General features: G+C 72.4%; 50 protein-coding genes (2 of these 50 only partly in view). 33 read left to right on the forward strand and 17 right to left on the reverse strand.

Going from position 1 to position 57,671, the window contains the following annotated elements; translation table 11 throughout:
- From ACWED2_RS13170 to ACWED2_RS13205, 8 genes are all read left to right on the forward strand, one after another.
- Window positions 1–1,731, forward strand: the 3' portion of a protein-coding gene (locus ACWED2_RS13170; RefSeq protein WP_449690677.1) for a VgrG-related protein. The gene continues 93 nt to the left of window position 1, outside the view; only the last 1,731 of its 1,824 coding nucleotides appear in the window; its start codon lies beyond the left edge, outside the window; it ends in the stop codon at window positions 1,729–1,731.
- A 13-nt stretch (window positions 1,732–1,744) separates the two neighbouring features.
- Complete coding sequence (locus ACWED2_RS13175; RefSeq protein ID WP_003098529.1) at window positions 1,745–2,026, forward strand: PAAR domain-containing protein; 282 nt, start codon at window positions 1,745–1,747, stop codon at window positions 2,024–2,026.
- Window position 2,027: 1 nt separating this feature from the next.
- Window positions 2,028–2,438, forward strand: a complete 411-nt coding sequence (locus tag ACWED2_RS13180; RefSeq protein WP_449690678.1) for a GPW/gp25 family protein — start codon at window positions 2,028–2,030, stop codon at window positions 2,436–2,438.
- Window positions 2,438–4,399, forward strand: coding sequence for a putative baseplate assembly protein (locus ACWED2_RS13185; protein WP_449690679.1), 1,962 nt, complete (start codon window positions 2,438–2,440; stop codon window positions 4,397–4,399). The genes ACWED2_RS13180 and ACWED2_RS13185 overlap by 1 nt, the downstream gene beginning before the upstream one ends.
- Window positions 4,396–4,935 (forward strand): phage tail protein, encoded by a 540-nt coding sequence (locus ACWED2_RS13190; RefSeq protein WP_449690680.1) that lies wholly within the window; start codon window positions 4,396–4,398, stop codon window positions 4,933–4,935. Before ACWED2_RS13185 ends, ACWED2_RS13190 begins: the two co-directional genes overlap by 4 nt.
- Window positions 4,936–4,938: 3 nt before the next feature.
- Window positions 4,939–5,925 (forward strand): zinc ribbon domain-containing protein, encoded by a 987-nt coding sequence (locus tag ACWED2_RS13195; RefSeq protein ID WP_449690681.1) that lies wholly within the window; start codon window positions 4,939–4,941, stop codon window positions 5,923–5,925.
- Window positions 5,926–5,954: 29 nt separating this feature from the next.
- Window positions 5,955–9,977, forward strand: a complete 4,023-nt coding sequence (locus ACWED2_RS13200) for a VWA domain-containing protein (RefSeq protein ID WP_449690682.1) — start codon at window positions 5,955–5,957, stop codon at window positions 9,975–9,977.
- Window positions 9,978–10,078: 101 nt separating this feature from the next.
- Complete coding sequence (locus tag ACWED2_RS13205) at window positions 10,079–11,410, forward strand: COG1470 family protein (protein WP_449690683.1); 1,332 nt, start codon at window positions 10,079–10,081, stop codon at window positions 11,408–11,410.
- Window positions 11,411–11,417: 7 nt separating this feature from the next.
- On the opposite strand, the gene ACWED2_RS13210 is transcribed toward ACWED2_RS13205, so the two are convergent.
- The 5 genes from ACWED2_RS13210 to ACWED2_RS13230 form a co-directional block, all read right to left on the reverse strand.
- Window positions 11,418–12,044 carry a response regulator transcription factor gene (locus tag ACWED2_RS13210; protein ID WP_449690684.1) on the reverse strand — a complete coding sequence of 209 codons (627 nt, stop codon included), beginning with the start codon at window positions 12,042–12,044 and terminating at the stop codon, window positions 11,418–11,420.
- A 124-nt stretch (window positions 12,045–12,168) separates the two neighbouring features.
- Complete coding sequence (locus ACWED2_RS13215) at window positions 12,169–12,819, reverse strand: response regulator (RefSeq protein WP_449690685.1); 651 nt, start codon at window positions 12,817–12,819, stop codon at window positions 12,169–12,171.
- Window positions 12,820–12,823: 4 nt separating this feature from the next.
- The gene (locus ACWED2_RS13220) at window positions 12,824–13,501 is read right to left on the reverse strand and encodes a sensor histidine kinase (protein WP_449690686.1); all 678 of its coding nucleotides are present in this window, start codon (window positions 13,499–13,501) and stop codon (window positions 12,824–12,826) included.
- A 514-nt stretch (window positions 13,502–14,015) separates the two neighbouring features.
- Window positions 14,016–14,771, reverse strand: a complete 756-nt coding sequence (locus ACWED2_RS13225) for an MBL fold metallo-hydrolase (RefSeq protein ID WP_449690687.1) — start codon at window positions 14,769–14,771, stop codon at window positions 14,016–14,018.
- Between the two features lie 17 nt (window positions 14,772–14,788).
- A complete protein-coding gene (locus ACWED2_RS13230) occupies window positions 14,789–15,577 on the reverse strand; it encodes an alpha/beta fold hydrolase (RefSeq protein WP_449690688.1) in 789 nt (262 codons plus the stop codon).
- A gap of 92 nt (window positions 15,578–15,669) precedes the next feature.
- Between ACWED2_RS13230 and ACWED2_RS13235 the strand changes: the two genes are divergently transcribed.
- Window positions 15,670–16,092, forward strand: a complete 423-nt coding sequence (locus ACWED2_RS13235; RefSeq protein ID WP_449690689.1) for a MarR family winged helix-turn-helix transcriptional regulator — start codon at window positions 15,670–15,672, stop codon at window positions 16,090–16,092.
- Window positions 16,093–16,128: 36 nt separating this feature from the next.
- On the opposite strand, the gene ACWED2_RS13240 is transcribed toward ACWED2_RS13235, so the two are convergent.
- Both ACWED2_RS13240 and ACWED2_RS13245 read right to left on the reverse strand, forming a co-directional pair.
- On the reverse strand, window positions 16,129–17,316 hold the full coding sequence (locus ACWED2_RS13240; RefSeq protein WP_449690690.1) for a cytochrome P450: 1,188 nt from the start codon (window positions 17,314–17,316) through the stop codon (window positions 16,129–16,131).
- Window positions 17,317–17,562: 246 nt separating this feature from the next.
- Window positions 17,563–18,390, reverse strand: coding sequence for an SAM-dependent methyltransferase (locus ACWED2_RS13245; protein ID WP_449690691.1), 828 nt, complete (start codon window positions 18,388–18,390; stop codon window positions 17,563–17,565).
- Window positions 18,391–18,549: 159 nt separating this feature from the next.
- Between ACWED2_RS13245 and ACWED2_RS13250 the strand changes: the two genes are divergently transcribed.
- The 3 genes from ACWED2_RS13250 to ACWED2_RS13260 all read left to right on the forward strand — a co-directional run bounded on the left by ACWED2_RS13250 (window position 18,550) and on the right by ACWED2_RS13260 (window position 22,798).
- On the forward strand, window positions 18,550–19,881 hold the full coding sequence (locus ACWED2_RS13250) for a cytochrome P450 (RefSeq protein WP_449690692.1): 1,332 nt from the start codon (window positions 18,550–18,552) through the stop codon (window positions 19,879–19,881).
- 87 nt (window positions 19,882–19,968) lie between these two features.
- Window positions 19,969–21,000, forward strand: a complete 1,032-nt coding sequence (locus tag ACWED2_RS13255; protein ID WP_449690693.1) for an alpha/beta hydrolase — start codon at window positions 19,969–19,971, stop codon at window positions 20,998–21,000.
- A 346-nt stretch (window positions 21,001–21,346) separates the two neighbouring features.
- Window positions 21,347–22,798 (forward strand): non-reducing end alpha-L-arabinofuranosidase family hydrolase, encoded by a 1,452-nt coding sequence (locus ACWED2_RS13260; protein ID WP_449690694.1) that lies wholly within the window; start codon window positions 21,347–21,349, stop codon window positions 22,796–22,798.
- Window positions 22,799–22,893: 95 nt separating this feature from the next.
- Here ACWED2_RS13260 and ACWED2_RS13265 read toward each other — a convergent pair whose 3' ends face one another.
- Both ACWED2_RS13265 and ACWED2_RS13270 read right to left on the reverse strand, forming a co-directional pair.
- A complete protein-coding gene (locus tag ACWED2_RS13265; protein ID WP_449690695.1) occupies window positions 22,894–23,775 on the reverse strand; it encodes a hypothetical protein in 882 nt (293 codons plus the stop codon).
- 4 nt (window positions 23,776–23,779) lie between these two features.
- On the reverse strand, window positions 23,780–24,412 hold the full coding sequence (locus tag ACWED2_RS13270) for a hypothetical protein (RefSeq protein ID WP_449690696.1): 633 nt from the start codon (window positions 24,410–24,412) through the stop codon (window positions 23,780–23,782).
- 102 nt (window positions 24,413–24,514) lie between these two features.
- Here ACWED2_RS13270 and ACWED2_RS13275 point away from each other — a divergent pair, with 102 nt between their 5' ends.
- On the forward strand, window positions 24,515–25,204 hold the full coding sequence (locus tag ACWED2_RS13275; RefSeq protein ID WP_449690814.1) for a HEAT repeat domain-containing protein: 690 nt from the start codon (window positions 24,515–24,517) through the stop codon (window positions 25,202–25,204).
- Complete coding sequence (locus ACWED2_RS13280) at window positions 25,198–26,211, forward strand: HEAT repeat domain-containing protein (protein ID WP_449690697.1); 1,014 nt, start codon at window positions 25,198–25,200, stop codon at window positions 26,209–26,211. Before ACWED2_RS13275 ends, ACWED2_RS13280 begins: the two co-directional genes overlap by 7 nt.
- Before the next feature lie 9 nt (window positions 26,212–26,220).
- Here the strand turns inward: ACWED2_RS13280 and ACWED2_RS13285 are convergent, their stop codons facing one another.
- Together ACWED2_RS13285 and ACWED2_RS13290 are read right to left on the reverse strand one after the other, a co-directional pair.
- Window positions 26,221–26,973, reverse strand: a complete 753-nt coding sequence (locus tag ACWED2_RS13285; RefSeq protein WP_449690698.1) for a hypothetical protein — start codon at window positions 26,971–26,973, stop codon at window positions 26,221–26,223.
- Entirely contained in the window at window positions 26,966–27,490 is a 525-nt protein-coding gene (locus tag ACWED2_RS13290) for an RNA polymerase sigma factor (RefSeq protein ID WP_449690699.1), read from the reverse strand. Before ACWED2_RS13290 ends, ACWED2_RS13285 begins: the two co-directional genes overlap by 8 nt.
- Window positions 27,491–27,607: 117 nt before the next feature.
- Here ACWED2_RS13290 and ACWED2_RS13295 point away from each other — a divergent pair, with 117 nt between their 5' ends.
- The 6 genes from ACWED2_RS13295 (at window position 27,608) to ACWED2_RS13320 (ending at window position 35,108) form a co-directional block, all read left to right on the forward strand.
- Window positions 27,608–28,228 (forward strand): hypothetical protein, encoded by a 621-nt coding sequence (locus ACWED2_RS13295; RefSeq protein ID WP_449690700.1) that lies wholly within the window; start codon window positions 27,608–27,610, stop codon window positions 28,226–28,228.
- 337 nt (window positions 28,229–28,565) lie between these two features.
- Window positions 28,566–29,903, forward strand: coding sequence for an NB-ARC domain-containing protein (locus tag ACWED2_RS13300; RefSeq protein ID WP_449690701.1), 1,338 nt, complete (start codon window positions 28,566–28,568; stop codon window positions 29,901–29,903).
- 115 nt (window positions 29,904–30,018) lie between these two features.
- A complete protein-coding gene (locus ACWED2_RS13305) occupies window positions 30,019–31,278 on the forward strand; it encodes an MFS transporter (RefSeq protein WP_449690702.1) in 1,260 nt (419 codons plus the stop codon).
- On the forward strand, window positions 31,275–32,600 hold the full coding sequence (locus tag ACWED2_RS13310; RefSeq protein ID WP_449690703.1) for an ATP-grasp domain-containing protein: 1,326 nt from the start codon (window positions 31,275–31,277) through the stop codon (window positions 32,598–32,600). Before ACWED2_RS13305 ends, ACWED2_RS13310 begins: the two co-directional genes overlap by 4 nt.
- Window positions 32,597–33,862: an acyl-CoA dehydrogenase family protein gene (locus tag ACWED2_RS13315; RefSeq protein ID WP_449690704.1), complete on the forward strand. Its 1,266-nt coding sequence runs from the start codon at window positions 32,597–32,599 to the stop codon at window positions 33,860–33,862. The genes ACWED2_RS13310 and ACWED2_RS13315 overlap by 4 nt, the downstream gene beginning before the upstream one ends.
- Complete coding sequence (locus tag ACWED2_RS13320) at window positions 33,855–35,108, forward strand: ATP-grasp domain-containing protein (protein WP_449690705.1); 1,254 nt, start codon at window positions 33,855–33,857, stop codon at window positions 35,106–35,108. Before ACWED2_RS13315 ends, ACWED2_RS13320 begins: the two co-directional genes overlap by 8 nt.
- Before the next feature lie 67 nt (window positions 35,109–35,175).
- On the opposite strand, the gene ACWED2_RS13325 is transcribed toward ACWED2_RS13320, so the two are convergent.
- Genes ACWED2_RS13325 through ACWED2_RS13340 form a run of 4 tightly spaced genes read right to left on the reverse strand, consistent with a single transcriptional unit; the run spans window position 35,176 to window position 40,884 of the window.
- Window positions 35,176–36,480: an FAD-dependent oxidoreductase gene (locus ACWED2_RS13325; RefSeq protein WP_449690706.1), complete on the reverse strand. Its 1,305-nt coding sequence runs from the start codon at window positions 36,478–36,480 to the stop codon at window positions 35,176–35,178.
- The gene (locus ACWED2_RS13330) at window positions 36,480–37,517 is read right to left on the reverse strand and encodes an NAD(P)/FAD-dependent oxidoreductase (protein ID WP_449690707.1); all 1,038 of its coding nucleotides are present in this window, start codon (window positions 37,515–37,517) and stop codon (window positions 36,480–36,482) included. The genes ACWED2_RS13325 and ACWED2_RS13330 overlap by 1 nt, the downstream gene beginning before the upstream one ends.
- Window positions 37,517–39,604: a class I tRNA ligase family protein gene (locus ACWED2_RS13335; protein WP_449690708.1), complete on the reverse strand. Its 2,088-nt coding sequence runs from the start codon at window positions 39,602–39,604 to the stop codon at window positions 37,517–37,519. The genes ACWED2_RS13330 and ACWED2_RS13335 overlap by 1 nt, the downstream gene beginning before the upstream one ends.
- Window positions 39,601–40,884, reverse strand: coding sequence for a SidA/IucD/PvdA family monooxygenase (locus tag ACWED2_RS13340; protein WP_449690709.1), 1,284 nt, complete (start codon window positions 40,882–40,884; stop codon window positions 39,601–39,603). Before ACWED2_RS13340 ends, ACWED2_RS13335 begins: the two co-directional genes overlap by 4 nt.
- A 304-nt stretch (window positions 40,885–41,188) precedes the next feature.
- On the opposite strand from ACWED2_RS13340, the gene ACWED2_RS13345 reads away from it, so the two are divergent.
- From ACWED2_RS13345 to ACWED2_RS13375, 7 genes are read left to right on the forward strand one after another with little or no spacing between them, the layout of a single operon-like run.
- Window positions 41,189–41,947: a LuxR C-terminal-related transcriptional regulator gene (locus tag ACWED2_RS13345; protein ID WP_449690710.1), complete on the forward strand. Its 759-nt coding sequence runs from the start codon at window positions 41,189–41,191 to the stop codon at window positions 41,945–41,947.
- A gap of 52 nt (window positions 41,948–41,999) precedes the next feature.
- Window positions 42,000–42,404, forward strand: coding sequence for a cupin domain-containing protein (locus ACWED2_RS13350; protein ID WP_449690711.1), 405 nt, complete (start codon window positions 42,000–42,002; stop codon window positions 42,402–42,404).
- Window positions 42,401–42,718 carry a hypothetical protein gene (locus ACWED2_RS13355; RefSeq protein ID WP_449690712.1) on the forward strand — a complete coding sequence of 106 codons (318 nt, stop codon included), beginning with the start codon at window positions 42,401–42,403 and terminating at the stop codon, window positions 42,716–42,718. The genes ACWED2_RS13350 and ACWED2_RS13355 overlap by 4 nt, the downstream gene beginning before the upstream one ends.
- Entirely contained in the window at window positions 42,718–44,094 is a 1,377-nt protein-coding gene (locus tag ACWED2_RS13360; RefSeq protein ID WP_449690713.1) for an FAD-binding oxidoreductase, read from the forward strand. The genes ACWED2_RS13355 and ACWED2_RS13360 overlap by 1 nt, the downstream gene beginning before the upstream one ends.
- A complete protein-coding gene (locus ACWED2_RS13365; RefSeq protein WP_449690714.1) occupies window positions 44,091–44,753 on the forward strand; it encodes a DUF6875 domain-containing protein in 663 nt (220 codons plus the stop codon). The genes ACWED2_RS13360 and ACWED2_RS13365 overlap by 4 nt, the downstream gene beginning before the upstream one ends.
- 17 nt (window positions 44,754–44,770) lie before the next feature.
- Window positions 44,771–45,562: a dimethylargininase gene (gene ddaH, locus ACWED2_RS13370; RefSeq protein ID WP_449690715.1), complete on the forward strand. Its 792-nt coding sequence runs from the start codon at window positions 44,771–44,773 to the stop codon at window positions 45,560–45,562.
- Window positions 45,563–45,573: 11 nt separating this feature from the next.
- Entirely contained in the window at window positions 45,574–47,280 is a 1,707-nt protein-coding gene (locus tag ACWED2_RS13375) for a S8 family serine peptidase (protein WP_449690716.1), read from the forward strand.
- Between the two features lie 19 nt (window positions 47,281–47,299).
- On the opposite strand, the gene ACWED2_RS13380 is transcribed toward ACWED2_RS13375, so the two are convergent.
- Window positions 47,300–47,824 (reverse strand): hypothetical protein, encoded by a 525-nt coding sequence (locus tag ACWED2_RS13380; protein ID WP_449690717.1) that lies wholly within the window; start codon window positions 47,822–47,824, stop codon window positions 47,300–47,302.
- 108 nt (window positions 47,825–47,932) lie between these two features.
- Here ACWED2_RS13380 and ACWED2_RS13385 point away from each other — a divergent pair, with 108 nt between their 5' ends.
- Window positions 47,933–48,547, forward strand: a complete 615-nt coding sequence (locus ACWED2_RS13385) for a TetR/AcrR family transcriptional regulator (RefSeq protein WP_449690718.1) — start codon at window positions 47,933–47,935, stop codon at window positions 48,545–48,547.
- Between the two features lie 58 nt (window positions 48,548–48,605).
- Here the strand turns inward: ACWED2_RS13385 and ACWED2_RS13390 are convergent, their stop codons facing one another.
- On the reverse strand, window positions 48,606–49,235 hold the full coding sequence (locus tag ACWED2_RS13390; RefSeq protein WP_449690719.1) for a hypothetical protein: 630 nt from the start codon (window positions 49,233–49,235) through the stop codon (window positions 48,606–48,608).
- A 180-nt stretch (window positions 49,236–49,415) separates the two neighbouring features.
- Between ACWED2_RS13390 and ACWED2_RS13395 the strand changes: the two genes are divergently transcribed.
- The 5 genes from ACWED2_RS13395 to ACWED2_RS13415 all read left to right on the forward strand — a co-directional run.
- On the forward strand, window positions 49,416–50,177 hold the full coding sequence (locus ACWED2_RS13395) for an AfsR/SARP family transcriptional regulator (RefSeq protein ID WP_449690720.1): 762 nt from the start codon (window positions 49,416–49,418) through the stop codon (window positions 50,175–50,177).
- Between the two features lie 96 nt (window positions 50,178–50,273).
- Window positions 50,274–51,116 (forward strand): G1 family glutamic endopeptidase, encoded by an 843-nt coding sequence (locus tag ACWED2_RS13400; RefSeq protein ID WP_449690721.1) that lies wholly within the window; start codon window positions 50,274–50,276, stop codon window positions 51,114–51,116.
- On the forward strand, window positions 51,113–51,766 hold the full coding sequence (locus tag ACWED2_RS13405; protein WP_449690722.1) for a hypothetical protein: 654 nt from the start codon (window positions 51,113–51,115) through the stop codon (window positions 51,764–51,766). The genes ACWED2_RS13400 and ACWED2_RS13405 overlap by 4 nt, the downstream gene beginning before the upstream one ends.
- 116 nt (window positions 51,767–51,882) lie before the next feature.
- Window positions 51,883–55,713: an nSTAND1 domain-containing NTPase gene (locus tag ACWED2_RS13410; protein ID WP_449690723.1), complete on the forward strand. Its 3,831-nt coding sequence runs from the start codon at window positions 51,883–51,885 to the stop codon at window positions 55,711–55,713.
- A gap of 159 nt (window positions 55,714–55,872) precedes the next feature.
- On the forward strand, window positions 55,873–57,671 hold the start of the coding sequence (locus ACWED2_RS13415) for a PA14 domain-containing protein (RefSeq protein ID WP_449690724.1). 4,357 nt of this gene lie beyond the right edge of the window; only the first 1,799 of its 6,156 coding nucleotides appear in the window; it begins with the start codon at window positions 55,873–55,875; its stop codon lies beyond the right edge, outside the window.

Consider the following 57,671-nt stretch of genomic DNA (forward strand, 5'->3'; position numbering starts at 1 on the left):
GTGGACGACAGCCGGAACCTGCCGGACACCTTCGTGCTGCGCTTCCGCGACCCCGGGGCCGTCGTGCTGGAGAAGGGCAAGTTCAAGGTCGGGGCGAAGATCAAGCTGAAGGTCCAGACCTCTGACCCCGAGGCCCCGCAGGACCTGCTCTCGGGCGAGGTCACCGCGGTCGCCATCGACCTGGACGCCCACGGCACGTTCACCGAGGTCCGCGGGTACGACCACGCGCACCGGCTGTTCCGCGGCCGCCGGGTCGCGGCGTACCCGAACATGACGATCGCGGACGTCGTGCGCAAGGTCGCCCAGCGCGCGAACATCCAGGTCGGCAAGATCGACAACGTCAAGGGCTTCGGCGGCCGGCCGAACACCCAGCTGAGCCAGGACAACGTCAGCGACTGGGAGTTCCTGTCCCGGCTGGCCGACGTGGCCGGCGCGCAGATCGCCGTCCGGGACGGGAAGCTCAACTTCGAACTCCCGGAGAAGCCGTCCGGCGCGCCCTCGACCAGCACCAAGGCCACCGCCGACCCGCTCGTCCTCGAGGCGCACGGGACGCTGGTCAGCCTGCGCGCCAGCGTCACCGCAGCCGAGCAGGTCCCCGAAGTGCGGGTCAACGGCTGGGACTACGAGAACAAGCAGCCGATCACCGCCACCGCGACCCCGAAGAACGCGGGCACGGAGGTGCCGTCGGTGGACCCGGTGGCGCTGGCCGGCAAATTCGCCAGCCCGCCCTTCCTCGACGCCGCCGCGCCCCGGCGCACCCAGGCCGAGGCGGACGCGACCGCGAAGGCACTGGCCGAGAAGTTCGGCAGCGCCTGCACCGAACTCGACGGCGTCGCCAAGGGCAACCCGAAGCTGCGCGCCGGCACCGCCGTCACGCTCACCGGCGTCGGCCAGCCCTTCTCGGGCAAGTACACGCTGACCAGCACCCGCCACCTGTTCAACGACGAGGTCGGCTACACCACCGAGTTCGCCGTGTCCGGCCGCCAGGAACGCTCGCTCTACGGCCTGGTCGCCGGCGGGGCGAAGAGCTCGACGTGGCCGGGCGTCGTGCCCGCGCAGGTGACCGACCTGAAGGACCCGGCGAAGCTCGGCCGGGTCAAGCTCACGTTCCCGTGGCTGGACAAGGAGTTCACCAGCACCTGGGCGCGCACGGTCCAGCCGGGCGCGGGCAAGGAACGCGGCGCGGTGGTGCTGCCCGAGGTCGGCGACGAGGTCCTGGTGGGCTTCGAACACGGCGACTTCGAAGCGCCCTACGTCCTCGGCGGCCTCTACAACAGCAAGGACACCTCGCCGTCGAAGTTCACCAAACCCGTCGTCGACGGCAACAGCGGCGAGGTCGCGGTGCGCGGGTTCGTCTCGCGCAAGGGCCACAAGCTCGAGTTCGCCGAGGACGACGGGATCATCCTGTCGTCGGGCGACGCGAAGTTCGTGGTCAAGATCGACCAGAAGAACCAGGTCATCGAGGTGACCAGCGGCAAGAGCGTCACGGTCAAGGCGCAGAACGGCGTGAGCATCGACGCCGGCAGCGGGCCGCTGGAGCTCAAGGGCCAGAAGGTGTCCGTGAAGTCCCAGACCGACGCCAGCATCGAGGCGAGCAGCCAGCTGAAGCTGAACGGGACGGCGGGCGTGAAGGTCGAGGGCGCGAGCGTCTCGGTCGCGGGCCAGGGCCAGACGGAGCTGACCGCCAGCGGTGTCGTCACCGTGCGCGGCAGCGTGGTCAAGATCAACTGACGGGGGAGTGCGCATGCCACCAGCCGCGAGGGTCGGCGACCCGACCGGGCACCCGGGCGTCATCGCCGGGCCCGGCGTGCCGACCGTGCTGATCGGCGGGATGCCCGCCGCGAACGTCGGGACGCTGCACACGTGCTCGTTCCCGCCGCCCGCGGTGCACCCGCCGACGCCGATCGCGCCGCCGGGCTGCCCGACGGTGCTCATCGGCGGCATGCCCGCGGCCCGGATGGGCGACATGGCCGCCTGCGGCGCGCCGATCGTCATGGGCTGCCCGACCGTCCTGATCGGAGGCTGACATGGATTTCCTCGGCCGCGGGCTGGCGTTCCCGCTGCACACCGACGCGACCGGCTCGATCGCGCTCGTCGGCGGCGAGCGCGAGGTCGTCGAGAGCATCCGGCTGATCCTGGCGACCTCGCCCGGCGAACGCCCGATGCGCCCCGAGTTCGGCTGCGCGGTGCACGACCTCGTGTTCGCGCCCGCCGACGCGGCGACCGCCGGGCAGATCGCCTACGAGGTCCGGATCTCGCTGGAGCGCTGGGAGCCGCGGATCACCCTCGACGACGTCGTCGTCAGCTTCGACGAGGCCGACCGCGGCACGCTCCTGATCGACATCCGCTACCGCCTGCGCGGCACCAACGACCCGCGCAACCTCGTGTTCCCCTTCTACGTCATCCCGCCGCACGACTCGGGCGAGGACGGTGCGTGATGACCCTGCCGATGCCCAACCTCGACGACCGCCGGTTCCAGGACCTCGTCGACGAAGCCAAGTACCTGGTCCAGCGCAACTGCCCGGAGTGGACCGACCACAACGTCTCCGACCCCGGGGTCACGCTGATCGAGACGTTCGCGCAGATGGTCGACCAGCTGCTCTACCGGCTCAACCGGGTGCCCGACCTGCACTACCTGCGCTTCCTCGACCTGATCGGCGTCCGGCTGTTCCCGCCCGCCGCGGCGCGGACCGACGTGACGTTCTGGCTCTCGGCCGCCCGCGACGTCCCGGTGGTCGTCGCGGCCGGCAAGCAGGTCGCGAGCGTGCGCAACGAGGTCGAGGACCCGGTGGTCTTCACCGTGGAACGCACCCTGAACATCGTGCCGTGCTCGCTCGCGCACCTGGCGACCAGCACGGCCGACACCGGCCTGCCCCCGGTCGACCGCACCGACGAACTGCTCGTCGGCGGCGGCCCGGCGGCCTTCTCCGAAACGCCGGCCCCCGGCGACGCCGTCCTCTTCGGACTGTCGGACGCCGTGCCCGGCTGCGCGGTCCTGCTGCGGATGAACTGCGAGGTCGAAGGCCAGGGCGTGGACCCCCGCGACCCGCCGTGGCTGTGGGAGGCCTGGGACGGCACCGGCTGGGCGGCGTGCGAGGTCGACCGGGACAGCACCGGCGCGTTCAACCGGGCCGGCGACATCGTGGTGCACGTCCCGCACGGGCACACGATGTCGGTGCTCGCGCGGCAGCGGGCCGGCTGGCTGCGCTGCCGCCTGGTCGAGGCCAGGCAGAACCAGCCGTTCTACCAGCGTTCGCCGCGGCTGCACACGGTCGAAGCCTCGACCATCGGCGGCACGGTCGCCGCCGTGCACGCCGAAATCGTCCGCAACGAGATCGTCGGGACCTCCGACGGCACGCCCGGCCAGCGGTTCCCGCTCGGCCGGCCCCCGGTCGTCGTCGGGGAGGGCGAACTGGTCGTCGAGGTCTCGGGCCCGGACGGCTGGCAGCAGTGGACGGAGGTCCGCTCCTTCGCCGACTCCGGCCCGGAAGACCGGCACGTCATGCTCGACCGCGTCGGCGGGCAGGTCGAGTTCGGGCCTGCGGTGCGCCAGCCCGAGGGCGGTCTCCGGTTCTACGGGGCCTTCCCGCCCAAGTCCGCCGCGATCCGGGTGCCCGAGTACCGGTCCGGGGGCGGGCGGCGGGGCAACGTCGCCCGCGAGGTGCTCGAAGTGCAGCGGGACCCGATCCCGTTCGTCAGCAGCGTGGTGAACCGCCGTCCCGCGATCGGCGGGGTGGACGGCGAGTCGGTGCAGGACGCGGCGGTCCGCGGCCCGCTGCTGCTGCGCACCCGCGACCGCGCGGTCACCGCCGAGGACTACGAGCAGCTCGCCCGCGAAGCGGCGCCGGAAGCGGCCCGGGTGCGGTGCATCCCGGCGCACGGCCCGGACGGCCGCGAGACCGGCGCGATCCGCGTCCTCGTCGTGCCGGCGGTGCCCGACACCGGCGAACTCGCCTTCGCGACCCTGATGCTCGAAGCCGGCATGCGCGGCCGGATCGAGCGCTACCTCGGCGAACGACGCTGCGTGGGCGCGCTCGTGTCGGTGGAACCGCCCTTCTACCAAGGGGTCACGGTGGTCGCCCGGCTGCGCGCCCGGCGCCGGACGACGGCGGGCACCCTGGGCGCCCGGGCGAGCCAGGCGCTGTACGACTACTTCAACCCGATCAGCGGCGGCCCGGACGGCGACGGCTGGCCCTTCGGCCGCCCGGTGCAGTCGGGCGAGGTGTTCGCGGTGCTGCAACGGCTTCCCGGCGTCGAGCTGGTGGAGGACGTGCGCCTGTTCGCCGCCAACCCGATCACCCGGGAACGCGGCGAGCAGGTCGACCGGCTCGACCTGCCGCCCAACGCGCTCGCGTTCTCGTTCGGGCACCAGGTCCGGGTCCGGGAGGCGGGCGCATGAGGGCGGGGATCCCGGGGCTGCCGAGCCCGCACCCGATCGGCGAGCAGCTGCCCGCGGTGTACGCGGAGGACCGGTTCGTGCAGGGCTTCACCGGCGCGCTCGACGAGGTCCTCGCCCCGGTGATCTCCACTTTGGACAACCTGCCGGGCTACCTCGACCCGGGTGTGGCGCCCGCCGACTTCCTCGGCTGGCTGGCCCACTGGGTCGCGTTGCGCGTGGACGAGAGCTGGGGCCCGGAGCAGCTGCGGCAGCTGGTGACGCGCTCGGTCGAGCTGCACCGGTGGCGCGGTACGCGGCGCGGCCTCACTGAACACGTGCGGCTGCTGACCGGTGGCGTGGTCGAGGTGACCGACAGCGGCGGGGTCGTGGCCGACCCGCAGCCGGGCGCGCCGCTGCCCGACCCGGGACCGCCGTGGGTGCAGGTGCGCGTGCGGGTGCCGGACCCGGCCCAGGTCGACGTGCGCCGGCTGACGGCGGCGGTCGTGGAAGCGGTGCCCGCCCACGTGCGGGTCGCGGTGGAAGTGGTGGAGGGCTAGCGGATGGTCATCTACGCGGAGTGCGGGCACCAGGGGCCCGCCGACGTGGAGTTCTGCGGCGAATGCGGCCGCTACCTCAAGTGGGACGACGACGGCCCGGTCGCGGTGCGGTCGCAGCCGGTGGTGCAGCAACAGCAGCACCAGGTCGTGCAGCCCGCCGAGCCGATCGCCCCGATCCGGCAGCCGGTGCAGCAGACCGTCGCGGAGGACGTCCTCAACCCCGGCGACCTGATCTGCGGCCGCTGCGGCAAGGGCAACGCGCCGACCCGCAACTTCTGCAGCCGCTGCGGCGCGTCGCTGGCCGAGTCCGAGGTCGTCAAGACGTCGTGGTGGCGGCGGCTGTTCGGCCGCAAGCCGAAGGAGCACAAGGCGGGGGCGCGGCCGGGCAAGGACGGCGTCCGCCGCCGGACCGGCCGGGCCGGGGCCGCGCGCCGGACCGTGGGCAAGGTGATCCGCCGGGCCGTCGCGGTCACGCTGATCTTCTCGGCCCTGATCTACGCGCTCTACCAGCCCTTCCGCAGCGCGATCAACACCGCGGCGGTCGGGCTGTGGAGCCAGGTGACCGGCGTCTTCGAGGCCAAGCTCAACCCGATCCACCCGATCAAGGTGACCGCGACCGCGCAGACCGACGGGCATGCGGCACCGCTGGTCTCCGACAACGCCAAGAACACGTTCTGGGCGGCGCCCGGTGACAAGGAACAGACGCTGGTGTTCACCTTCGACCACCCGGCGGACCTGCGGAAGGCGATCGTGTACTCCGGTGACGCGGCGAACTTCGCGTCCGCGCACCGGCCGCAGAAGCTGCACCTGGTGTTCTCCACCGGCAAGACCTACGACGTGGTGCTGGCGGACACGCCGGACAACCAGGAAGTCACGATCGAGAACAGCGAAGGCGCCACGAGCGTCGAGCTGCACGTGACCGGGCTGTACCGCTCGCTCAAGGGCACGGACGTCGCGATCTCCGAGATCGAACTGTTCGAAGCCGGCTGATCCACAAAGCTTTTGGGGAGGAACCGACCATGCGCGCGAACCGAGCGGTGGCGGGCATCGCGGTCGTCGCGTTGCTCGGCGGCTGGGCGATCACCGGTGCGCTCTCGCCGACCGAGGCGCAGGCGCCGGTACCGGTGGCCTCGCCGTACCGCGTCGGGTACGTCAGCCAGGACACCACCGGCCTGTACCAGGCGAACGCGGAAGGCGTGCGGCCCGCGCTGCCGGCCGCGGTGGGCGGCGTCGACTCCGACGCGTCCGCGGGCACCGGCGGCATCGTGTGGGTGAGCCACCGCGCCGCGGCGGCCGGCGGCGCCGAGCGCGACGGCGAGCTGTTCCACCTCGGCGACGAGGCCAAGGCGCCGGTGCAGCTGACGAACGACGACGCCGTCGACCTCCACCCGGCGTTGTCGCCGGACGGGCAGACGGTCGCGTTCGCCTCCGAACGCACCGGCAGCCGGAAGCTCTTCGTGATCGGCGTGAACGGCCAGGGCCTCCGCCAGGTGACGTCGGGTCCGGCCACCGACGACTCGCCGAGCTGGTCGCCCGACGGCACCCGCCTGGCGTTCAGCAGCACCCGCGACGACCCGGCCGGCGACATCTACACCGTCCCGGTCGCCGGCGGCGCGCCGGCGCGGCTGACCGCCGACCCGGCCGCCGACACGCAGCCCGCGTGGGGCCAGGGGCGGATCGCGTTCACCACGACCCGGTTCCACCCGGCCGGCGACGTGGCGCTGGTCGCCGAAACCGGGGGCGCGGTCACCCGCGCGATCCCCGACCCCGGGGACTCCTCCGAGCCGGCGTGGTCGCGCGACGGCTCCCGGCTGGCCTTCACGACCCGGGCGCAGGACCCGCTCGGTGACGTCAAGCAGATCGAGGGCACCACGGTGTCGGTCATCTCGGCGCGGAGGGACGTCGGCGAGACCGAGCCGACGTTCCGCGCCGACGGCCGTCCGGTGTTCACCGAACTGGACGCCGGCGAGACCACCGACATCTGGAGCTCCGACGCGACCGGCGGCGACCGCCGGGACATCACGAACCGGCCGGGCGCCGACGAGTTCGACCCCGCGTTCTCCGCCGACGGCTCCCAGCTGGCCTACACCCAGGCCGGTCCCCGCGGGTCGTCGTCGGCGACCGAGGTCGTCGTGGCGAACGCCGACGGCAGCGCACCCCGCCCGCTCACCGGCCGGGTGGACCGGACCAAGCACGAGCAGCACCCGGCCTGGTCGCCGGACGCCACGATGATCGCGTTCACGAACACGGTGATCGAGGGCGAGAGCAGCCGGGACTTCGTGCGGATCGCCCGCGTCGCGGACGGCCGGATCCTCGGAGACATCCCCATCCCGCCGAACCTGCGCGGTGACGACTCCCAGCCCGTGTGGTCGGCCGACGGCACGAAGATCACCCTGACCCGGGCGGCCTCACGGGTCGCGCCGCCTCCGCCGGGCCGGGTGCAGCCCACGGTGGTCGACATCCCGGTCGGGCAGGGCTCCTCGGCGGCGATCGACAAGACCGTGCCGACGGACAAGGTGCCGGCCAAGCCGGACATCGTGCTGCTGATGGACCAGACCGGCTCGATGGGCACCGCCCTGAAGAACATGCAGGACAACCTGACCCAGGTCATGACCAACCTCACCACGGCGCAGCCGGAAGCCCAGTACGCCGCCGTGGCGTTCGGCGACCGCGACGACGTCGCCGACGAGCACAACCCGAACGGCCGCCTGTTCCAGGTGCAGCAGGACCTCACGAAAAACCAGACCGATGTCGTCGACGCCTTCGGGAGGATCACCCCCGGCGGCGGGATCGACACGCCGGAGGACTGGATCTACGCCCTCGACCGGGTCGCCATCGGAGCGGTGACCTTCCGGCCGGACAGCAGCCGGATCGTCGTGCTGGTCGGCGACGCCCCGAGTCACGACCCGAGCGGCGTTCCGCAGCACCCCGACCAGGGCGTGACGATCGCCCAGGCGATCGAGCACCTCAAGGCGCAGGGCATCCGGGTGGTCGCGGTGTCGGCCGCGGGCGGCGGTGGTGGCCTCGACTCCACCGGCCAGGCGACCCAGGTGGTGACCGGGACCGACGGCGTCATCGCGAGCACCGATCCGGGCAACATCAGCACGGTGATCACCGAGAAGATCGGTGACCTCAAGGTGAAGGTGCAGCCGGTGCCGTTCTGCGACCCGGGGCTGACGCTGACGTTCACCCCCGCGGGGACGCAGCAGGTGCCGGGCGGCACGAACGCGAACTTCACCGAATTCGCGGCGGTCGCGGCGGACGCGCCCCTCGGGGCGTTCCTCCACTGCCGGGTGGAGTTCCGGATCGACGGGGAGAACTTCGTCCGGGCCGGCTACACCGAGGACGTCACCATCCGGGTCAAGGACCCGCGGCTGCCGCTGATCACCGTGCACGACAAGACGGTCACCGGGACCGCGCCCACGGTCGTCGAATACCCCGCGACCGCGATCGACGCCGACCGCGAAACGCCGCTCACGGTGTTCTGCACGCCGTCGTCCGGCAGCCTCTTCCCGGTCGGGGCCACCACCGTGACCTGCACGGCGACCGGGCGGGGCGGCACGGCCACCGAGACCGCGGTGATCTCCGTCGACCCCGGCGGGGAATTCCGGCAGGAGCTGTGGCAGGTTTCGCTCGCCGTGACGCCGGACCGCGTCACCGCCGGCACGCAGCGGGATCTCTCGCCGTCGTTCGGGGATCCGTGCGGCACCGGGCGGCAGGGCTCGGCGGACGTCTCGCCGGACGGCACGGCGCTGGTGTTCCAGAACGACCACCGTCAGCTCTGCGTGGCGCCATCGGACGGCGGGCGCGCGCGGATCCTGGTGCAGGACACCGGATCCGTGGACGACCCGGCCTGGTCGCCGGACGGCACGCTGGTCGCCTTCGACAGCGCGCCCGTCGAATCCCGGCCGGCCATCCGGACCGTGCCGGCCGCCGGGGGACCCTCGACGCCGCTGATCTCCGGTCCGGGCGGGGCGTCGCAGCCGGCGTTCCAGCGGATCGCCGACGTCGGCGTCACCGCCACGGCCGTCCCGGCCACCATCCCGTTCGGCGGCCTCACGACGTTCGAGTTCGTGGTGACCAACCACGGCGCGACGGCGTCGCCCGGGGCCGGGCTGTTCGTCCGGCTGACCGCCGGCCTGCAACAGCCGCAGGCACCGATCACCAGCGTGGGCACCTGCACGCCCGACCTCGTCTGCACCTTCGGCACGCTCGCGCCGGGTTCGCAGGCACGGGTGCGGTTCAGCGTCACCGGCGCCGAACCCGGGGCACAGGCCGCGACCGGCACGGTCACCACGGCCGGCCTGGACGCCGACGCGCGGGACAACTCCGCCACGGCCGTGGTCACCGTCGGCGAGAAGCCGGTGCCGCCGGTCACCCCGGGGTCGCTGTCGGTGGGGCTGGCGGTGTCGGCGGTCCCGCTGTTCGTCGGCGGCGACGACGTCGTGCTGACCTTCCTGGTGCACAACGGTTCCGGGGCGCCGATGCCGGACGTCCGCCTGGTCACCCAGCTGCCGCCGCAGCTGCCCGCGACCGCCGTGCCGCTCGCGTGCACGCCGGGCGGCGGGAGCTGCGCGCTCGGGACGCTGGCACCCGGCCAGACCGTCGAAGTCCGGATCGCCCTGGCGGCCAAGGCCGCGGCGGACGCACCGGTGGCGGGCACGGTCAGCACGAGCGGGCCCGACAACAACCCGGCCGACAACACCGCCAGTGCCCGGGTGGTGATCCGCCAGCCGGTGGTGACCGTGGACCCGGGCATCGCCCCGCTGGGCTCCGTCGCACGCGTGACGGGCACGGACTTCCCGCCGGGTGCGACCGTCCGGCTGGGCTGGTCGGCCGGGATCTCCGAGACACCGGGCCTGACCACGGTGGGGGTCGACGGGAAGTTCGAGGCGCAGTTCCTGGTCTTCCACCACGACCTGATCGGGCCGCGGACGGTGTCGGTGGCCTCGGCGAGCGGGCCGAAGTTCGGGACCGTGCCGTCGAACCCGATCCTCGTGGTCCTGCGCACGGAGCAACCCCCGTTCATCAGCCGCGGCTGAGCCGCACCCGAACCCGCTGCCCGTAGGGGCAACCACCGGCGCACGGCCGCACACCCGTCCGCTGGTGCCGGACCCGCAACACAAAAGGGAGACTTCCGCGCATGGGAGCAACGGCGACGCTGTCCGAGGCCGGCCTGGTCGCGGAACCCGGCCAGGAGACGAGCTGCACGGTGACCATCCGGAACGCCGGGCAGGTCGTCGACCAGTTCACGGTCGACGTGGTCGGCGACGCGAGTGGCTGGGCCACCGCGGAACCGGCGACGGTCAACCTGATGCCGGGGGAGACCGGGACGGTCACCGTGCGGTTCGCGCCGCCGCGGTCCTCCGACGTGCCGTCGGGGACGATCCCCTTCGGGGTCCGGGTGTTCTCGAGCGAGGACCCGGCCGGCTCGGTCGTCGAGGAGGGCACTGTCGAGCTCGGCGCCTTCACCGAGGTGACCGCCGAAATCGTGCCGGCCAAGGTGGAAGGCAGCTCCAAGGCCGACTTCGAGGTCGCCGTCGACAACCGCGGCAACCGGCCGGTGGCGGTCGAGCTGAGCCCGCTGGACCCCGAGGACGAGCTGGACTTCCGGCTCGAGCGCGACCGCGCCGAACTGGCCCCGGGCACCGCCGCGTTCATCCGGATGCGCGCCAAGCCGCGGAAACGCTTCCTGCGTGGGCAGCCGATCCGGCACCGCTTCCAGGTGTTCGTCGTCGCCGACGGGGGCGAGCCGCTCAAGACCGAAGGCACCATGGTGCAGCGGCAGTTGCTGCCGAAGTGGCTGCTGCCCGCGCTCATCGCGCTGCTCGTCGCCCTGCTCGCCCTGGCGACGCTGTGGTTCACCGTGCTGCGGCCGGCGGTCAAGTCGGCCGCCCGCGAGGCCGCCCAGGAGCAGAACCACGAGATCGTGAAGGCGGCGCAGGACGCCGGCGCCGGTGCCGATCAGGCGAAGAAGAACGCCGACCAGGCCAAGCAGAACTCGGAACAGGCGATGAAGGCCGTCGGCCTGACACCGCCGGGCGACCCCTCCGCCACCCCCGGCACCGGCCCCGGTCCCGGGACGCCGCCCACCCGCGTGTCGAACGCCGCCGCCGACGGGACACCGACGGACTTCCGGGTGGCCGCGGACGCGAAGATCGACGCCAACGTCAACAAGTTCACCGAGTTCCCCTACACCCTGCCGGACGAGTCCAAGACGCTGGTGATCACCGACCTGATCCTGCAGAACCCGCGCGGTGACACCGGAACCCTGCGTCTGCTGCGGGATTCCGGCGGCACCAAGACGGTTCTGCTGGAGGTCGGCCTCTCGAACTTCCGCGATCTCGACCACCACTGGCTGCAGGCCTGGCGGTTCCAGCCGGGGGAGAAGATCGTGCTCGCGGTCAGCTGCCAGAACCCGGGGGACCGGGGCCGCTGCACCCCGTCGGTCTCCTTCTCCGGCCGGGTCGAGTGAGCGGGTGCTAGATCAGCCCTTCGCGCATGGCGAACGCCACGGCGTGGGCGCGGTTGCGGAGCTGGAAGCGGTTGGTGATGTCGTGCAGGATCGACTTCACCGTCCGCTCCGAGTAGCTCAGCTGGTCGGCGATCTCCTTGGTCTCGAAGCCGTCGGCCACGAGCCGCAGCACCCGGGTTTCCCGCTGGGACATCCCGGCGAGGTCCCAGCCGTTCGGGCGCAGCACGTCCCGCTGCAGCCGGGACACCCGCGACAGCAGGCGGCCCAGCAGGTCGGGCGGCAGCGCCCCTTCGCCGACGGCCGCGGCCTTCACCAGCCGCACCAGGGTGTCCGGGGTGGCGTCGGCGCGGCGGATGATCGCCGAGACGCCGTTGCCGACGACGTCCAGCAGTTCCGAGTCCTCCACCTCCCCGGCGACCAGGACGACGCCCGCGTGACCGGCGCACTGCAGGCTGCGCAGCAGCTGCCGGGCCTCGGCGTTCAGCCGCTCCACGATCACCAGCACCACGGCGGGCTCGTCGGAGTTCTCGTCGGCGAAGCGGATTTCGGGACGTGACCGCAGCGCGGCCGTGACGCCCGCGTGGGTGATGGTGTCGGTGGCGTGCAGCAGCACCGGAACCTGGTCGGTGATCATGGGTGAGGCCCTCCCTCGAACGACGTCGGATCGCTCCACCCCCAAGGATCGTGGCGCGGACGCTCGCCGAACAGGGACATGGCGTCCCGATTGGTCCCGCTTTCCTTACTCCGATCGGGTTTCCTTACTCCGTTCGGGCAATGCCGGCCTCCTTGGCCTTCGCGATGGCCTGGGTCCGATCGGTGACGCGGAGCTTGCGGAAGATGTGGGACACGTGGTTGCGCACGGTTTTCTGGCTCAGCACCAGCTCCTCGGCGATCGAGGCGTTGCCCTTGCCCTGTGCGACCAGCCGCAGGATCTCCTGCTCCCGCAGGGTGAGCCGCGGGAACGACTCGTCACGCGGAGTCGCCGTCCCCAGCAGCGACAGCACCCGGGTGGCGATGGCCGGGCTGAAGATCGCCTCGCCGTCGCCGATCACCCGGACCGCGCGGATGATCTGCTCGTTGCGCGCGCCCTTGAGCAGGTAGCCGCGGGCCCCCGCGCGCATGGCGGCGAACACCGCGGCTTCGTTCTCGAACATCGTCAGCATGAGCACGCCGGTGTGCGGGCTCGCGCTGACGATCCGCCGCGTCGCTTCGACGCCGTCGAGGTCCGGGAGGTTGAGGTCCATCAGGATGACGTCGGGCTCGAGCCGGCCCGCGTCGGCGACCGCGGTCAGGCCGTCGGCGGCCTCGCCGGCGACCTCCATCCCGTCGGTGGCGTCGAGCATCGCGCAGAGCGCCGCGCGGAAGACGGGGTGGTCGTCGACCACGAGGACGCGCAGAGAACCGAACACCGCCTCACTTCCCCGCGGCGAGCGGCAGCCAGGCGGCGATCCGCGTGCCCCCGGAGGAAACCGGCTCCACCCGGCAGCCGCCGCCGAGGTCGCCGGCGCGTTCCCGCATCGACCGCAGCCCCGTGCCGCCGACCGCCGGCAAGGCGCCGCCGTCGGTGCCCACGCCGTCGTCGACGATCTCCACGTGCAGATCGCCGTCCCGCGGCCAGAGGTGCACGGTGCACTCCCGGGCCCCGGAGTGGCGGGCGACGTTGACCAGCGCCTCGCGGATGATCCGGTAGGCGGTGACCTCCACCTCCGCCGACAGCGGCGGCAGTTCGCCGCGCACCTCGACCCCGACCCGCAGCGGCCCGTGCTCGGCGGGCACCCGGCCGGTGAGCGTGGCGGCGTACCGGCGCACGGCCAGGACCAGCCCGGCCTCGTCGAGGGCCGGCGGCCGCGCGTCGGCGACGATCCGCCGCAGGTCGGTGATCGCGCCGTAGAGCTCTTCCTCGAGCCGGGCCAGCAGGTGCTCGGTGCCCGCCCGGTCCCGCGCGATCAGGTCCCGGGCGGCGCGCAGGCCGAGCACGGCGGCGGTGAGCGTCGGCCCGAGCCCGTCGTGCAGATCGTGGAGCACCCGTTTCAGCCGGTCTTCGTACCCCGCGGGACGACCGCAGTCGGCGACGACGAATGTCCGGCGCATCTTCTCCCCGTCCGCCAGAAATGGTCTGGACCCCCCAGGGCGAACCGGGGGTACCAGCTCTCGTGCGGGTAGCCCAGCCGGCTGCTCCGTTTCGCGTAGCGGGATGGTCACCCGCTGTACTAATCGCCGGATGTTGCCCCGGCGTTTCAGCCGGAGCCGCCGCCGCAGGTCACGGAATGGTCCCGATGCGGAAACGCTCGTAACGCTGCAGGTCGGGGCAATGATCCGTTCGGCTCAGCGGGTCCGGGCTGCTAAAAACGATTCATGAACTGCCCGGTGAACCGGTGGAAATTCGACAAAGCCGGGGCGCTGCACTTTCGGGAAGTCGCACGGGCGGATGGAGCAGAACGACGGCGGCAAGTGGCCGAACGGTGGTTGCGCCGATTCTTTTCGTTCCTCCGATCGATATGGGAATGGCGTCAGTGGGCGGGGAAACGGCCATTCGAGCGGTGAGGGACGACACCGACCACCGGCCGCTCGCCGGCCTCGGGCATGAGCCGCCGCTCGCCGGCGCTCACGGAACCACGACCGGCGTCCCGGGCAGCGCCAGCCGGACGGGGATCTCCGGGGCGATCCGCGCCACCGCTTCGGTGTAGTGGCGTGGGTCGCGGTCGCCCTTGGTGATCATCCGGTCGCCCAGCCGGCCGCTGTGGAAGGCGTAGTGGTGCGGGACGGCCAGCGCCGGCTTCAGCGCCGCGGTCAGGCCGGCGGCCTCTTCGGCGTCCATCACCACCTGCTCCAGGTGCAACGGCCGGATGCAGAGGCCGTTCGTCGGCAGGATGGCCAGGTCCACGGGGCCGAACCGGTCCGGGATCGTGTCGAGCTCCGGGACCCGCAGGGAGTCGCCGCCGAAGAACACCGTGCGGCCGCCGGCCTGGATGACGAACGTGACTTCGTGGACGCCGTGTTTGCCCGGCGTCGCCGTCACCGTGAGGTCGCCGACCGTCGCGGCGTCCCACGCCTCGACGACGCGGACGTCCCGGAAGCCCTTGTCCCGCGCGATGGCCGCCACCGTGCCGGGCCCGATCAGCGGGGTGCCGAGGTCGAAGCCGCCGGCGACGAGGCCGTCGAGGTCGCAGTGGTCGTAGTGCTCGTGGCTGACCACGAGCGCGTCGACCCGGCCCAGCGCGGCGACGGTCGAGGCGACCGGCTCGCCCTGGTAGTAGGTCGCGGCCTGGGTGAACCACGGGTCGGTCAGGACCCGGAGCCCGCCGATCTCGATCAGCTGGCAGGCGTGCCCGATCCGGGTCACGCTCAACGGGGTGCGCATGCATTTCCTCCCAGGGTTCAGTGGCCGAGGTCGAGCAGGGCGCCGAGCAGTTCCTCGGGCGTCTCGACCTGCGGCAGGTGGCCGGTGTGGGGGAGCAGGGTGAACGTCGACAGCGGGATCGCGGCCGCGTAGGCCTTGCCGTACTCAGGTCCGGCGATGCCGTCGCTCTCGCCCCAGACGACGTGGACGGGGATGTCGATCCCGCCGAGCCGCCCGGCGAGCTCCGGGTCGGCCATCGCCGGACCGGTGTAGCCGATCAGGGCGCGCACGTCCGGGCTCGGCCCGGTGCCCCCGCCCGCCGGCGGCGCCGGAGCCCGGCTCGGGTCGTGAAAGGACAGTTGCCGGATCTCGGTGAGGGACATGCCGCTGATGTCGGTCAGCGGGTGTCCTTCGACCTCGATGCCGATGCCGTCCACGATCACCGCGCCGCTGACGCGCGGGCTCTTCTGCAGCGCGATCTCGGCGGCCAGCCACCCGCCGAAGGAGTTGCCGATCACCGTGACGTCGGTGAGTTCGAGCTCCTCCAGCAGTCCGACGTACAGCCGGGCCAGCTCGGTCACGCCGGTGAGGCTCTCGGCCTTCGGGGTGCCGGCGAAGCCGGGGTGGGTGGGCAGCAGCACCCGGGAGTGGGTGCGTTCGGCGAGCAGGTCGGCGAACCCGGTCATCGTCGCGACGCCACCACCGCCGTGCAGCAGCAGGAAGGGCCGGGTGCGGTCGCGGTCCTGGAACGTCACTTCGGCCGGGCCGAAGGTGCGGGTTTCGGTGCGGGTGGGCCGGAGCGAGCCGGCCGGGGGGAGAGTCGCCATGAGTCCTTCTCGGTCTCGGGGTGTGTACCTAAGGAACCTTATATAAGGTTGTTTAGATAAGCAACCTGACCTCGATGGGATAGGGTGAGACCATGAAGTACCGCCCCGGCGACGTCTCCTTGGCCGTCAAGCGCCTGCAGCACCGCCACCACCGGGCACTGAGCCGGGCACTGGCGCCGCTGGGGCTTTCGCTGGTGCAGTGGGACACCCTGCGCCACCTGCACCGCCGTCCCGACGCCTCGCTGCACGAGCTGGCCGTGCTGACATTCCAAACCGACCAGTCCTTCGGCTCGCTGGCCACCCGCATGGCGGAACGCGGGCTCATCGAACGCGTTCCCGGACCCGGCCGGGCGGTGCGGCACAAGCTGACGGAGGAAGGCGCGCGGCTGCGCGCCGAGGGCCAGGACCTCGTCGACGGCGTCGTCGAGTCGTCCTTCCACGATCTGTCGGAGACCCAGCTCGACCAGCTGGGCGAGCTGCTGGACATCGCACTGGGGCCGGACCCGACCGCGTAGGGTGTATAACGACCTATTCAGCGGGGCGTTTTCCCGCTACCAGGTGACGGGCAGGCTGGTGACGCCCCGCAGCAATCCGCCACGACGCCAGCCGATGCCGTCCGCGGGGATGGCCAGGCGCAGGCCCGGCAGGCGACGGACCAGCGTCGACAGCAGAACGCGCAGCTCCAGCCTCGCCAGCGGCGCACCGACGCAGTGGTGCACGCCGAAGCCGAACGCGAGGTGGTGGTTGACCTTGCGGCCGAAGTCCAGCTCCCCGGCCGAGGCGAACACGGTTTCGTCCCGGTTGGCGGAGTCCAGCTGGACCAGGACCGCGTCGCCGGCGCGGATGGATCGGCCGCCGATCTCGAGGTCTTCCTTGGCGATCCGCGCGAAGTCCGCGACCGTCGCCAGCGGGATGAACCGCAGCAGCTCCTCCACCGCGGACGGGATCAGCTCGGGACGGGCGACGAGCGCCGTCCACCGTTCGCGGTCGGACAGCAGTTCCACCAGGAAGCTGCCGGTCAGGTTCGCCGTGGTCTCGTGGCCGCCCGCCAGCAGGGCGACGCCGAGCATGAGCAGTTCGTTGTCGCTCAGGCGGTCATCCTCGTCGCGCGCGGCGACCAGGGCGGTCAGCAGATCGTCGGTGGGTTCTTCCCGGCGTTGCGCGATCAGCGTGTTCAGTGCGCTCGCCAGCCGTCCGCGTGCTTCCGTGACGTCGTCGTGAGTCACGGCGCCACCCGAGGTGACGAGCGTCTCGGTGCACTCGCGCACCATCCGGCGCTCGCCCGGCGGCACGCCGAGCAGTTCGCTGATCACCGCCACCGGCAGCTCCCACACCACCGCCGAGGCGAAGTCCGCCGGGGGAGTGACGCGGTCGAGCAGCGCGTCGACGATTTCCTGGATCCGGGGCTGGAGCAGCGCCACCCGGCGGGCGGTGAACGCCATGGCCGCCAGCGCCCGGATCCGGTCGTGCTGGGGCGGGTCCATGGCCAGCAGGTTGCCGGCCGGTTCCAGGCCGGGACGTCCGCGCGGCACGTCCGCCCCGGCCGCCGCGGCCCGCGAAAACCGCGGGTCCGACAGCACGAACCGCGCCTGCTCGTAGCGCGTCACCAGCCAGGCGTCACCGCCGTAGGGCATCGTGACGCGCACCGGCGCTCCGGACTCCCGCAGCTCGGCGAACCGGGGGTGGACCTGCAGTCCGACGGCATCCCCGAAGGGGTAGGGCACAGGCTGGACGTCCATCGCCTCATCGTGCGCCGCACGCGAGCAGGGGAGTACCGCCTGCCGGGCCACCTCGTGGTCGAGGACGGTTCCGCCCAGGCGACGTGATCCGCGTGCCACAGGGAGCCTGAAGGCCGTCGGTGCCATCCAATATGTATAACGATCTATACGACGTGGAATAGGGCGAAACAACTTACAGCTGAAATGACAAACAAAACCGCACAGACCGGCGGCAGGCCAGGAGCTCTGGGTCGCTGCCGGGCGCCGTCAGCCGGTGATCTTCCGTGCCACCCCACCGTAGAGCTGCGTGTTGGTGCTCGGGTCGTCCGAGATGTCGCCGGGGCCGCCGGGGCGCCACAGCGCGCAGCCGACCAGGCCCGGTTCGATGAGTTCGAAGTCGCCGAACATCGTCTCGACTTCTTCGTATGTGCGGGTGGTCGCCTGGTCGTGGCCTCTGGCGAGGTTGAACGTGCCGACCGCGTTGTTGATCCGGTCGCTGTCGCGGTCGCTGACCAGGTGTGAGATCGCCAGGTAGCTGCCGGCCGGGACGCGGCGGCGGTACTCGGCCAGCAGCGCGTGCGGGTCGCTGGCGTCCGGGATCCAGTGCAGCATGGCCACCATCAGCAGGCCGATCGGTTCGCCGAAGTCGAGGCGGCGCAGTTCCGGGTTGGCGAAGATGCCGTCGGGGTCGGTGAAGTCGGCGTGCGCGATCGTGGCGTGTTCGCTGGTGCGCAGGAGCATTCTGCTGTGGGCGACGGCGATCGGGTCGCGGTCGACGTAGACCACCCGGCAGCGGGGGTCGATCTCGCCGGCGATCTGGTGGACGTTGCCCACGGTGGGGATTCCCGATCCGATGTCGAGGAACTGCCGGACACCGAGGCTCATCAGGGTGCGTACGACGCGGCCGAGGAATGCCCGGTTGAGCCGGGCGACGTCGCGGATGCCCGGCATGATCTTCTGGGCTTGTTCCGCGGCGTCGCGGTCGGCCTGGAAATTGTGGGCGCCGCCCAGCAGATAGTCGTAGGTCCGGGAACTGCTGGGTTTCGTGGTGTCGATACCCGGAGGAACCCATTCCTCTTCGTGGTGTTGCGTCATGTCGGTCCACCTCGCTCCTTCGAACGAAGAACATACTCACTCCGGCGGCGGCGTTGATTACGCCATCGGTGTGACGGCAATTCAGCCGATGGGTGCTGTCGCGTGCGACCGGATGGGCCTAAGGTGGCAGTCCTCCTTCCGGCGAGCCAAGGAGAGGAAATGAGCGTCCCGGTCGCGCCAGGCCGTCGGATCCTGCTGGGACACACCCCGTCGTTGCTGCGGCGGCGGGTCGGGTTCACGTCTTCCCTGCGTGTTCACGGTGATATCGTGCGGCTGTTCCTCGGTCCGCTGGAGACGTATTTTCTGACGAGCCCGGAGTTGGTCAATCACGTCCTCGTCGTCCAGGGGTCGAGCTTCTCGAAGGGGATCATCTTCGATCGTTTCCGGCCGTTCATGGGAAACGGGCTGGTGATGTCGGAGGGTGCGTTCCACCTGCGGCAGCGCCGGTTGATGCAGCCTGCGTTCCACGGTGTGCGGCTCGCTGCGTACGCGGACACGATGGTGCGGGTCGCCGGGGAGCTGACCGGTACCTGGCGGGCGGGCGAGGTGCGGCGGCTGGATGCCGACATGCAGCAGCTGGCCATCACGGTGGTGGGGGAGACGTTGTTCGCCACCGAGCTCGGGCGCAGGGCCGTCGCGGAGGCTCGCCGGTCGATCCCGGTGGTGCTGAAGGCGGGGATGGTGCGGGCGTTGTCGCCCCGGTTTCTCGAGCACGTGCCGGTGGTGCCCGCGAACCGGCGGTTCGACCGGGCCGTCGAGCGGCTCCGGCTGATCGTGCGGGAGGTCATCGCCGGGTGGCGCGCCGCGGGGGAGGATCACGGTGATCTGCTGTCGCTGCTGATGTCGGCCCGGGATCCCGGTACCGGGGAGGGGATGACCGACGAGCAGGTTTACGACGAGGTGATCACGTTGCTGACTGCGGGCAGTGAGACCAGTGCCGTTGCGCTGACTTGGTTGTTCCACGAGCTGGCTCGGCATCCGGAGGTGGAGCGGCGGGTCCGGGCCGAGGTGGACGAGGTGCTGGCGGGCCGGGCGGCCACCTTTGCCGATGTGGCGAAGCTGGGGTATTTGCGCCGGGTCGTGAGTGAGGTCCTGCGGATGTACCCGATCTGGATCCTGATGCGGCGGGCGTTGTGCGATGTCGAGCTCGGCGGGGTGCGGTTGCCGGCCGGGACGGAGGTCATGTTCAGTCCGTTTTCGCTGCACTTCGATCCGCGGTTCCACGAAGATCCGGAGCGGTTCGATCCTGATCGCTGGTTGCCGGAGCGGGCCGCGCGCGTTCCGAAGGGTGCGTACATCCCGTTTGGTGCGGGTGGCCGGCAATGCATCGGGCAGGCTTTTGCGCACACCGAAATCACGCTGGTCGCGGCCACGGTCCTGGCTGCGTGGGAGTTGTTTCCGGTGCCGGGGGTGCCGGTGCGCCTGACGGTCACTTCGGCGGCTTATCCCGACCGGATGCCGATGACCGTGGTGCCCCGGCGGGCGGGCTGATCGGCGCCGGAAGATCGTTTTTTTGTTCGCATCATCGATGCTGATCTCTTTCGGAGGTAGTTTCTCGTGTCCGGATTCGTTGGTGGGATGAAGCGCGTCGCCGTCCGTCGGCGGCGGGCCGCCGTGCTGGTGCTGGTGGCTCTGGGCTTCCTGCTGGTGCCCGTGTCGGCCAGGGCGGATGGGGCGAGCTGCCGGGAGCTGTACTTCCCGGTGACGCTGGTGGCGCTCCCGCAGACGATGCACGGCACGCTGTGCGTGCCGGCGGGTGGTGCGAACACGGTGCAGGTGCTCATTCCGGGCGGCACGTACAACAGTTCCTACTGGGACATCGGGTACCAGCCGGAGGTCCGGTCGTACCGGCTGGCGATGAACACGGCGGGGTATGCGACGCTCGCGCTCGATCGTCTCGGCACCGGTGGGAGCACGACGCCGCCGAGTGCGGTGCTGACGACGATCACCGAGGCCGCGGTGGTGCACCAGGTGATCCAGGCGGTCCGGTCCGGTGCGCAGGGGCCGCGTTTCGCGAAGGTGATCCTGGCCGGGCATTCGTTCGGTTCCGGTACGGCCAGCATCGAGGCGGGCACGTTCCACGACGTGGATGCCGTGCTCGTCACCGGGCTGGCGCACCGGCTGAACCTGGCCGGGACGACGGCGGTCTTCGCCGCCACGTACCCGGCCCTGCTCGATCCGCGGTTCGCGACCGGCGGTTACGACCCGGGGTACCTGACGACGGTGCCGGGCAGCCGGTATTCGATCTTCCACGCCCCGGGGCCGGAGGTGGCGGGGGCGGTCGCGTTCGACGAGGCGACGAAGGACACTTCGGCGTACGAGCAGGCGGCGGACCTCTTCCCGATCGGGATCATCGCTCCCTATTCGCTGCTGATCGACCGGCCGGTGATGGTCGTGCTGGGGCAGGACACGGTGTTCTGCGGGCTGCTGGCGACAAACTGCGCGTCGGCGGCGGGGATCAGGACGTCGGAGACGCCGTACTACGGCGCCGGGGTGGATCTGACGACGTATGCGCTGCAGGGGTATGGGCATGCGATCAACTACGCGCCGAACGCGGGGGACTACTTCCGGGCCGTGATCGACTGGGCCGACCGCAAGGTCGGCCGGTAGGGAGCGTGCGGAGGCCCGGATCCGGCATCGGCTGGTGACCGCGTCGCACGGTGCCGGCGTGGGTGCTCGTCTCCTTCGCCATCGACGGTGTACGGGACCGGGCCGGGCGGCGGTGTGTAAATTTCACCGTCTTTTTGGTCCTTTGTGGACGTTGGGCACGGCCTCTGAGGAGGGACGGCCCGCCCGGTCGCGCTCGCGGGCCGTCGGCGCTCGCGGGTGTGATTGACATTTGCTCGCCCGGGAGTTCAGGCTTGCGCCACGCATGTTAGCGATAACAGTCGTGGTACTCGTGCGTGAACCGATCTGGCCGTCCAATGGCGGGTAGCTGACCGGGAGAAGAGTCGTCATGAACAGAGGAATTTTCAGCCGCCGGGGCCGGCACGCGCTCGCCGTGCTCGTCGCCGCGGCGACCGTCGCGGCGACGGCGTTGCTGGGGACCAACGCGGCGCAGGCCGATGTCACCGGGGCCCTGCGCGGGGTCGGCTCGGGTCGCTGCCTGGACGTCCAGAACGCCAGCCAGACCGATGGCACCTCCGTGCAGATCTACGACTGCTCGGGCGGCGCCGGCCAGCAGTGGACGTCGACGAACAGCGGCCAGCTGACGGTGTTCGGCGGCAAGTGCCTGGACGTGGCCGGCAGCGGCACCACCGCCGGCACCCGGGTGCAGATCTGGACCTGCCACGGCGGGGCCAACCAGCAGTGGCGGGTGAACGCCGACGGCTCGGTGGTCGGGGTGCAGTCCGGGCTCTGCCTGGACGTCACCGGCGCCGGGACGGCCAACGGCACCGCGGTGGCGGTCTGGACGTGCCACGGCGGGACCAACCAGCAGTGGACCGGCCTGTCCGGCACGCCGACGACCACGCCCACGACCACGACGACCGGGGGCACCGGCTGCACCCTTCCGTCGACGTACCGCTGGTCGTCTTCGGGTGCGCTGGCGCAGCCGAAGAACGGGTGGCTTTCGCTCAAGGACTTCACCAACGTCGTCTACAACGGCAAGCACCTCGTCTACGCGTCGAACGTCAACTCGTCGGCGTCGTACGGTTCGATGGCCTTCACCCCCTTCACGAACTGGTCCGACATGGCTTCGGCCGGCCAGACCGGGATGAATTCCGGGACCGTCGCGCCGACGCTGTTCTACTTCGCGCCGAAGAACATCTGGGTGCTGGCCTACCAGTGGGGTCAGTGGCCGTTCATCTACCGCACCTCGAGCGACCCGACCAACCCCAACGGGTGGTCCGCGCCGCAGCCGCTGTTCACCGGCAGCATCTCCGGCTCCGGCACCGGCCCGATCGACCAGACCCTGATCGCCGACGGCTCGAACATGTACCTGTTCTTCGCCGGTGACAACGGCAAGATCTACCGGGCGAGCATGCCGATCGGGAACTTCCCGGGCAGCTTCGGGTCGAACTACACGACGATCATGAGCGACACGCAGGCCAACCTGTTCGAGGCGGTCGAGGTCTACAAGGTCCAGGGCCAGAACCAGTACCTGATGATCGTCGAGGCGATGGGTTCGGGCGGGCGCTACTTCCGGTCGTTCACCTCGAACAGCCTGAGCGGTTCGTGGACCCCGCAGGCGGCCAGCGAAAGCCGGCCCTTCGCGGGCAAGGCCAACAGCGGCGCGACCTGGACCAACGACATCAGCCACGGTGACCTGGTCCGCACCAACCCCGACCAGACCAAGACGATCGACCCCTGCAACCTCCAGCTCCTCTACCAGGGCAAGGACCCGTCGGCCGGCGGCGACTACAACCGGCTGCCGTGGCGTCCGGGCCTGCTGACGCTGCAGCGCTGACCGGCACTGCCGGAGCAACGATCCACCCCGATGGGGCCTGGCCGGTCACCCGGCCGGGCCCCGTCGGGCTTCCCCACGGGAATGCGTGTCCGGTGTCACGGCGGCTGGTTCTGGAACTGGAACTGGACGCGCACCGAGCCGTCGAGGGGGACGATGACCGTCGCGTTGCTCGCCGACCACTTGTCGGCGACCAGGAACATCCGGTCCTTGCCGTGGATCAGCAGGCGCAGGTGCCGGTACCGGTAGCGGAACGTCTGGCCGTCCGACTGCGGCAGTTTCGTCTCCTGGACGCCGGGACTGCGCAGGAACAGGCTTTCTTTGGTGTCGAGGATGACGCTGGGCAGTTTGTCGAGGCGGTTCGCCTGGGCCATCGCGAGTCCCCGGCCGGACCACTGCGCGACGGTGGCGGTCATCCAGAACGCGCTGACCGCGACGACGAGGTACACGAGCGCGGTCGAGGTGCGGTGCAACGGCGTCGCGGACACCGGGGGCCGCAGGAGCACGCCGACGGCCGACCCGGCGCGGAACAGGGCACCGCCTGCCGCGATCAGCAGCGGTGTGACGAGGCCGTAGAGCCGCCAGTCACGCAGGAAGGGGTAGGCGAGGAGCAGGAGCAGGCCGCCGGTGAGGCCGGCCAGCCCGGCCACCTGCCCGCCGCGGCCCAGCCGTCGCATCCGGCGGACCGTCCGCGCGGAGGCGTCGGGACGGGTTCGCCGCCGGAGGGCGGCGTGCACCGCGACCGAGCCCGCCCCGGCCGCGGCGAACACCAGCAACGGCGTCAGCAGGGGTTGCGGGCTGCGCATGATGTAGTCCTGCGTGCCCAGCCCGATCGTGTCGACGTCGACGCCGAAGTATTCGTACTGCGAACGCGCCGAGACGTAGCCGAAGTAGAACAGCAGCGCGCTGAGCAGGGTCAGCGGCGGGACGATGGCCTTGCCCGTCTCGACGAGCCGTTCGAGCCGGCTGTCCTCGGCCACCGCGTCACCCGCTCGAGCTGGTCGGGGCTTCGGTCGTCGTCGGGGCCGGCTCGGTGGTCTTCTCCTCCGGCGTGGTCTCCTCCGGCGGGTGCACGTCGATCGCTCCCGGGTTCATCCGGTCCTTCAGCGCCCGGCACGAGCTTTCGAGCCCGGCCGCGCAGGAGAACCGGCCCGCGAACTCCAGCTGCGCGTCGTCGGTGGTCCCGGGGCCGGTGATCGTGACGGAGCACTGGCCGGCGCCCGGGCGGAAGGTGAACGAGGCGCACCCGGGAAGCCCGCCGCACCGTCCGCCCACGCGGTATCCGGCCGGCGGATCGATGCGGATCCGGGTGACGGTGACGCCGCTGTCCGGCAGTGCCTCCGGCTGCAGCCAGCTCGCGGTCGCGCACAGTTTCCCGGCCCCGGCCGGGTCGGCCTTCCCGCCGATCGGGAGCTCGGGAACCGAGATCGCGACGCCGTGGTCACCGGTACGGGGAGCTTCCGGACCACTCGGCTCGGTGCCGGGGCTCGGCGGCGCGGGTTCGGCGGTGGTGGGTTGGCTCGTGGTGCTCGGCACCTCGGGGGCGGCCGGGGTCGAGCAGCTCGCCACACCGAGGGCCAGCACCGCGATCGCCCGGCGCGAACGGAACAGGTTCATCGTGCTTCCTCCTCGGTGTGCAGAGCCGCCGGGAAGCGCCGTGATACGCCGGTCCTGCGCTTGACCTTGACACTGTGACAAGGTCTTCACTGTGTGCAGGAGGTGATCCCCATCAACCCGACCCACACCGACCCCCGGCACCGCGACCGGCTGCTCGCCGCGCTGGGGGCCGGGAATTCGTCCACGCGCCTGCAGGCCGCGCTCGCGGCGGGCACCGGCGCCGACCCCGCTCTCGCCGGGGCGCTGCTCGAGCGGTGCGCGATCGAGCCGGACTTCTTCGTGCGCGACATGCTCACCTGGGCGTTGACCCGCCTCCCGGCGGAGACCACCGTGCCCTTGCTGCTCGCCCAGCTCGGTTCCGGGCGGGCGCAGGCCCGGAGCCAGGCGCTGCACACGCTGTCCAAGATCGGGGACCGGACGACGTGGTCCGCGATCACCGGTTCGCTGCTGCGCGACGCCGACGACGAGGTGGCGCGCAGCGCTTGGCGTGCCGCTGTCGTCCTGGTGCCCGCCGGGGAGCGGGCGGCGCTGGCCGCCGAACTGGCCGGGCAGCTCGGTCGGGGTGACCGGACCGTGCAGCTGAGCCTGAGCCGGGCGCTCGTCGCGCTCGGCGAGGTGACCGAGCCCGCGCTGCGGGCGGGGTTGGCGAGCGCCGACCCGGTGGTGCGGGCGCACGCCCGCGCCACGGAACGGCTCCTGCACGACCCCGACGCCGCTTTCGACGTCGACATCGACGAGGCGAACCGGATCGTCGCGCTCGGCCCGGAGCGCGCCGGGGGCGCCGGGTGCTGATCGGCGAAGTGGCTCGCCGGTGCGGGGTGAGCACCCGGATGCTGCGGCACTACGAGTCACTCGGGCTGGTGCGGCCGACCGGCCGCACCGTGGGCGGGTATCGCGAGTACTCCGCGGCCGACATCCGCCGGATCTTCCACGTGGAAGGCCTGCGGTCGCTCGGCATGTCGCTGCGGCAGATCGGCCGCGCGCTGGAGGATCCCGCCTTCACGCCGGCCGCGCTGGTCGGTGACCTCGTCCGGCAGACCGAAGACCGGCTGCGGCGGGAGCGGGAACTGCTCGAGCGCCTCAAGGCCATCGACGCCTCGGCGCCCGCCGGGTGGCAGGACGTCCTGCGTGTCGTCGAGCTCCTGCGCGGCCTCGGCTCGCCCGACGCCGCCCGCCGGCAGCAGGCTGTCCTGGCCCGGGTCGAGGACGTGGCCGTTCCGGTCGACCCGCTGGCCAAGGCGATCCTCGCCGAAGCCGACCCGTTCGTCGCCGGCGCGCTGCGGTGGGCGCTCGCGCGGGCGGGCGGCGACGGGACCGGGAGCCTGGCGTCCGGCCTGCGTTCCGACGACGCCGAGGTCCGGCGGCGCGCGGTGCGGGCGATCGCCGAACTGCCCGGTGCGGAGGCCGACGCGGTGCTCGACCAGGCGCTCGGGGACCCGGATCCGGCCGTGCGCCGGCTGGCCGCGCTGGCGGCGGGCCGGCGCGGCGCGATCGCCGCCGTGCCGGTCCTCGCCGCCATGGTGGTCGAAGGCACGAACGACGTCGAGGCGGCCGAGGTGCTGGGCACACTCGTGCCGTCCGACGGGCAAGAAGCCCGGATCATCGGCATGCTGACCGGCGAGCTCGCCGCCCACCCCACGGACACCGCGGTGCGGATCCGGCTGGCCCAGGCACTGGCCGAGCTGCCGGGCAGGGCCGCCCGGGACGTCCTGCGGCAGCTGGGCCGCGACGAGGACCCGGACGTCGCCCTCGTCGCGTCGGCTCTCGTGGAAGCGCTCGAAGGGCGGCCCGGCGGCTGAGCGCGCCGGTCACGAGACCGTCGCCGCGATCCGCACCGCGTCCTCGGCGGTGAAGGCGCCTTCGAGCCGGTAGGTGACCGCGCCTCGCTGCCAGCTCAGCGACGGCGCCGCGAGCCGGGCCGTTTCGGTCCGCCACTGCCCGGCCCGGTCGACGTAGACCAGCGCGTGCGGCCGGTCGATCCAGATCGCCGGGGCGCCGGCGACGCTCACCCGCCGGCCCTCGGACATGCCGAGGAACTTCTCGAAGACCGGCCCGAGCTGCCCGTCGAACTCGTCCACCCGGACGGCGGGCTGCCCCGCGGCCGCGGCCGGCCGGCCCGGGCCGCCCCGGTAGAGCAGCGAAACGACCCGCGTCGGATCACCGGCGACCCGGACGTCGTCCGGCCCGCCGAGGGCGGCCGGGACCCCGATCGGGAACGCGGTCACGCGGCGCGCGCCGGCGAGGTCCACCGAGCGCTCACCGGGCAGCAGGCCCTCGCCGCGCACGGGAGGACCGGGTTCGCTGCGCAGTTCGATGCCGGCGAACCGCAGCAGGTCGGTCACGGTCGCGCGCACCGCGGGGGAGAGCGTGACCACCGCCGCGAACACCAGCAGGAGCGCCGCGGCGACGGTGACCCACCGCGGCACCGGCGGCCGCCGCCGCGGCCGGGCGGGCAGCCGGGCCAGTACGGCGGCGCGCACCTCGGGTGGCGGCGGCACGTCGAGGCGGCCGCCGAGGTCACGCAGCGCGGCGGCGAGCCGCGCGTCCCGGGGATCAGTCACCGACCGCCTCCTTGTCCGGCTCGGCCAGCAGTTCCCGCAGCCGGGCGAACGCGCGGTGCGCCCGCGACTTCACCGACCCCCGCGGGCACCCGAGCACCTCCGCCGTTTCTCCTTCCGTGAGGTCGAGGAAGTACCGGCAGATCACGACCGCCCGGTTCTTCTCGGGCAGGGCCCGCACCGCGTCCAGCAACGCCGCGTCCGACATCGCCTGGGCCGCCGGATCGCCGTCGCGGACCGGCTCCAGGCGCGTGGCGCGCAGCTCGGTCGCGGCGCGCCGGCGCCGGGAGCGGACGAGGTTGTGCGTCTCGTTCGCGACGATGCGCAGCAGCCAGGCGCGGAACGAGGCGCCACCGCGAAACGACGGCAGCGCCCGGAACGCCTTCACGAACGCCTCCTGCACGACGTCTTCGGCCTCGTGCCCGGCGCCCAGCAGGTAGGCCGTGCGGTGGGCGAGCGCGGTGTACCGGTCGACCAGCGTCCCGTAGGACGCCGGGTCGCCGTCGCGAATCCGGGCCACCACCTCGTCGTCGTCCGTCGCCCGCCCCTTCCCACCGGTGTTCCACCCTCCTGTACACCGGCCGCGGCCGCGAGGTTCCACCGGGAACCGGTCCGGGGTCCGCGGTGTAGTGCGGGCATGAAACTGCGACTCGTTTGTCTGCTCGGCGCCGTCCTGGCGGCCCTGCTGGTGTCGGCGCCCGGTGCCGTGGCGGGCAACTGGGCGGTCACCTACCTCGACCCGCTGCCGGACACCTTCCGGGCCGGCCGGCCCTACACCGTCGGTTATTGGGTGCTGCAGCACGGTTCCCACGTCAGCTACGGAGAACTCGGGGAGACGGCGCTCGTCTTCGCGCCCGCCGAGGGCGATCCGGTGGTGTTTCCCGGGGTCGCCCTGCGCGAACCCGCGCACTACGCGGCCGCGATCGCCCTGCCCCACGACGGGGTGTGGCGGGTGTCGGCACGCCAAGGCGTCTTCGCCGACCACGAGATCGGCACGCTGACGCTGCCCGGCGTGCTGGCGGTCACGCCGCCACCCACCCCGATGGTCCGGGGCGAAAAGCAACCGTGGGGCGCGATCCGGCCCCCGATCCCCTCGGACGGCGGCGGTGCCGTGCCGGCGCAGGCCGCCGCTGCGGTCCCGGTGGCGGCCGCTCCCGAGGCACCGGCGTCGCTGGGGGCGGTGCTGGCGGTGGCCGGGCTGGTCGTCGCCGGGGGAGCCGCGCTCGTGGTGGGCGGGCGCCGGTTGCGGCGCCGCTGATCCCGCCGGGCGCGGTCGTCACCGAGGGCGCCAAACGAGGCGCCCGCGAGATCGGCGGCCCCACCCACGCCGAGGTGGTGGCCGCGCCCGTCAAGCGGTGACAGCCGCCTGCTTCAATCCAATGTGGACATTCGACGGAACCGGCCGCACGGCCAGGTCGAGGGCGTGCGCTGATCGGCCCTCAAGCCGGCAGCCGGGCGCGGTGGCCGGAAACGGCGTGCTTTCCTGCCACCGGGGTTACGCCGATCGGGCCATCCGCGGCGGGCCGATTTCCCTTTGTATCTGTGGTAAAGCTCATCGCCCCTTTAGCAATGAGCTCAGGCAGAGGGAGATGGCCATGGGTCGGCCTGAACGCCCGCTGGACCCCACCGCCGGACCGGTCGCCGCCTTCGCCCACGAGCTGCGGGTGCTGCGGAGCCGGGCCGGGAACGCCAGCTACCGGGAACTCGCCCGGGCCGCGCACTTCGCGCCGTCCGTGTTGTCCAGTGCCGCCAGCGGCCGCCGGCTGCCGACCCTCGCCGTGACACTGGCGTTCGTCTCCGCCTGCGGCGGTGACCGGCTCGCGTGGGAACGGCGCTGGCGGAGCATCGCCGGCAAGAAGGGCGACGACGAGGCGCCGAAGGCACGCACCAGGACCGTCCGGCCGGCGCAGCTGCCGCTCGGCTCGAGAACCTTCGTCGGCCGCGAAGCGGAGCTGGCGGACGCCGCCGGGGTGATCGAGGCGAGCGGGCCGGGGCGGGCCCCGCTGCTCGTCACCGGGCCGATCGGGGCCGGCAAGGCCGCCTTCGCGTTGCGGCTGGCCGAAGTGGCCGCCGCCGGCTTCCCGGACGGGCAGCTCTACGCGGACCTGAGCGCCCGCGGGCCGGGCGCCCGCTCGGCCGACGGCATCGTGCGGGGCTTCCTGCGGGCTTTGGGCGTGCCGGCCCGCCTCGCGCCCGACGACCCGGCGCACCGGATCGACCTGTACCGGTCGTTGCTGGCCGAACACCGGCTGTTCGTCCTGCTGGCCGGCGCCGGCACCGAGGCGCAGGTGCGCCCGCTGCTCGGCCGGACCGCGCACAGCCAGGTCGTGGTGACCAGCCGCGCCCGGCTGCCGGCCCTGGAGGACGTGCACCGGGTCGAGCTGGGCGCCTTCACCCGCGCGGAATCGCTGGCACTGCTCGGGAGGCTCGCCGGCGAACACCGGATCCGCGCGGAACCCGCCGCCGCGGACGCGATCGCCGCGCTGTGCGGGGATCTGCCGCTGGCCGTCAGCATCATCGGGCGCCGGATCGCGGCGCGGCCGGAACGGACGATCGCCGCCACGGCCGCCCGGCTCTCCGGCCGCGAACGGCTGCTGGCGAGCCTCAGCGTCGGGGACGTCGACCTGCGCGACCGGTTCACCGCGGCCCACGACGGCCTTTCCGCGGCCGGCCGGGCGGTGTTCCGCCACTTGGACGCGGACTGGACGACGCCGGCCGCCGTCGCCGCGGCGACGGGTGCCGCCCTCGAGACCGCCGACGAGCTCCTGGAGTCCATTGTGGATGCCGGGCTCCTGCACCGCGCCGACGCCACCGGCCGCTACGCGATCCCCGAACTGGTCAGGGTGTTCGCCGCCGGGCGGCCGGAGCCGGCGGCGAGATTCCCGGGTCGGCGGGAACAGTTCCCCTACCCACCGGGAACCGGCCGAAATTAGCCTTTGCGCATCGGGCCGGCGGCGTTCACCGTCCGTTGTGGACTCCCATGCGCCGCCGGCCGTCGCGAATCCGTGACACGGAGGTGGCTGTGCGACCGACCAACGAGGTGGCCGGGTGACCGGCGCTACGCGGACCGGCGTCTTCGCGGTGCTGCGGGCGACCCCCGCCCCGGTCCGGTACCTGCTGGGCGGCATGCTGGTCAACCAGCTGGGTGCGTTCGTCCAGACGTTCCTGGTGCTCTACCTGACCTTCCGGGGCAGCTCGCCCGGCTTCGCCGGCGTCTGCCTCGCCGCGTTCAGCGTGGGCGCGATCTTCGGCGCCATGCTGGGCGGCGAGCTGACCCACCGGTTCGGCGGCCGGACGACGATCGTGGCGGTGATGACGTGCGCGGCGCCGCTGGTCGCCTCGATCCCGCTGGTCCGGGGCGTGCCCGCGGCGCTGCTGGCGGTGGTCGGGCTGTCCGGGCTGGCCATCCAGGCCTACCGGCCGGCGGCCGCGGTGCTGCTCGCCGAGTCCATGCCGGAAGAACACAAGGTCATGGGCTTCTCGATGATGCGCATCGCGCTGAACATCGGCGCCGCCGTCGCGCCGCTGCTCGCCGCCGTGCTCATCCAGGTGGACTGGGACCTGCTGTTCTGGCTGGACGGCGCGACCGCGGCGCTGTGGGCGCTGCTGGCCTTCGCCCTGCTCCCGAGGCACCCCGCGGCCCCGCACCGGACCGATCCCGGCGGCACCCCGGTGAGAGCCGCCGGTGCCCGGGCGGTGTACGGCACGATGCTCCGGGACACCCGGTTCCTGTGCTACCTGGTGGCCGGCGTCTTCGGCATGATGGTCTACGCCGGGTCGGTCGCGGTGCTGCCGCTGAACATCGTCTCCGCCGGCTACCCGGTCGGGCTGTACAGCACGGTGCTGGTGATCTCCTCGGTCGTGCTGATCACCTGTGAACTGAAGATCACCACCTACATCGTCCGCATCCCGAAGTACGTCGCCGGGCTGGCCGGCAACCTGGTCAGCGGGCTGGGGTTCACCCTCTACGGGCTGATCGCGCAGCACCCGTTCTTCGTGCTCGCCGGCGCCTTCTTCGCGGTGTCCGGGCTGATGATCCACGGACCGAGCACGGCCGCGCACCCCGCCACGTTCCCGGCCGAGGTGCGCAGCCGCTACATCGCGACGAAGGAAACCCTGTCCGGCCTGGCGGCGACGATCGGCCCGGTGCTCGGCCTGTTCGCCTTCACCCGCTACGGCGGCCCGGTGTTCTGGGGCTGCTGCGCGCTGCTGTCGGTCACCGCCGGCTCGATGCACATCTACGGCCTCCGGACGCCCCGGACGCCGGAACCCGTTGCCGAACCGGAAGCCGTGGGAGAACGATCATGACCGAACCCGAGGGCGTGCTGCTGGTCATCGGCAGCGGGCTGCGGACCTACCGTGAATACCTGGTCACCTCGATCCACCGCTGCGCCCGCCGGGCCGGGCTGGGGCTGGTGCTGCTGAACAACCTCAAGCCCACCTGGCAGCGCGGCTACTTCGACGAGATCGTCCACGTCGACGTGTTCGACGCCGACGAGATGCTCGCCGCCGCCCGCGAGGTCGCCCGGCGGCACCGCGTCGTCGGCCTGATGTGCTGGGACGAGCCCGTCGTGCTCGCCGCGGGCGAGCTCGCCGCCGAACTCGGCGTCCCCGGCCTGAGCGTGGCCGGGGTCCGCGGCTGCCGGGACAAGAACCGCACCCGGACCCTGCTGACCGCCGAAGGGCTGCTGCAGCCCGGATACGCCCTGACCACCGGCCTCGACGAGGCCCGCGCGGCGGCCGCCCGGATCGGCTACCCGGTCGTGCTCAAGCCGCGGGCCATGGGCGCCAGCATCGGCGTGGTGTTCGCGGGCGACGAGTCCGAGCTGGACGCCGCGTTCGCGGTCGCGATGGGCGCGGCCACGGTCGACCAGAGCCGCTACGGCGGGGCCGCCATCGTGGAGGGCTTCGTCCGCGGGCCGGAGATCAGCATCGACGCCGCCGTGCACAAGGGCGAGTACCTGCCGATGTTCGTCGCCCGCAAGCAGACCGGCGACCAGCCGTACTTCGAGGAGGTCGGGCACGTCGTCGACGCCGGCGACCCGCTCCTGCACGACGCGGAGCTGCTGGACGTCCTGGTGCGGGCCCACCGCGCGCTCGGCGTGGAAGACGGCATCACCCACACCGAAGTCCGGCTGACCGACCGCGGCCCGCTGATCATCGAGGTCAACGGGCGGCTCGGCGGCGACCTGATCCCGTTCCTGGGCAAGACGGCCACCGGCATCGACCCCGGCGAGGTCCTGTTCGCCGTCGCCACCGGGAACCGGCCGGTCATCACCCCCACCCGCCGCGCCGTCGCCGGCATCCGCTTCGGCTACCCCGAACACGACTGCCTGGTCCGCGAAATCACCGTCCCCACCGACCGCACCCGGGTGCCCGGGCTGGTCCTCGCCTCGCCGATGACCGCCCCGGGCACCACCCTGCGGCTGCCGCCCGGCGGCTACCTCGCCCGCCACTCGTTCGTGGTGTGCGAGGCCGACGACCCCGAAACCTGCGGACGGCGACTGGACACGGCCGCCGCCGCGGTGCGGGTCGACGCCGTCCCGGTCGCCCCACCGGAACCCGGTACCGCCTTCGAAATGCCCGCCGGGCTGCTCGACGTCGACGAACACGAGGGAGTTTCCGCATGACCATGACCGAGCCCGCCCGCACCGATGTGCCGCTCACCGGCGCGCAGATCCTCGAGAACGCGAAGGCGCTCGCGCCGGTCCTGCGCGAACGGGCCGCGGAGATCGAGGCGAACCGGAGCCTGCCCGCCGACGTGGTGCAGCTACTGCGCGACGCCGGCGTCTTCCGGATCGGGTTCAGCCGGGACTGGGGCGGCCCCGAGATGACGTCGATGGAGCAGACCGAGGTCATCGAAGCGCTGTCCTACGGCGACGCGTCCGTGGGCTGGTGCGCCAAGCTCGGCTCCGACATCGGCCTGCACGCGAACTTCCTCGACCAGGACGAGGCCCGCCGGATGTTCACCAGCATCGACATGCACTCGGCCGGGGTGCTCCCGGTGACCGGGCACGCCGAACGCGTTCCCGGCGGCTACCGGCTGACCGGCCGGTGGGGGTTCGGCAGCGGCTCGACCCACGCCGAGTGGGTGGCCTCCGGCGCGATGGTGTTCGAGAACGGCGAGCCCTACGCCAGCCCGGACGGCAGCAACCCGCACGAGTCACGCCTGTTCATGGTGCCGCAGGAAGACATCCGCTCCCTCGACAACTGGTACACCCTCGGCCTGTGCGGCTCCGGCAGCAGCGACTACACGATCACCGACGTGTTCGTGCCCGAGAACCACACCCTGACGTTCGACAACCCGAAGGTCCCCAACGGGCCGCTGGTGCAGCCGGACGTGATCCAGCGCAGCATGTGCGGCGTCCCGCTCGGCACCGCGCGGGCGGCACTGGACTACGTCCGCGGGCTCACCATCGAGCGGGTCGACATGCTCAAGGGCTCGCCGTGGCGGATGAGCGGCGTCGCCTGGAAGGACAACGAGCACATCCAGATCACCCTGGCCGAGTGCGAAGCCGACTACAGCACCACCCGCGCCGGGGTCTACCGCGCCCTCGAGCGGCAGTGGGAGGTCACCGCCGACGGCACCGGCACGCTCGACGACCTCACCCCCGACGAGCGGGTCGCGCCGGCGCTGACCGGCTGGCAGGCGTTCCAGATGGCCAAGCGGGTCGTGCTGCGGCTGTGCGACCTGCTCGGCACCGCCGCGATCCGGTCCGGCGACCCGATGAACCGGTGGCTCCGGGACTCGGTGACCATGGCCATGCACCCGACCGCCCGCGACCGCGTCACCCAGACGGTCGGGGCGCACCTGGTCGGTGCCCGGCCCTCGATGCGGTTCATGCTCGGGATCGTGGACAAGCCCAAGACGGAGCCCGGGGCCGATGCCTGAGCGGCCCGTCCTGGTCGTCGGGTTCGTGACGCCGGTGCTGATGGCCCTCACCGGCGCCGAACCCGACGGCTCGGTCGTCCTCGTCGAAGAGCCCGACGTCGTCCGCAAGCGCGACCTGCGCCCGAAACTGGCCGGATCCGCCCTGGTCCGCGAGCTGGTCGAGTGGGAGCACACCCGGCCCGGCTCGGCCGACGAGTTCCACGCCGCCCACCCGGACCTCGACCCGGTCGCGGTCATCCCGCTGATCGAGTACGCCACCCCGTTCGCCGCCCGGCTCGCCGAACGCTACGGCGTGCCGGGCGCGAGCCTCGGCGCCGCGCAGATCCTGCGGGACAAGGCCGTGCTGCGCCGGGTCAGCGCGGCCGCCGGCCTGGCCAACCCCGAAAGCGCCACCGTGACCGGCCCGGCGGACGTGCTGGCGTTCATGCGCGCCCACCCGGGCCCGGTCGTGCTCAAGCCGGCGAACCGGCAGGCCGCCGTCGGCACCCAGGTCGTGCCCGGTCCGGCCGACGTCGAGCAGGCGTGGGCGAACTGCGTGGAGCAGGACGAGGGCAGTTTCGTCCCGGACCGGCCGATGGAACTGCGCATGCTGGCCGAGCGGTACGTGCCGGGCGCCGAGTACAGCGTCGAGATGCTCGTCGCCGGCGGCCGGCAGCTGTTCGCCAACGTCACGGGCAAGCAGCTCTACCCCGGCCCGCGGCCGGTCGAGCTGGCCCACATCGTGCCGGCCGGCATCCCCGGCGAGCTCACCGCGACGCTGGTGGAGGTGACCCGCCGGGTCCTCGCGGCGGTCGGGTTCGCCGACGGGATCGTGCACTGCGAGTGGATCGTCGGCGACGACGGCGTCCCGTACCTCGTGGAGTGCGCGGGCCGAATCGCCGGGGACGGCATCATGGAGCTCCTCGACCGCGCCTATTCGATCAAGCTGCTGCGCGCGTACTTCGCCGTGATGCGCGGCGAAACCCCGCCCGAGCTGCCCACGCGCGCGACCGGCGGCGCGGCCGCCCGGTTCGTCACCATGGAACCCGGCGTGATCGACGCCGTGGCGGGCCTGGAGCAGGCCCGCCACGTGGAAGGCGTGTTCCTTGTCGACCTCCAGGTCGGCCCCGGGCACCGCTTCGCCGGCCTGCGCAGCTCCTGGGACCGCGCGGGCCTGGTGATGGCCGAGGCCGACAGCCCGGCCGAGGCCCTGCAGCGCGCCGAGAAGGCCGCCGGCCTGGTGCGCATCGAGATGCGCCCGGAGTAACCGCGTCCCCGCAACGGGAAGAGGCCTTCGCCGATGGTCCGGCGAAGGCCTCTTCCCGTCGGGTGAATCAGCCGCGCAGCCGGCGACCCACCCCGACCGCGGTCGCCGAAAGCGCGGTGGCGCCGAAGAACTTCAACAGCCGGTGCTGGCGCGTCGCCCGGTGCTGGGCCTGCAGGTACGGGATGGTCGTGTTGGTGACCATGGCGTGCAGCGGCATCCAGCGGTGGCGCAGCAGCTTCTCCAGTACCGTGTCGCAGGCCCGCTCCAAGCGGACCGCCGGGGACCGCACGGTGTCGCGGAGCTCGGCGAAGTTGCGGTGCGACATCGTGGCGAGGGCGTCGGTGTTCGGCTTGCGGCGGGCGTAGTACCGGGCCAGCGCCGCCGCCGGGTCGCCCGCGTGGGCGGCCAGGCTGTCGGTCAGCTCGAGCGCGTCCTCGAAGGCGGAGTTCATGCCCTGGGCCAGGAACGGGTACACCGCGTGGCAGGCGTCGCCGATCAGCACCACCTTGCCCTCGTAGGTCCACGGCGCGGTGCTGACGGTGACCAGGTTGAAGGTGGGCCGGCGCAGGAACTCCCCGGCGAGGCCGGGGACCAGCGCCAGGACGTCGGGGAACTCCCGGCGGAACAACGACTCGACGTCCGCGGCCGTGCGCAGCGCGTCGAAGCCCGCCGGGCCGTGGAACGGCAGGACGCAGGAACAGGTGAACGAACCGTCGCGGTTGGGGTGGGCGAACATCATCGTGTCGCCGCGGGGCCACAGGTGGAAGACGTCGTCGGCCATGCGGTGGGTGCCGTCGGCGGCGGCCGGGATGTGCAGTTCGCGCCAGCCCCACTCGAGGTAGCTCTGCGAGAAATCCGCCCGCAGCTCGTGGTGCATGGACCGGCGGACGGCGGAGAACGCGCCGTCCGCGCCCACCACGACGTTCGGGGTCACCGTGAACGCCCGCCCGTCCGGGGCCTCGAAGGTCGCCGACGGCAGGTCCCGGTCCACGCCGGTGCACCGCGTGTCGAACACGAACCGCACGCCGGGTTCCTTCAGCGCCGCCTCGACCAGCAGCGCGCTGAGGTCCTGGCGCTGGATGGCGAGGATGCCGCCGTCGCCGTAGGGGGAGAAGCGCAGACCGGCGTCGGTGTTGTGCAGCAGCCGCCCGCGCATCGGCACGACGAGTTTCGTGACTTCGTCCGACAGGCCCAGGCGCTCCAGCGCCGCCAGGCCGCGCCGGGAGAGCCCCAGGTTCATGGACGTCACCGCGACGGACGTCCCGCGCGGGTCCGGCCGGCGGTCGTACACCGTCACGACGTGCCCCTGCCGGCCCAGCGAGAGCGCGAGGAACGCGCCGGCCATGCCGGCACCCACGATCGTGAACTCCACTACACACACTCCTTGTCGTTCACGCCGCCGAGGATTTCCCGGGCGACGAGCGGGGCGGCGCCGAACCCGGAGCCGCCGCAGGCGGGCCGGGACCACACCGACGGGTGAATTCGCGCGAGGACGGGACCACCGGTGACGGGATCGGTCGCGTAGTGGCAGTCCTTGATCCCCACCACGGCGTAGCCCTCGCCGCCGGCGAGGATCGGTTCGGAAAGCAGCCGGCCGGCCCACGGTTCGTGGTCGGGGTCCGCGGTGGTGGTGACCTCCCGGCACACCGCGTCGGAACTGATCTTGAGCGTGGCCCCGCCGCCGGGCGGCAGCAGCCAGGCCCGGCGGTCGGCCCCGATCCGGCCGACCCCGGGCGCCGACGCCCACCAGGCGGCCAGGCGCGGCGGCGGCCGCAGGTAGACCATGGTCTGCCGGTGCAGCACGACGGACGGACCGGCCAGGCTGCTGCTCCACGGCCCGGCGGCGACCAGCACGGCGTCCGCGCCGAGGGTGGTGCCGTCGGCCAACACGACCCGGTGGTCGTGGACACCGGCGACGGCGCACCCCGGCCGCAGCGTCACGGCGGGGTGCGCGGCGAGCCAGCCGGTGGCCGCGAGGAGGAACCGGTCGGCCAGCAGCACGGCCGCGCCGGGGTCGAACACCCCGCGCGTCCCGGCCGGGAACAGGACGGGCCCCAGGGCATCCGGTCCGACGGCGGTGGCGGGCACCCCCGCCCGGCCCGCGGTGTCGAACGCCCGCTCGAGCTCGTCCGGAGTCCCGGCGGTGACGACACCGACGGGCCGCAGGAAGCCGGTGCCCAGCAGCGATTCCAGTTCCGCCCACCGGCGGCGGGCTTCGGCCATCCGCACGGTGCCCTCGACATCGTCCGGACGCAGCACGCGCAGGGCCCGGTGCTGGTCGGACGAGGTCGAGGCGGGGTTGGGGACGGGACCGCGGTCGAGGACGCAGACCCGGTGCCCGGCCCGGGCGCACCCGATCGCGGTCACCAGACCGGTGACCCCGGCCCCGACGACGGCGACCGTGGCCATCAGTGAGCCGTGATCCCGGCGGCCCCGGCCGGTCCGGTCGCGGTGCGCGCCCTGGCCACGCCGGCGGGCCCGGTGACGCCGGCCGGACCCACGGGCCCGGCCGCGCCGACCGACCCGGGTGCGCCGGTTGCGCTGTTCGCCCGCGCCGGCCGAGCCACACCGACCGGCGCGGGCGCGCCCGGCGACCCGGCTGCGCCTGTTGCCGCGGCGGGGTCACTCGCGCCTGCCGGGCCGGCCCACCCAGCCACGCTGGCCGGCGCGGGCGCGCTGGGTGACCCGGCTGCCCCAGCCACGGCGGGCGGCCCAGCCGATCCGGTCGGAGTGGCCGAGCTGGGTGCTCCGGCCGCGCCGGCCGACCCGGGCGCACTGGGCGGCCCGGCTGCGCCGACCGGGCCGGCCGGGCCGGGCAGGGCGGCCGATCCAGTCGCGGTGGGCGATCCGGCCGCGCCGGTCGGGATGGCCGCGCGGACTGGCCCGGCTGCGCCGGCAGGCCCACTCGCGCCGGCCGCGCCCATCACCCCGGCCGACCCAGCCGACTCGCCCGGCTCCGCCGCGCCGACCACCACCGACAGCCGCGGTAACCGCTTGGGCGTCACCGTGTCCGCGTCCGGATGTCCCGGCAGCATCGTGTCCGGCAAGGCCGCCGCCGCGAGGTCGATCAAGATCGGCGCCGCGCACCTCAAGAACACCTCCACCTGGTGACACAGGTCGCCCGCCGTCGCCAGCGTCACCGTCGCCGCCAGGCGGTCCAGCCGGGCGAGCTGCTCGGCGAGGGTCGAGGCCGCCGCCGTCAGGCTGAACCGCGGGAGCTCGTAGGCGTCGGCGAACCTCTCGGCCATCCGCCGCGCCACCCGCCTGGCATCCGCCGACACCGGCAGCGGCCCGCGGTCCACCCACCGGTCGACCGCCGCCGCGACCCGGTTCCACGGGCCGGTCAACCGGGTTTCCCCGACCCGCAGCAGGGCCTCGCGGGTGAAGTCGGTGCGCTGGTACTCCGGGCTGGTGGCACACAGGTGGAACCGGATGAGGTCGCGCGGCACCTCGGCGGCCAGCTCCCGGCCGGACACCACATGCCCGCGGCTGGTCGAGAACTTCTCGTTGGCCAGCTCGTAGAACTCGTTGGTGAAGTACTGCGACGGCAGCACGTGCTCGCCGAGCGCGGTGAGCAGCGCCGTGCCCACGATCGCGAACGGGTACGTCGCGTCCAGGCCGAGGAAGTACACCACCGTCGTGCCGGCGCCCGCGCGCCAGAGCTCGTCGTCGGCGGCCAGCACCGCGCCGCGCCGCTCGGCGCCCAGCGCCGTGGTGAACATGCTCCACGGCATGCCTTCCATGTGTGCGTAAAAGACCTGGCCCGCCACCTCCGGGAACGGCGCCGGGATGCCCCACGACGCCGGCTGCGTGATCGGGAAGTCCGGCAGGGGCCCCGCCAGCGCGGACTCGATCAGCCGGGCCATGCCGGGGCGCATCGGCGTCCGCGCGAAGTACGCCTCCAGCTGCGCGCGGTACCGCTCCACCGGGAAGACGAGGATGTCCACCTCCCGGCGCTCCAGCGGCTCGTCCGGCCGCGTCGCCGAGCGCGGGCCGATCAGGTCGCCGGGGGCGATCGGCAGCCCGCAGCTCTCGCAGATCCCGGCACACCCCTGGGCGAGGCAGAACGGGCAGCCGCCGGTGACGTAGGCGTCCATCAGGTACTCGCCCGTGCTGGGCAGGTACGGGAAGGTCACCGTCCGCAGCTCCAGCAGCCCGCGTTCGTGCAGGCGCTCGTAGAAGCGGGTCACCATCCCGGTGAACCGGTCACCGAGGCAGCCGAACCCGTCGATCTCGACACCCATCGCGGAGAAGGTCCGGCGGACCTGCGCGGCCGAGCGCTCCCGCAGCTCCTCCGGGGCCACCCCGAGCCGCTCGGCCGCGGCGACCACGTAGTTCTGCGTGAAGTGCATGCCGGTGCCGTACAGGGCTTCCCGGCCGGTCGCGCGGGCGTACCGGGTGCAGACGTCCGCGGCCAGGAACGGGCCCGCGAGGTGGCCGAGGTGCAGGTCCCCGTTCGCCGTCGGCGCGGGGGAGATCACCACGAGCCGGTTCACCGGAGGGCCTCGCGCTCGCCGGCGCCGCGGCGGGCGAGCAGGTCGTCGAGGATGTCGCGGGAGCGGTGGGCCAGCACGCTGATCAGCGAGTCGGCGATCCCGTGCGTGGCCTCGTTGACGCCCTGCAGGTACACCGCACCCCAGGCGGACTCGCCGAGGTCGACCCGGTAGCAGCGGCTGACCGAAATCTCCGCCAGGCCGACGTGCTCGGCCAGGTCCCGGACCAGCGCGGGCATCCGGTTGTCGAAGCCGGTGCCGAGGAGCACCAGGTCGCAGTGCAACGGCTCGACCTTGCCGCTGGTGCGGTCGCGCAGGTCGAGCACGACCTCGTCGCCGGTGACCCGGGCACCCACCACCTCGGTCAGCGTCCGCACCTCCGACCGGTGCTGCCCGATGCCGCGCTGCTGGTAGAGCGTGGTGTACATCTGGTCGAGGAACGGCGGGGCCGCCCCGGCGTAGTTGGTCAGCCGCATCTCGTCCAGCACCTGCTGGCGGACCTCCGGCGGGCTGTCGTAGAACCGGTCGACGAACGACGGGAAGAACAGCTCGTTGACGAACTTGCTGGTCTGGTAGTTCTGCGGGCCCACCGACCGCACGATCATCGTGCGGGTGCTGTTGGGCAGGTTGTCGTGCAGGGCCATGAACATCTCCGCCGCGCTCTGCGCCCCGCCCACCACGACGGCGCGCAGCGGCGCGTCCGCGGGCAGCTGCGCGATCCGGCGGCGGTACTGGGCGCTGTGGATGAGCCGGTCGGCGGGCAGACCCGCGAAGACCTCCGGCACGTGCGTGTCCCGGCCGCCGCCGACGACCAGGTCGCGGCAGCGGATGGTGTCCCCGTCGGCGAGGGTGGCGACCCAGCCGACGATCGAGCCGTCTTCGCCGCGCGCGGGTTCGATGCTCCGCACCTTCGCGTCGTACCGGATCCGCACCTCCTCCAGTGACTTCGCGACCCACTGCAGGTAGTCGGAGAACTCCCAGCGGAACGGGTGGAACGTCCCCAGGTTGACGAACTCGTCGAGCCGCTGCTGGTCGTGGAGGAAGCTGAGGAACGAGAACCTGCTGCGCGGGTTGCGCAGGGTCACCAGGTCCTTGAGGAAGGAGACCTGGCTGCGCGCCCACGGCATCAGCAGGTCGCGTTGCCACTTGATGTCCGGCCCCTGCTCCAGCAGCAGCGTCTGCCGGGCCAGCTCCGGGTGCCCGGACTCTTCGATGGCCACCGCGAGCGCGAGGTTCGCCGGCCCGGCTCCGATCGCGAGCAAACCCACCTGTACTTCGGTCACAGATACACTCCGATTCCTGGAATAGTCGGCGTGCCGCGTGCCGCCGGACCGATCGTAAGGAGCGCACTTTCCCGGGTGGTAGGGACGGTTTTCCCGGCCGTCGGGGAATCTCGCCGACAGCGTTCACGCCAGGGTTGCACCGATCGATGACGGCATGTGGCGAATTGATTGCGATCAAGAAAGTTGATTGCGATCAATTCCCCCTGCCGAAGAGACTCTCTTGTCGGATATGGAAGGCGCACCGCGCTTTCACCGGGAGGAGCCGATCGCCTGCGGATCGGCAGCGGTTCACTTTGGGGGAACGATGAGTCATGCCACCGGTTTCGGCCACACCGCCCGGCTGTGGCCGGTCGAACACCCTGAGCTCGCTCCGCTGACCGTGCTGCTCGCCGACCCGCAGCCGTCGGTCCGCCACTGGGTCCGGGCCGCACTGGAACACGCCGGCGGGGTGTTCGTGGTCGGCGAGGCGGCCACGGCGAACGGGGCGATCGCCGAAACCGCCCGGCACCGGCCGGACGTGCTGGTGGTCGATCCGCAGCTCGGCGGGTCCGGCCCGATCGACATCATCGGCCGGGTGGCGCTGGTTTCGCCGGAAACGAAGGTCCTCGTGCTCAGCGCGGCCGACGACGACACCGCCGTCCGGTCGGCGATCCACGCCGGGGCCCGCGGGTACCTGGTCAAGGGCGCCGACGCCGAGCAGATCGTGCGCGGGGTGCGGGTGGTGGCGGCGGGCGAGGCGATCGTCGGCCGGGCGATCGCCGCCCGGTTCAGCACTTTGGTGCGGACCTCCGGCCCCGAACCCTATCCCTTTCCGCAACTGACGACCCGGGAACGGCAGGTGCTCGATCGCATCGCCGCCGGCCGGTCGAATGCGGTGATCGCGCGCGATCTCGGCCTCGCGTCCAAGACCATCAGCAATCGCGTGTCGGCAATTTTCACCAAACTCGGAGTAGCCGATCGGGCACAGGCGATAGTGCTGGCGCGGGACGCCGGACTCGGCCGCGGCGAATTCACCGGCGATCGGGAACAGTTCCCCTATCGCCGGGAAACCGGCCCGACCTAGCGTCGATCGGCGTCGGACGCGGCGACCGTACACACGCTGATCGGAGTGGGATGTGACGGACCAAGACCTTGCCCTCCTGGACATCCGCAGGCTGGAGCCCGAGAACCTGACGCGGGCCTACGGACTGGACATGAAGCTGCTCTACCCGTGGGACGGGATGACCGCGCCGTTCCGCGGCGCCTGGTGCGTGCTGCGCCCGGGTGACGCGTCGGTGGCCCACGCCCACCACGAGCACGAGATCTTCATCGGCATGGCCGGCCGGGCCGAGGTGGTCACCGGCGACCGGCGGCACGCCTTCGCGGCCGGGGACATCGTGTTCCTGAAGCCGGGCATCGAGCACCACCTCTTCAACGACCCCGGGCACGGCGAAGACTTCTCCTACTACGCGATCTGGTGGGACCGGGAGATGTCGGCCGAGTTCGTCGCGCACGACACCGGTGAGGCGGGACCGGCGTGATCGACTACGACGGGCGGAAGTTCCGCAAGCCCGGCGCCGAGGCCGTGGCCGTGTACCGGCAGGAAGACGACGTCGTCTGGGCGGAGTTCGCCGGGGGAGAGGTGCGGCGCGGCGCGCTCACCGGCACCCAGCGCGAGAACGGGGTCCTGCACCTCGGGTACACGCTGGTGCTCGCCACCGGCGAGGTGATCTGCGGGCACACGGTGAACACGCCGGAGGTGACCGAAGACGGCCACCTCCGGCTGCGCGAGGTGTGGGAACGCTACGGCCCGCACGCCGCCACCGGCGTCTCCTACCTCGACGAGGTGAGCTAGTGTCCCGGCGCCCCACCGACGCGGACTGGCGACGCCTCGAGCGCGCGGTGACCGGCCGCGTGCGGCGGCCCGGCGAGGCCGGGTTCCGCGCCGCCGGCACGCCGTTCAACAAGCGGTTCGCCGGGATCACCCCCGCCGGCGTCCTGTCCGCGGCCGGCACCGCGGACGTCCGGCGCGCCATCGAGTGGGCGCGCGGCACCGGCGTCGACGTCGTCGTCCGCGCCGGCGGGCACAGCTTCGCGGGGCACTCGGCCGGCACCGGCCTCGTCCTGGACCTCAGCCCGATGAACACCGTGTCCGCCGACGGCTCGACCGGGCTCGTGACAGCCGCGGGCGGCGCGCTGATGACCGACGTCTACGCGGCCATCCAGCCGCACGAAATGGCGTTCGCGCTCGGCAACAGCGCCACGGTCGGCATCGCCGGGCTCACCCTCGGCGGCGGGTGCGGGGCCACCTCCCGCGTGTACGGGCTCACCGCCGACGCGCTCGTCGCGACCACGGTCGTGACCGCGGACGGGCAGCTGCTGCACTGCGACGCCGAGACCAACGCCGACCTGTTCTGGGCCTGCCGCGGCGGTGGCGGCGGGAACTTCGGGGTCAACGTCTCCTTCACCTTCCAAGCCGCGCCGGTCGCCGGCTGGGCCACCTACGTGCTGCTGTGGGACAGCGCGGACGCGGCGAAGGTCTTCTCCGTCCTCCAGGACACCGTGCGGCGGGCACCGGACGAGTTCGCGGCCCGGATCGGCGTCAGCACGGCCGGCGGCCACACCGTCGTGTCGGCCGTCGGGCAGCACCTCGGGTCCGCCGCGGAGCTGCGGGAGATCCTCGACCCGGTGCTGTCGGTCGCGCCGCCGGTCCGCACGGCCATCGCCGACCGGACCTTCTGGCAGGCCAAGGACGACCTGCGGCACGAGACCGCCGAGGGTGCGTTCGCGTCCCGGACGAACATCGCCACCGCGTCGCTGCCCGACGAGGCCATCGCCACGATGCTCTCGTTCGTCGAGCGCCATCCCGGCAGCGGCAACCCCGACGGCGGCGGTGCCGCCCTGTTCTCCTGGGGCGGGGCGATCAACCGGGTCGGCGCGACGGACACCGCGTTCGTCCACCGCGACGCGATGTTCCTGCTGGCCATGGACACCTCGTGGGCCGAAGACGACGAACCGGCCGTGGTCGAGGCCAACCTCCGCTGGCTGGCGGACCTGGGCGACGCGATGGCGCCGTACGTGTCGGACAGAGCGTTCCAGAACTTCACCGACCCGGACCTCGCGGACTGGCGCACCGCCTACTACGGCGAGAACTACCCGCGCCTGAAGCGGATCAAGGAACGCGTCGATCCGGACGGGTTCTTCACCTTCGCGCAAAGCATCGGCTCATGATCGGCGACGACAAGGTGCTCATCTGGACCGCGGCCGAGGTCGCCGCCGGCACCGTGCCCGCCGAGCACCTCCCGCACCTGCGCGAAATCCTCGCCTGGGCGTGGCGGTACCTGGTGTCCGCGCACCCGGACCTCGGCCGCAACGGCCCGGTCTGCCCCTACACCCAGCCGTCACTCCACAAAGGACTCTTCCACCTGGCCGCGCTGACCGCCGCGAACGCCGACGTCGACGCGCACGCCGCGATCGAGAGCCTGCGCACCTGGTACGAGCGGCTTTCGGCCGGCATCCCACCGGAACACCGGGAGCTGCTCACGATCCTGCTCGTGCTGCCGCAGCTGGACCACCACGACGCGACCCCGCTGGACGACCTGCAGCGCGAGGCCAAGGACGGGTTCGTCGCCGACGGGCTGATGATCGGTCAGTTCCACCCGGTCTGCGACCAGCCCGGCCTGTGGAACGACGAGTTCAAGGCGCTGCGCGCGCCGGTCCCGCTGCTGGCCGTCCGCAAGCTGGTCGTGTTCGACCTGCCGTTCCTGATGGACAGCACCGCACACGCCGAAAGCTACTTCCGGCGGTTCGCCCCGGACATCCCGCCCCGCATCCGCGACCAGCTGGTCCGGCGGCTGGTGGGCACCGAGAAGTCGTTGCAGACGGCCTGAGCACCCAGGAGAAGAGCGTGCGGCACTACCTCATGGTCCGACCGGCGTACTTCGACGTCGAATACTCGATCAACCCGTGGATGGATCCCGCCAAGCCCACCGACACCGGGCTGGCGATCACGCAGTGGGAGTGGCTGCACGACCTCTTCCTCGACCTCGGCCACCGGGTGGACCTGCTCGACCCGCTGCCGGGGCTGCCGGACATGGTCTACGCGGCCAACGGCGCCACCGTGGTGAACGGCCGGGTGCTCGTCGCGCGCTTCCGCCATCGGTTCCGCCGCCCGGAGTCCGCGGCGTACGCGGAGTGGTTCGCCCGGCACGGGTACCGCGACGTCCGGCAGGCGCGGTGGCTCAACGAAGGCGAAGGCGACTTCCTGGTCGCCGGCACCCGGATCCTGGCCGGTTCGGGCTTCCGGACCGATCCGCGGGCGCACGAGGAGGCCGCGGAGTTCTTCGGCCTGCCGGTGGCCGGGCTGACGCTGACCGACCCGCGCCACTACCACCTCGACACCGCACTGGCCGTGCTGGCCGACGACCTGATCGCCTACTGGCCGGAGGCGTTCACCGAAGGGAGCAGGCGGCGGCTCGAGCGGCTGTACCCGGACGCCGTCATCGCCTCCGCCGCCGACGCCGCCGCGTTCGGCCTGAACGCCGTCTCCGACGGGCGGCACGTCGTCCTGCCCCAGGCCGCCACGCGGCTGACGGCGCAGCTGCGGGAGCGGGGCTTCGAGCCGATCGGCGCCGACCTGTCGGAGCTGCTCAAAGGGGGCGGCAGCGTCAAGTGCTGCACGCTGGAACTGCGCGATTGAGGAGAACAGTAGTGAAAAGATCTTTCGTACTGGCCCTCGCGGTGCCGCTGTTCGGCGCGCTCGCCGTGCCGGCCACGTCGGCCCAGCCGCGCTTGTCCGGACCCACCGTCGAATTCTCCGTCCTGGCCCGGGAAAGCGCCGGCGGCTACGACGTGGCGGCCGCCGAGAAGGCCGTCCGCGCGGCCGGCGGCACGGTCGTCACGAGCAACGCCGCGGCCGGCCTGATCACCGCGGCCGCGCCGGCCGGCGGTTTCCTCGAACGGGTCTCGGGCGACCGCAGGGTGTTCGGGGCCGGCCGGGCGAAGTCGATCGGCGCGGTGCCCAAGAGCGGCAAGGCCGTGGCGAAACCCGACGTCGCCGAGACCGGAACCGGCCGCGGCCCGGCCGGGCCGAAGGGCTCGTCCGCCGGCCTGGACCCGCTCGACGACCAGCTCTGGGGCCTCAGGTCCGTGCGCTCGGACCTCGCGCGCACGGTCCAGCCCGGCGACAAGCGGGTGAAGGTCGGCGTCATCGACTCCGGCATCGACGCCACCCACCCCGACATCGCGCCGAACTTCGACCGCGCCGGCTCCCGCAACTTCGTCAAGGACATCGTCGCCGACGAGAACGGCGTTCCGGTCGACGGGCCCTGCGAGTACCGCGGCTGCGTGGACCCGGTCGACGTCGACGGCACCGGGCACGGCACGCACCTCGCCGGCACCATCGCCGCGGCCGCGAACGGGTTCGGGGTGTCCGGCGTCGCGCCGAACGTGACACTGGTGAACCTCCGCGCGGCGCAGGACTCGGGCTTCTACTTCCTGCAGCCGACGGTCGACGCGCTCACCTACGCCGGCGACGCGGGCATCGACGTCGTCAACATGTCCTTCTACATCGACCCGTGGCTGTACAACTGCACGGCGAACCCGGCGGACTCGCCCGCCGAGCAGGCCGAGCAGCGCACAGTCATCGAGGCCACGAAGCGGGCGCTGAACTACGCGCACCGCAAGGGGGTCACGATGGTGGTCGCGCTGGGCAACCAGCACAGCGACCTGGCGGCGCCGCAGCCGGACGCGACGAGCCCCGACTACCCGTCGAACCGCGCCCACCCGCGCACCGTGGACAACGCGACCTGCCTGACCCTGCCGCTGGAGGGGCCGCACACCATCGGCGTGGCCGGGTTCGGCCCGTCCCAGGCGAAGGCGGACTACTCGAACTACGGCCTCGAGCGGATCTCGGTGTCCGCGCCCGGCGGCTACAAGCGCGACTACTTCGGCACCCCGTGGTACGACAGCCGCGACAACGAGATCCTCTCGACCTACGCCCGCAGCGTCGGCGTGGCCGCCGGCTACATCGACGCGGACGGGAACATCACCGCCGCGGGCGCCGCGGTCGGCATCCGGAAGGAGCCGGCCGCCGACGGCCGCGTCGGCTACTTCCGGTGGCTGCAGGGCACGTCGATGGCGGCCCCGCACGCGGCCGGCGTCGCGGCGTTGATCGTGTCGCAGTACGGCCACCGGACCCCCGGCGGCGGATTCGGCCTGGACCCGGACGTCGTGCAGCGGATCCTCGAACAGACGGCGTCGAAGATCGCCTGCCCGGTCCCGCGCACGGTCGATTACCTCGACGAAGGCCGCGACCCTTCGTACACGGCAACGTGCGTGGGCGACGCTTCCTTCAACGGCTTCTACGGCCACGGCGCGGTCGACGCCTGGTCCGCGGTGACCCACGGCCGGCCGTGAGTGCTCCCGGCCGGAGTCGCTAGTGCAGCTTCCGGGCTCGGGCGTCGCGCTCGTTCGCGGCGGCCACGAAGGCGGGGTAGTCCTCCCAACGGGCGTGGCGGGTCCGCAGCTTGAACTCCTTGACCGCACCGGGCCGGAGGGACAGCTTCACCACGCCGAACCGTTGCCGGAAGGAGCGGACGATACCGGCCTCGATCAGGCGTACCACCTCCTCCCGCGACAGGAGCCGCCGGTGGTCTTCCCAGGCCGACCACAGCCGGCTCAGCAGTGCCGTGACGAGGAGCGCCGGGCCGAACAACTGGATGACCGTGCCGATGATGAGGAGCGCGCCCGCGTCGGACAGCAAGATCAGCACGAGACCGCTCAAGCAGCCCACTGACGTCGTGCCCATGGCGAAGACGGCCATGACGAGCGGGAGCATGTCCAGGTTCTGGTTGCCTCGGCGCTGCTGGATCCAGCAGGCCGCCATGCTCACGAGCAGCGCCGCGATGTTCAGGACGCCGATGCCCCAGAGCGCCCACAACACTGCCTTCAACACCAGCATGAATACCTCCCCGGTCGGTCCCTCCAGCATGCGCCGCCCTCGGACACGGCGTCAAGACACAGTGTCCGGACAACCTGTCCGGATTTGCTGTCCGGCTATGATCCGGCCGTGCCTTCAGTGACCCGGCCCACCGGCCGCAAGCGGCAGGACCGCCGAGAAGAGCTCGAGCGACGGTTGTTCGCCGCCACCGAGGAACTCGTCGGAGCGGGCGAGGCGTTCACCGAGCTGAGCGTCGAGCGGCTGGCCGGGGCGGCCGGCATCTCGCGGTCGACGTTCTACGTCCACTTCGAGGACAAGGGCGACCTGGTCCGGCGGCTGGCCAAGTCCGTGCTGGCCGAGCTGCGGGAGGTGTCGGGCACCTGGTGGGAGACGACCGACCCGGCCGGCCTCACCGCGGCCGTCACGGCGATCGTCGCGGTCTACCGCCGCCGCGCCGCGGCCTTCACCATCATCACCGAGACCGCGGCCTACGACCCGGCCGTCGCGGTCGAGGTGCGAACGCAGATGCAGTCGATCATCGACGCCACCCGCTCGGCGATCGAGCGCGGCCAGGCGGCGGGCGTGATGCGCCCGGTCCGCCCGGCCGAGACCGCCGCCATCTTGACCTGGATGGTCGAACGCGCGGGCTACCACCTGGTCCGCGGCACTGAAGCGGCCCAGGACGAGCCCGTCGTCGAGGCCCTGACCGACATCATCCGGACGACTCTGTACGTCGGGCGCTGATTGCCGTTTTGCCGCGTCCGAGCCCGCCTCGAGACACCGGGTTCTCCAGCTCGGCGATTCACGGCCGGCTCGCCGCCGGGGGTTGATTGGTCACCGTGCAGGCTTGTCCGGCCAGCGCGGTGAGAGCGTCGTTGAGCCTGGTGGAAACGGCGGGGTCGGCCTTTCCGATCCGGGCCAGATCCGCCAGTGAGATGGTCGGCCTTTTCCACGATCGGAGCGCGGACACCGCGGTGTCGAACTCGGTCAGCTTGACCTCCGCGGCTCGTTTCGCGGCGTCACGTTCGTCGGCGAGGCCGGCCGGGGCCGCGTGGCGCCACAGCTCCTCGAACTCGCTGCGCGCTCCGGCCTTCCGGTTTTCGAGGGCGGCGATGAAGGGCTTGATCACGATGTCGCCCCGTGAATTGAGGGCGTCGAGCGGCAGCGGGCCGTTGAGAAATGTCGGCAATCTCTCGCAACTGCCCATGACCAGTTGACGGTAGGCGGCTTCGTCCTTCTTGGCTTCGTACCCTTGGTAAAGCATGAAGGCGCCGATTCCGGTGACACCGGCCAGCGCCACGCAGACAACGCGGGCGATAGGCGGAAGCGTTCCGCTCTCGGAATACGATGTCTTGATCTTGCCGCCGAATATCCCGGCCAGCAGAAGACCGGCGGTCAAGCCGATCAACGCGGTCAGCAGTGCGACGTCCATGGCAGCCTCGCCATTCCGAGAATCTTCTGACGGTACGCCGCCACGTCGAGCTTGCGAGGTTCCCCAGCTGGGCTGATCGGGTGGACTGTTTCAAGTGGCCGGCAGCCGGACTGTCGACGGATTGTCGACGGCTCGTGCCACCGTGTACCCCGGGGGATCGAACGAGGGACGGGAGGTCACGTGCGGATCAGGCTGCTCGGCCCCGTCGACGTCGTCGTCGGCGGGGTGCCGGTGCCGATATCGGGGCTGCGACGACGCGCGGTGCTCGCGGTACTCGCGCTGCACGGCGAAGGGATAGTCGGCACAAGCAGGCTCATCGAAGCCGCGTGGGGCGATCAGGCCGGCGGGGTGGCGCCGAACACCCTGCAAAGCCACGTGTCCGCCCTGCGGCGGGTGCTCGGCGACCGGACCGCGATCGTCGCCCGGGCGCCCGGTTACCTGCTCGTTCCCGGCGCGACGGACGTGACCGAGGCACGACGGCTGATCGAGCGGGGCGAGCGCGGAGACGACCCCGCGCAGAGTGCGGCGGCGTTGCGTGCCGCGCTGGCGCTGTGGCGGGACCGTGCGCTGATCGACGTCGGCGGAGTCGCGTGGCTGGACGAGCAGGCCGCCGCTCTGGAGCGGTTGCGGACGCGGGCGCAGCTGGCGCTCATCCGGGCCAGGCTGGCCCTCGGCGAGCACGCCCAGCTCGAACCGGACCTGGAACGGCTGGCCCGGGCGCACCCGTTCGACGAGCAGGTGCACGCGCAGCTGATGTTCGCGCTGTACCGCACCGGCAGGCAGGCCGACGCGCTCGGCGTGTACCGCAGGCTGCGCGCCGCCCTGGCCGACAACCTGGGCATCGACCCCAACCAGCGGCTGCGCGACTTGGAGCTCGCGATCCTGCGGCAGGACCCGGCCCTGGAGGTGTCCGCGGCCGCCGTCCGCCTCCTGGCCTGCTGACCACCGCATTTCAGCGCCGGCTCAGTGCCGGTTCAGCGCCGCTTGTCAGAGTCGGCCCGGACGCCGATTGCGGCCTTCGCAGACAGGGGGACTCCCATGAAACTCCGACGGCTCCGGTCGTACACCGTCCTCGTGGCGGCGGCGGTCGTGTTCAGCGCCGGGGCCGCGGCGCCGGCGAGTGCCGCGGCAGCACCGATGGGGTACGCGGGCAGCCCGTTCGCCGGCGCGGCCCGGCACACCGGTTTCTCGCCCGCGGTCGCCGGTCCGCTGGTCAACGCGACCTCGCGGAACTGGGCCGGCTACGCCGTCACCTCGTTGTCCACGCCCGCCGCCACCTTCACCCACGTGCACGCCGCGTGGACGCAGCGGCCGATCACCTGCCCGGCGTCGGACGCCTGGGCGATCTTCTGGGTCGGCTTCGACGGGTGGACCAACGGCACGGTCGAGCAGGGCGGCAGCTCGGCCCGCTGCGTCAACAGCACCCCCGTCTACGAGCTCTGGTGGGAGATGTTCCCGACCAACGCGATCCAGCCGGTGCTGACCATCGACGCCGGTGACTCCGTGAGCGCGGACGTCACCTACAACGCGGCCACCGCGCAGTTCACGATCACCGTGGCGGACGCCACCCGGCACACCAGCTTCACCACCACCCAGACGTGCGCCGCCGGCCTCGTCTGCTCACGCAGCAGCGCCGACTGGATCGTCGAGGCCGTGGGCCGGTTCGGGACGAGCGACTTCTTCCCGCTGGCGAACTACGGCCGGGCGCTGATGAACAACGCGGTCGCCACCGACAACGCGGGCCACAGCGGGTCGATGTCGTCGAACCCGACCTGGCAGCGGACCCGGATCCAAGAGCAGGACGCGACCACCACCTACGCCACGACCGGCGTCGCCAGTACGAACGGCCAGAACTTCGCGGTCACCTGGGCGCACCAGTGAGCCGGGTGCGCCGGGCGGCGCTGGTGGTGGGCGCCGCCCTGACGGCCGCGGTCGCGGGCGGGACGCCGGCGGTGGCCGCGGACCCGATCACGATTTCCAACGGCCTGTTCAACAACAGCGCCGCGACCGCCTGGTCCTCGGCGCCGGCCACGACCATGGGCGACCGGACCGTCACCCGGACCACCACCGGGGTCCAGGGTCTCGTCGTCAGCGGCCCGACCGGGTCGGTGTTCCACCAGACGCTCGGCGTGTCGCGGTACATGTTCATCGGGACCCGCAACCACGTCCTGATCCTGGAGTCGCCGACCGGCGGCGGCAACCGCTCGGTGTCCCTTGTGGACTTCTCCGCCACGCCGCCCGCCGAGCGGCCGATCCTGACCGTCCTCGCCGCCTCGGCGGCGGTGAGCCTCCCGGCCGTCCAGTTCAGCGTGGGGACCGGTGACGCGTTCTTCGTCTTCGCACCCACCGGCACCACGGTCGCCGGGCTGGGCATCTACCGCAGTGACAACGCGACGATCCTCTGCCCGGGACCCCCACCGCTGACACCGACCGGCCAGCTTTTCGGCGAGGCCACGGCAACCCAGCTGCGGATCAAGATGGGTGGCTCGGTGCTGGCCGCGTGCGCCCGCCCGCCCGGCACCGGCGGCTGAGCGCCTTTCGACGGCGGCGCCGGGCAGCCGCGAAGTCATCCGGGCGATCGCTGGACACCGCACTCGGAGCTCCCGAAGAATGTGCCCCCTCGTAACCGAGGGGGAGGAACCTGCCGGTGCCGCGACACGAGCGCCCGCTGACCGAAGACGGGACAGCGGCGAACTTCGCGATCGGTCTACGCGAGTTGCGCCGGATGGCGGGCAATCCGCCGTACCGGGAGCTGGGCCGGCGCGCGCACTATTCCGCGGGCACGTTGTCCGACGCCGCGGCCGGCCGGAAACTGCCCAGTCTTCCGGTCACCCTGGCCTACGTCCGCGCGTGCGGCGGCGACGTGGCCGAATGGGAGCAGCGCTGGCACGAGGCGAACGCGGAACGGCCGGAACCGGACCGGATCGAGATCGACGTGCCGGACGAGCTCCAGCCGTACGTCGGGCTCGCCGCCTTCGGCCCCGGCGACACCGACCGGTTCTTCGGCCGGGACGCGCTGGTGGACCTCGTGGCGCTGCGGGTGGCCAAGCACCGGCTGGTCGGTGTCTTCGGGGCTTCCGGCGCGGGCAAGTCGTCGTTGCTCCAGGCCGGCTTGGTGCCCCGGCTCGGTTCGGGCGGTACCGATGCGGTCGTGGTCACCCCGGGCGGCGACCCGCTGCTCTCCTGCGCGACGCGGCTGGCCGACGCCTTCGGCCGGGACGCGCAGGACCTGCACGCCCGGCTGACGGCCGACGAGAGCGGTCTGCACCAGCTCGTCCGGGACCGCTACCGGAACCGTCCCGCCGGTGCCGAGCTCCTGCTCGTGGTCGACCAGTTCGAAGAGGTCTTCACGCTCTGCTCAGACGAAACCGCCCGCGCCCGCTTCATCGACGCACTGTGCACCGCGGCCCAAGCCGAAGGCAGCCGGCTCCGGGTGGTCCTCGGCGTGCGCGCGGACTTCTACGGGCACTGCACCGCCCATGCCGGGCTCGTCGAGATGCTGCGCGATGCCCAGATCGCCGTCGGGCCGATGTCGGCAGCCGAGTTGCGGCAGGCCATCACCAATCCCGCGCGCAAGGTGGAGTGCACCGTCGAGGGCGCGCTGGTCGCGGAGCTGGTCGCGCAGACCCACGGCCGGATCGGTGTGCTCCCGCTGCTGTCGCACGCCTTGCGGGAGACGTGGCGGCGGCGCCGGGGCAACACCCTCACCCTGGCCGGATTCCAAGCCGCGGGCGGGATCGACGGTGCCCTCGCCCGGACGGCGGAGACCCTCCACGACAGCCTCCGCCCCCACCAGCAAGACCTCCTTCGCGACCTGTTGCTGCGGCTCACCACCCCCGGAGACGGCACCGAAGACACCAAACGCCGCATCAGCAGGGCCGAAGTCGACGACGCCGACGAGGAGATGGCGACGGTGCTCGACGGGCTCGTCCGGCACCGGTTGCTGACCTTGGACCAGGACGCCGTCGAGATCACCCACGAGGCCCTGATCCGGTGCTGGCCGCGGCTGCGCGACTGGCTGGCCGACGACCGGGACGGCAGGCGCATCCACCGCCGGCTCGCCGAGGCCGCCGCGAGCTGGGAGGAACTCGGCCGCGAGGACGCGGCGCTGCTGCGCGGCACGCGGCTGGCGGTGGCCAGGCAGTGGGCGGAGGCCACGACCACGACGTTGACCGACGGCGAGCGGGAGTTCCTGGACGCCGGCAGCGCGCTGGAAGACCGCGAGCTGCGCGCGGCCCGCCGCCGCACCCGGAGGCTGCGCCAGTCGGTGGCGCTGCTGACCGCGCTGCTGCTCGTCGCGGTCGGGGCGACGATCTACGCCGCGAGCGCGCGCAGCCGGGCCAACGACCAGCGCGACCTCGCCCTGTCGCAGAAGGTCGCGGGCGAAGGAGCCGCGTTGCGCACGGCGAACCCGGCGCTGGCGGCGCAGCTCAGCCTCGCCGCCTACCGGCTGGCTCCGACCGTCGAGGCCGGATCCAGTGTGCTTTCGACGATCGCGACGCCCTATGCGACGCGCCTGCTCGGCCACACCGGAAACGTCGAAGCCGCCGCCTACAGCCCCGATGGCCGGCTGGTGGCCAGCAGCGGCGAGGACCTGACCGTGCGGATCTGGGACGTCTCGTCCCGGCACCCCCAGCCGATCGCGGTGCTGACCGGGTACGGCCACAACGTCAAAGGCGTGGCGTTCAGTCCCGACGGGCGCCTGCTGGCGACCGTGAGCCACGACAACACCGCCCGCCTGTGGGACATCGCCGACCCGCGGCGTCCCCAGGAAATCGCCGTGGCCTCCGGGCACACCGGCGGCGTCAACAGCGTGGCCTTCACCCCGGACGGCCGCTACCTGGCCACCGGAGCCGATGACGACACCGCCCGGATCTGGGACCTCGCCGACCCGGCCCATCCCGCGGTCGTGGCGACGGTGAGCGGCCACGAGAAGGCCGTGCACACGGTGGCCTTCGGGCTCGGCGGCCGGGTGCTCGCCACCGGCAGTGCCGACGACACCGTCCGGCTGTGGGACGTCTCGGTGCCGGGGCGGCCCCTCCCGCTCGGGGCGCCGATCCGGCACACCGACGACATCCGCAAAGTGACGTTCAGCCCCGACGGCCGCATGCTCGCCACCTCGGGCAACGACAACCTGACCCGGCTGTGGGACGTCACCGACCCGGCCGCGCCGCAGGCGCTCGGCACGCTGTCCCACGGCAACCAGGCGACCGCCGCCGGGTTCAGCCACGACGGCCGGACCCTGGCCACCGGCAGCGCCGACAACACCGTGCAGCTGTGGAGCCTCGCCGACCCGCTGCACCCGCGGGAGCTGGCCACCCTGACCGGCCACACCAATGCCGTGTTCGCGGTGGCCTTCAGCCCCGACGGGCGCCGGCTGGTCAGCGGCAGCTGGGACCGCACCCTGCGGCTGTGGGACCTGTCCGGTCTCGCGCTGAGCGGGCACGCCGGCGCGGTCAACACCGTGGCGTTCGCGCCCGGCGGGCACACCGTGGTCAGCGCGGGAGCCGACAACACGGTGCGGCTTTGGCAGCGGGCGGGCGCGGTCGACGCCGAGCAGCTCACGGTGCTGGCCGGGCACACCCGCATGGTGCGCCAGGTGGCCATCAGCGGGCCGGGGACGGTGCTGGCCAGCGTCGGCAACGACAACACCGCCCGCCTGTGGGACCTCACCGACCCGCGCCGGGGGAGCCAGGCCGCGGTCCTGCCCGGCGGGACGAACGTCGCTCCCTGGGTGGACACGGTGTTCGCCACCGCGATGAGCCCGGACGGCAGGATACTGGCCACCACCGACAACGACCGGATGGTGCTGCTGCGGGACGTCTCCGATCCGCGCCACCCCCGGCCGCTCGGCACCCTCACCGGGCACCTGAAGGCGGTGTTCGGCATCGCGTTCAGCCCCGACGGGCGCACGCTGGCCACCGCCGCCGGGGACAACTCGGCGCGCTTGTGGGACGTGTCCGACCCCGCTCGGCCGGTCGCGCTCGGCGTGCTCGAAGGGCACGACGACTTCGTCCACTCGGTGGCGTTTTCCCCGGACGGGCGGACGCTGGCCACCGGCAGCGCCGACAACACCGCCCGGCTGTGGGACGTCGGCGACCCGCGGCACCCCCGGCCGGGTGCCACCTTGAACGCGCACACCGACGTCGTGTTCTCCGTGGCGTTCTCCCCGGACGGCCGGCGCCTGGCCACCGGCAGCGGGGACGGCACCGCCCGCCTCTGGGACGTCGCGGACCTCGCCGCGCCCCGGCCGGACGCGGTGCTGGACGGCCACGCCAAGGGCATCGGCGCGGTGGCGTTCAGCCCCGACGGCGCGGTGCTCGCGACCGCCGGCCGGGACGGGCTCGTCCGGCTGTGGGAGACCTCCGTCGAAGCGGCCGCCACGCGCATCTGCGGGCACGCCTCCCCGGTGATCACGGAAGAGGAGTGGCGGCGGTACCTCCCGGACATCGCTTACCGGCCGCCCTGCCCGGCCTGACCCCGGCGCGCGCCGTTACTCCGGTCGAGGCAGCGCGCAGCCCCCTTTCGGCCGGACCGTTGTTCGGCGATTTTCGTCCGGTGTTCGCGGGCCCGATGCCGAACACCGGGTTTCGCTAGGCATCCCCCTGTCGGGTTCGGCGATCACCAGGGGGTTCACATGTCACGCCGGTTCGGGTCTTTCCGACGATGCGGTTCACGCGCGATCCTGCTCGCTCTGATCGCCGTACTCGGCCTGACGGCCTTCGAAGCCCCGGTCGCCGTCGGCGCGGCACCCGCGGTGCACCGGATCGACCCCAGGGACGTGCCGACGCTGCCGGGCCGGGCGGCGCGGCAGCCGGCCGCCTCGGTCACGAGGGCCGACTTCGGCCCGATGTCGACGCGGTCGGGAGCGGTCGCGAGCCACTTCGACCCGAAGGCGTCGAAGCCGGTGGCGCGCTCGATGTTCGCCGAGGAGTACCTCAACCCGGACGGCACCCGCACGGCCCGGCAGTCGGACCTGCCGTTGAACGTGGCCGACGGGAAGGGGGAGTGGCATCCGGTCGACCCGACCCTGCGGCGGGAGCCGTCCGGGCGGATGGCGGCCAAGGCACAGCCGTTGGCGCCGTCCGTCGCGGACAACGCGGCCGACCCGGCAGTCCTGTCCGTCGCGGTCGACGGGGCACGGGCATCGCTCGGGCTCGAGCAGGCCGCGCCGAGCCCGGTCCGCGTCGCCGGGAGCCGCGCGACCTACGCCGACGTCCTGCCCGGCACCGACCTGGACTACGAGGTGACCTCGGGTGCGGTCAAGGAGACGCTCGTCCTCAAGCGGGCGCCGGAGCGGGCGGAATGGCGGTTCCGGCTGTCGACGGCCGGGCTGACCCCGGAGGCCGCCCCCGACGGCACGGTCCGCTTCCTCGACGGCAAGGCGGCCGCGAAGCTGGTCATGCCACCGATCGAAACCTGGGACTCCTCCGGTACCGCCGACCGTGCCCCCGCCCTGACCGGTGGCCGCTACCGCCTCGAGCGCTCCGGGACGCAATGGGTCCTGACGGTGGCGGTGGACGAGACGTGGCTGCGGGACCCGAAGCGGGTCTACCCGGTGCACGTCGACCCGACGTTCTCCTTCGGCGTGCTCGATTCCCAGAGCTACCGGTCGGACGGCTACACCTGCAGCAACTGCGGCCTCCGCATCGGGAACAGCCAGAACGCCGGCGATTCCTACAACCGGACCGCGCTGCGGTTCGACTTCTCACCGCTGTACGGCAAGACCGTGGTCGGCGCACGGGTCGACGTCGCCCGCAACACCAGCGTGGTCGGCTCGGTCAAGACGTGGAACGCCGACCTGTACCACGCGGCCGCCCTCGACATCAACGGGCTCGGCGCGCACCTGGCCGGCGCACTCGTCGGTGACGTCGGTTCGTTCTCCTCCCCGGAGCTGACCGGGTTCCTCAAGCACGTCGTGGACATCCGGCAGCCCTCGTACTTCATGCTGGTCGGCAGCGAAGTGGCCGGCACCTGGACGTACAAGAACCTCAACGCCACCCTCAGCGTCGACACCGGGGTCGCGCCACCGGCGGCGAACCTGGTGAGCCCGGCCGACAACAGCGTGCTCACCACGCTGACGCCGGCACTGGCGGTCAACGCCGTGACCGATCCCGACGGCGACCCCATCACCTACTGCTTCAAGGTCGCGACCGGCCCGGACGCGAAGTCCGGCGTCGTCGTCGATTCGGGGTGCCTGACCAGCCCCACCTGGGCGATCCCGGCCGGGGTCCTGCAGGACGGCGGGACCTACACCTGGCAGGCCACCACCTACAGCGGGATCAGCGCGACCGCGCCACCGTGGGTCGGCCACTTCAAGGTCGACCAGCGCATCGGCGCACGGGGGCCGTCCCCGTCGGACACGCTGGGCCCGTTCACCGTGAACCTCGCCAACGGCAACCTCTCGACCCAGGTCACCGGTCCGGAGTTCACCAC

It is taken from the genome of Amycolatopsis sp. NPDC005003 (genome assembly GCF_053600695.1).

Excerpts from the sequence above, each read along its gene's own strand:
- ACWED2_RS13175 (WP_003098529.1), top strand. The coding sequence starts at position 1,745 with ATGCCACCAGCCGCGAGGGTCGGCGACCCGACCGGGCACCCGGGCGTC.
- ACWED2_RS13180 (WP_449690678.1), top strand. The coding sequence starts at position 2,028 with ATGGATTTCCTCGGCCGCGGGCTGGCGTTCCCGCTGCACACCGACGCG.
- ACWED2_RS13185 (WP_449690679.1), top strand. The coding sequence starts at position 2,438 with ATGACCCTGCCGATGCCCAACCTCGACGACCGCCGGTTCCAGGACCTC.
- ACWED2_RS13190 (WP_449690680.1), top strand. The coding sequence starts at position 4,396 with ATGAGGGCGGGGATCCCGGGGCTGCCGAGCCCGCACCCGATCGGCGAG.
- ACWED2_RS13195 (WP_449690681.1), top strand. The coding sequence starts at position 4,939 with ATGGTCATCTACGCGGAGTGCGGGCACCAGGGGCCCGCCGACGTGGAG.
- ACWED2_RS13200 (WP_449690682.1), top strand. The coding sequence starts at position 5,955 with ATGCGCGCGAACCGAGCGGTGGCGGGCATCGCGGTCGTCGCGTTGCTC.
- ACWED2_RS13205 (WP_449690683.1), top strand. The coding sequence starts at position 10,079 with ATGGGAGCAACGGCGACGCTGTCCGAGGCCGGCCTGGTCGCGGAACCC.
- ACWED2_RS13210 (WP_449690684.1), bottom strand. The coding sequence starts at position 12,044 with ATGATCACCGACCAGGTTCCGGTGCTGCTGCACGCCACCGACACCATC.
- ACWED2_RS13220 (WP_449690686.1), bottom strand. The coding sequence starts at position 13,501 with ATGCGCCGGACATTCGTCGTCGCCGACTGCGGTCGTCCCGCGGGGTAC.
- ACWED2_RS13225 (WP_449690687.1), bottom strand. The coding sequence starts at position 14,771 with ATGCGCACCCCGTTGAGCGTGACCCGGATCGGGCACGCCTGCCAGCTG.
- ACWED2_RS13230 (WP_449690688.1), bottom strand. The coding sequence starts at position 15,577 with ATGGCGACTCTCCCCCCGGCCGGCTCGCTCCGGCCCACCCGCACCGAA.
- ACWED2_RS13235 (WP_449690689.1), top strand. The coding sequence starts at position 15,670 with ATGAAGTACCGCCCCGGCGACGTCTCCTTGGCCGTCAAGCGCCTGCAG.
- ACWED2_RS13240 (WP_449690690.1), bottom strand. The coding sequence starts at position 17,316 with ATGGACGTCCAGCCTGTGCCCTACCCCTTCGGGGATGCCGTCGGACTG.
- ACWED2_RS13245 (WP_449690691.1), bottom strand. The coding sequence starts at position 18,390 with ATGACGCAACACCACGAAGAGGAATGGGTTCCTCCGGGTATCGACACC.
- ACWED2_RS13250 (WP_449690692.1), top strand. The coding sequence starts at position 18,550 with ATGAGCGTCCCGGTCGCGCCAGGCCGTCGGATCCTGCTGGGACACACC.
- ACWED2_RS13255 (WP_449690693.1), top strand. The coding sequence starts at position 19,969 with ATGAAGCGCGTCGCCGTCCGTCGGCGGCGGGCCGCCGTGCTGGTGCTG.
- ACWED2_RS13260 (WP_449690694.1), top strand. The coding sequence starts at position 21,347 with ATGAACAGAGGAATTTTCAGCCGCCGGGGCCGGCACGCGCTCGCCGTG.
- ACWED2_RS13270 (WP_449690696.1), bottom strand. The coding sequence starts at position 24,412 with ATGAACCTGTTCCGTTCGCGCCGGGCGATCGCGGTGCTGGCCCTCGGT.
- ACWED2_RS13295 (WP_449690700.1), top strand. The coding sequence starts at position 27,608 with ATGAAACTGCGACTCGTTTGTCTGCTCGGCGCCGTCCTGGCGGCCCTG.
- ACWED2_RS13300 (WP_449690701.1), top strand. The coding sequence starts at position 28,566 with ATGGGTCGGCCTGAACGCCCGCTGGACCCCACCGCCGGACCGGTCGCC.
- ACWED2_RS13310 (WP_449690703.1), top strand. The coding sequence starts at position 31,275 with ATGACCGAACCCGAGGGCGTGCTGCTGGTCATCGGCAGCGGGCTGCGG.
- ACWED2_RS13315 (WP_449690704.1), top strand. The coding sequence starts at position 32,597 with ATGACCATGACCGAGCCCGCCCGCACCGATGTGCCGCTCACCGGCGCG.
- ACWED2_RS13320 (WP_449690705.1), top strand. The coding sequence starts at position 33,855 with ATGCCTGAGCGGCCCGTCCTGGTCGTCGGGTTCGTGACGCCGGTGCTG.
- ACWED2_RS13330 (WP_449690707.1), bottom strand. The coding sequence starts at position 37,517 with ATGGCCACGGTCGCCGTCGTCGGGGCCGGGGTCACCGGTCTGGTGACC.
- ACWED2_RS13345 (WP_449690710.1), top strand. The coding sequence starts at position 41,189 with ATGAGTCATGCCACCGGTTTCGGCCACACCGCCCGGCTGTGGCCGGTC.
- ACWED2_RS13365 (WP_449690714.1), top strand. The coding sequence starts at position 44,091 with ATGATCGGCGACGACAAGGTGCTCATCTGGACCGCGGCCGAGGTCGCC.
- ACWED2_RS13380 (WP_449690717.1), bottom strand. The coding sequence starts at position 47,824 with ATGCTGGTGTTGAAGGCAGTGTTGTGGGCGCTCTGGGGCATCGGCGTC.
- ACWED2_RS13390 (WP_449690719.1), bottom strand. The coding sequence starts at position 49,235 with ATGGACGTCGCACTGCTGACCGCGTTGATCGGCTTGACCGCCGGTCTT.
- ACWED2_RS13400 (WP_449690721.1), top strand. The coding sequence starts at position 50,274 with ATGAAACTCCGACGGCTCCGGTCGTACACCGTCCTCGTGGCGGCGGCG.